This is a genomic window from Variovorax sp. J22R115, from assembly GCF_030317005.1.
GTDB lineage: Bacteria > Pseudomonadota > Gammaproteobacteria > Burkholderiales > Burkholderiaceae_C > Variovorax.
The window spans coordinates 56664-111887 of record NZ_JASZYM010000005.1 but is presented as its reverse complement, the minus strand read 5'-3'; the positions used below and the strand labels follow the sequence as shown (position 1 = coordinate 111887).

The following is a 55224-nucleotide window of genomic DNA, read 5'->3' as shown; positions in this document are numbered from 1 at the left end:
ACGATGGCATGCAGCATGAAAGGCGACGCCGCATTCACGCGCAGCCGCCCCGCCGGCTTCTGCCGGCGCGCAGCCATCTGCTCTTCGGCCTCGTCGATCGAGGCGAGGATGGCGCGGGCGTGCGCCAGGAAGGCGCGTCCCTCCTCGGTCAGTTCTAGCCGGCGCGTGGTCCGGCGCAGGAGGGTGGTGTCGAGCTTGCGTTCGAGGCGTCCGAGCGCACGGCTGATGCCCGAGACGGTCTGACCCAAATGCTCGGCGGCGGCGGTGATCGAGCCGCCGTCGACCACGGCAGTGAACGCCTGCAACTCATCGACGGTGGTCTTCATGAACTTCCTTACTCAGGTCGGATTGTTGATTTCAAGTCAAATATATTCTGATCAGAAGACCGTTTTTCTGCAAAGGACGCAGCCTCACACTCCTGCCTCTCACAAGGAGTGCCTTCATGCCCATTGCCCTGCTTGCGCTGACGATCAGCGCATTCGCCATCGGAACGACGGAGTTCGTCATCGTTGGCCTGATTCCCACCATCGCGGCGGACCTGCAGATCGGTCTTCCGTCGGCCGGCCTGCTGGTCAGCCTCTATGCGCTTGGCGTCGCGGTCGGCGCGCCCGTGCTCACCGCCCTCACCGGTCGGCTGCCGCGCAAGGCATTGCTGCTGGGCCTGATGGCGCTGTTCACACTCGGCAACCTGCTTGCATGGAAGTCGCCGGGCTACGAATCACTGATCGCCGCGCGCGTCCTGACCGGCCTGGCACACGGTGTGTTCTTCTCGATCGGCTCGACCATCGCCACCGGCCTGGTGCCCAAGGAGAAGGCCGCGAGCGCCATCGCGATCATGTTCACCGGCTTGACGGTGGCGCTGGTCACCGGCGTGCCGCTGGGCACATTCATCGGCCAGCACTTCGGCTGGCGTGAGACTTTCCTCGCCGTGTCGGGCCTGGGGCTGGTCGCCTTCGTGGGAAGTGCCTTCTTCGTGCCGAACAACATCCGTCACACGCCACCGGCTTCGCTGGCGCAGCAGTTCAGGGTACTGGCCGAGCCGCGCCTCCTGATGGTCTACGCCAAGACGGCCATCGGCTATGGCGGCTCGTTCATTCCGTTCACGTTCCTCGCACCAATCCTCCAGGAGGTCTCGGGTTTCAGCGCCGGCGCGGTCGGCGGGGTCATGCTGGTCTACGGGCTCTCGGTTGCGGCCGGCAACATCTGGGGTGGCAAGCTGGCCGACAAGCTCGGACCCATCCCCGCGCTGAAGATCATCTTCGCGCTGCTGGCGGCGGTGCTGCTGATGCTCAGCATCGCCGCACCGCACAAGTGGCTCGCGCTGGCCACCGTGCTGCTCTGGGGCGCCGTCGCCTTCGGCAACGTGCCCGGCCTGCAGGTCTACGTGGTGCAACAGGCCGAGCGGTACACGCCGGATGCGATCGACGTCGCCTCGGGCCTCAACATCGCGGCCTTCAACCTCGGCATCGCCGGCGCGGCCTGGGCCGGCGGCCTCGTGGTCACGCACCTTGGCCTGATCCATACCGCCTGGATCGGCGCGCTGGTAGTGCTGGCAGCACTCGCACTCACGGCATGGAGCGGCCGTCTGGACCGCATCTCCTCGCCTTCCATCGATTTCAACCAACCAAGGACTTCCTCATGAGCAGCATTCCTCCATTCGGCCTCGGCACCTTCCGTCTCCAGGGCCAGACTGTCATCGACTCCGTCAAGAACGCACTCGATCTCGGCTACCGCCTGGTCGATACCGCGCAGATCTACGACAACGAGGCGGACGTGGGCCAAGCCATTTCCGAAAGCGGCGTGGCGCGCGATGCGCTGTTTCTCACGACCAAGATCTGGACGGCCAACTACGCCAAGGACCGGCTCATCCTCAGCCTGAAGGACAGCTTGGCCAAGCTGCGCACCGACCATGCGGACCTGACGCTGATCCACTGGCCTTCGCCCGGCAACGCCGTGCCGGTCGCCGAGTTCATGGGCGCGCTGGCGGAAGCCAAAACGCAAGGACTCACGAAGCAGATCGGGGTCTCGAACTTCACCGTCGACCTGATGCGCCAGGCAATCGCTGCCGTCGGTGCAGCGGAGATCGCGACCAATCAGGTCGAATTGCACCCCTATTTGCAGAACCGCAAGGTCGCCGACTTCGCGCACAGTCATGGGATCTCGATCACCTCTTACATGACGCTGGGCTACGGTTCGGTGCTGAAGGACCCGGTGATCCAGGCCATCGCAGAGGCGCACCAGGCGACACCCGCTCAAGTCACCCTGGCGTGGGCGATGCAGCTCGGTTATGCGGTGATCCCGTCATCGACCCGGCGGGCCCACCTGGAAAGCAACATGAAAGCGCGGCAACTCCGCCTTTCCGACGACGAAATGGCGCGGATGGCCGCTCTGGACCGTAACAGCCGCCTCACCAGCCCCGAAGGCCTGGCTCCCACCTGGGACTGACGGCGCCGCTCAGCCGGGACTTACGACCAGTTGGTTGTCGACCGTGGCCACGCCGTTCACGGCCTTGGCGATGTCGCCGGCTCGCGCCTTGGCGGCCGCATTGGGGGCAGGCCCGGCCAGCCGCACCGTGCCAGCCTTCGTCTCGACATCGATGCGCGTGGCACTCAATTCCGGGTCCTTGGCGAGGGCGGACGATACCGACAGCGTGATCGCCGCATCGTCCGTCGTGGATACCGCCGCCGTGCCCAAGTTCTTCAGGGCGTTCTTGACGGCCGCCGCATCCTCCTTCACTTCGGGCGAAGTGACGTAGGCCTTGGTCTTGTCTCGCGCGACTTCCGCCAGTTCGGCGGCCTTTCGCGCGGCGGCAACGGTCGCCTGCTCGGTCTTGTCGGCCGCAGAGTCCAGTTGCCCGCTTGCGGATTCATTGCCAGCGCGATCGGTGCATGCGGCCAAGGCCAAGGCGCAGGTCGCCAGCAGCAGAGCGGATCGACCGCGCATCCCTTCGAACGTCCGGTTCGGATTCGTCATTCGGCATCTCCTTTCGCCGAAGACCTTAGGCCGTTGCACCGCTTCCAGGGTGCTGGCTGCGCCGCAAACCCATGTAGGCGAATGGCACTGCGCGCCCCCAGTCGGGCGCGCCATGCAGGGGCGCAGACCGAACCTTCAGCCGCATCTCGCGTGATGGAAGCAATTGGAATTATGTTGCCGACTGTTACATGCAAATCTTTCAATTAGGAAAGAAGTACGCCAAATAGTCGTCACCGTCTACAACCGATGTAACAGCCCCCTTGAGAACTAATACACATTAAGAAAGGATTTGAAAGAACGCTTGCTGCGTAGGAACCATCCCACGTACAAACCCTCATCTTTTAAAAACTTGAGGTTTTTTGTTTGAAATCCATAGATAAAAGCTCTCTACTGCTTCTTATTGCAGCAGGGACGTTGGCGGGTTGTGGGGGTGGGAGCGGCAATGACAGCGGCTTGGGCGCCGCTGGGATGAGCGCGAGCGCTGCGACCGTCGCTGATTCCAGTTCCGCCGTGAATGGCACCCTGGTTGCCGATTCCGGCGGAGCTGCCGCCGCCACGACAAAATCCGCGGGCAAGTCCGAGAAGGTGACCCAGCTTGCCAAGGAAGGCGAGATCTTCACCGTGCCGGTGTACACGGATGTGCGCTTCGGCAGTGGCAACAATTGGACAAGCAGTGGCATCCCGCCCAACATGGCGGTCATGTGTCACGTCGACATCTTCGGCAACCCGGGCGTGCCTGCCCCCCGGGTCTGCGTGACAGGGACTGCCGACGCTCCGGCCCCGGCACCTGCGCCCGCCCCGGCCCCGGCCCCGGCCCCGGCGCCGGCACCTGCGCCCGCTCCGGCCCCGGCTCCGACCGGCTGGGTCCGCGTGGCGGTCGAGGGTCAGATTTTCACCGTGCCCAAGTACACGAACGTGCGTTTCGGCAGCGGCAACAACTGGAAAAGCAGTGGCATCCCGGCCAACAGCCAGGTCATGTGCCACGTCGACATCTTCGGCAACCCGGGCGTGCCCGCCCCCCGAGTTTGCGAAGCGGCAACGACGGCACCGGCACCGGCACCTGCACCTGCACCTGCACCTGCTCCTGCTCCTGCTCCGGCACCGGCACCTGCACCTGCTCCTGCTCCTGCTCCGGCACCGGCACCTGCTCCGGCCCCGGCTCCCGCACCGGCACCGATCGTCGGAGACGTCGTCGACTCTTCCTTCAACGTGATCGCCAGCTCGTACCGCAACACGGCTGCCCAGTTGAGCAAGGAAGCCGGTATCGAGTACCGCTATGGCCCCAACGCCGCCGCCTATGGCGTCGGCAACAGCGGCCGCCCGACCTTGTATGCGCGGGATGCCCGCACGCAGCTCGGTTCGCCGGCGCCGAGCCATCCCTTCTACTGGCAGGTCGGCGGTCCGCCGTCCTCGAGCGCGGGCGCCTACTCGACCAACCAGGCCAACATGGTCTTCGTGGCTGACAACCCCGCGCAACGCATCGGGGTGGCCGACTTCCAGGTGTCGGGCTACATGTTCAACACCTTCGCGCAACTGCCTCAGCTGGGTTGGACGCGCGCGGCCGTCTCCGGTGGCGGCATCGACGGCATCAACGCGATGGCCTTCAAGGCGTCGGGCGTGGCGACCGGCGAGCCGATCGCCGTGGGCCGCTGCACGGGCCGCTCCGGTTTCTGCAATGAGAGCCTGGTGGCCTACCAGAACGGCGTGATCGCCACCGCGGGCAGCAACACCTCCGCCAACCAGGCCTCGGTGAAACTGCCGGCCAACAAGGTGCCGACCGCGATCGCGATGACGACTCAGAGCGAATTCGCGCTGGTCACGGTCTGGGACACGACGGCGCTGAAGGGCCAGGTCGCGGTGATCGCGCTGGCTGGCCTGTGCGACGGCTGCAACCCGTACAGCAACGGCAGCCCGCGCTCCTACTACAAGTGGTGGAACGAGTGGATGGCCACCTACCCCGGCCTGCCGAACATGGGCAACATCGCGTTCATGAAGATCCTCGGCTACATCGATCTTCCGGGCATGAATGCGCCGACCGAAATCGCCGCTACCACCGGCCTGGACCAATTCCAGACCTTCGTTGGCGCCGACTTCATCGGCTACGACAACACGCCGCTGTCGAGCAACTGGAGCAAGTTCACCGGCTCGGGCGTGAACGCCAACCGCTACGCCAAGGGCGGCATGGCGGTGGTGATCTCCAAGTCGGAGCAGAAGGCCGCGTTCATCGACCTCAAGCCGCTCTTCAACCACGTCAACGGCGTCTACTTCAGCGCCAACGTGACGCAGACGAGCAACCTGGGACAGGGTGACAGCCAATGGCCGTATACCTTCGCGAACACGCCGTCGCAAACGCCGACGGTGGTCAAGACGGTGTCGCTGTCGGCCAAGCCCACGGCGGTGAAGACCACCGTGTTCGGCAGCCCGCAACGCGCCTGGATCGCGACGCAGGACGGCACGCTGCACATCTACAGCATCGACGGCTACGCGCCGGGCGGCACGGCGGCTTCGCCGTCGGCGAGCGCCATTGCCGAGGTGGGCACCGTGACGGGCATTGGCCGCAATCCGACCTCGCTGGGCACCTCCAAGGGTGAGCCGACCAACAGCAGCATCGAGCCGCTGAACCAGCAGATCCTGGTGGCCTCGCGCGGTGACCGCAAGGTCTCGTGGGTTCGCTTCGCGAGCAACGGCAACAGCGGCACGATCGTGCGGACCCTGCAGGACACGCGCCTGGTCGACCCGATCGCCGTGGAAGATGCGGACAACTTCGCCAACGCCGGCTACGTGACGAGCGTGATCGACTACGCCGGCAAGGCGGTGCGCAACTACCGCTACGGACCGGTGATCTTCTCGGACGGCGGCGCGTGCCCGAGGCCCAATGGCTGCGCGGTCACGCCGACCACAGCGGGCGGTGTCACGTACAACATCGAGTACGCCGGCGCGATGGACGTTCCAGGAGAACCGTTCCAGATGACGACGACCAACGTGCCCTGACACGCGCACTGCAAGCGCCCATCCAAACGGCCCGCCTCGAGCGGGCCGTTTTTTTGCACGCGCAGAATCTCGCCATGAAAAGCAGACGTCTTGTTCTCGCGGCGGCCCTGGCCGTCCTCGCAGGCCTTGCGGCCTACTGGTACTGGTCACCATTTCTGGCTGTGCGTCAGTTGCAGACGGCAGCACAGGAAGGTGATGCCGAGACCTTCAACGCGCATGTGGACTACCCCAAGGTGCGCGAGAGCCTGAAGGGCCAGTTCTCCGCCCTCGTCACACGGAAGCTGGGCACTCAGGACTCCGGCAATCCTTTTGCCGCGCTGGGCAGCCTGATTGGACTGGGCTTGGTGAACCAGCTGGTGGATGCGATGGTGCGCCCCGAGACAGTGATGGCGGCCATGAAGAACGGGCACTTGGCCAAGCCCGCTCCCGCTCCAGCGCCTGCACCTCAGCCTGGGGGCGAAGCGCCCTTGGCCAGCACAGTCACCCCGCCATCGAGCCCCCAGGCACCTGAGAAGAAGGCCCGTTGGGCCATCGACCGCCAGGGCGCCAACAGGATGACCGCCTATGCCGTGGATCCGGCAAAGCCAGACGAGCCCAATTCAGAGCGCCTTGGACTGGTCTTCGAGCGAAGCGGATTCGTCGACTGGAAGCTCACCGAACTCCGCATGCCCGCATCGACCTTTGGAAAGTAGGAGGTGCTGCTCAGTACTTGATCGTCACGCCGGCCTTGACGCCCGCATTGTTCTTTCCGTCCGAGAAGGCGCCCGCGGAGTAGGAGCGCTTGCCGCCCGTGCTGGCGCCCAGCGAATACGTGGGGCGCTCCTTGGATGTGTCCACGCCGCCGGACACCCCACCCCCGTCGGGCCGCTCCATGCCAACGGTGGCGCCCTTGGTGTTGACCGCGCTCTCGGTCGGTGACAGGTTGGGATTGATGTAGACCGTTCCCTTGTCGTCGCTGTCGATGGGCAGCTTCAACTCCTCCGCGCAAACGCCGATGCAGCACGCGGTCGCGCCAATGAAAGCAATGATGGATCTGCTCATGGCCAGCGAGCCTAGCAGCGGGCCTTCACCGCACGGTGGGCACTGTCCGTCAGGCGCTGTAGGCGCTTTTCCCACGCTGAATTGGCATTCCGGGAAACGAAAACTAAGATGCTCGATTCAGCGAGCGCCTGATGGGAAAGGATGTGGACTCATGGACGGACCTGCTTCGGACACCCTCTTCGCCGGCTCCATCCCCGAGCTCTACGACACCTGCCTCGTTCCGCTGATCTTCGAGCCCTATGCCGAGGATCTCGCGAAACGCGCGGTTGCGCTCGAACCCTCACGCGTGCTGGAGACAGCGGCCGGCACCGGCGTTGTCACGCGCGCGCTGGCCAGTGCCTTGCCCGCCCAAGTGGAACTGGTGGCGACCGACCTGAACCAGCCCATGCTCGATCGCGCCGCAGCCGTTGGTACACAGCGCCCGGTGAGCTGGCAGCAGGCCGACGCCTTGCAATTGCCCTTTGCGGACGCGAGCTTCGACCTCGTGGTCTGCCAGTTCGGCGTGATGTTCTTCCCGGACAAGGTGCGTGCCTTTTCGGAGGCCCGTCGCGTGCTCCGGCCCGGCGGCACGCTGTTGTTCAACGTCTGGGATTGCATCGAGGAGAACCAGTTTGCCGATGTAGTCACGCAGGCGCTCGCGACGCTGTTTCCCGACGACCCGCCTCTTTTCATGGCGCGCACGCCTCACGGCTATTTCGACCGGATCGCGATCTCGCGCGACCTCGCGGGCGCAGGGTTCGGCGCCCTGCCCGGCTTCGAAACGAGAGCGGCGCGAAGCCGCGCACCGTCGGCGCAGGACGTCGCCATCGCCTATTGCCAGGGAACACCCCTGCGCAACGAGATCAAGGCTCGCGCCGGCACGGATCTGGCCACCGCCACATCGGCATGCGCAGCGGCCATCGCCGATCGTTTCGGCGCCGGACCGGTCGACGGAAAAATCCAGGCGCACATCATCACGGTCGCGTACTGACAGGCGCCTTCGCGAGAAGTTGCTCCAGCATGCGGCGTGCATTCAACGGCAGCGCTTCGACTTCCCGCACACACGCCAGCAGGTAGCGTGCGGCCCACGCCTCCGCGATGGGAATGCGGCGGAGGTGCATCAAGGAAGGCGACCGGTCTGCCGCCGCCTGCGGCACGATGCCGACACCGATGCCCTGCTCGACCATGCGACACACGGCTTCGAAGCTGCGCACGCGCACACGATAGTTGAGCCTCTTTCCCAGCCGCCTCGCATGGAGCGCGACATGCTCCTGCAGCGGGCTTCCCTCCGCCAGCCCGACGAACCGGCAATCGACCACTTCCGCCAGTGCGACCCTTCGCCTGCGTGCCAGCGCATGGCCGCGCGGCACGATGAACACCAGATCGTCGCGACGAAAGACAAAGTTCTGAAGGCCCTCGACGTCGACCGCATCCGAAACGATGCCGATGTCGCACAGCCCCGCGCGGACCGCATCGACGATGTCCGTGCTGCCCTGCTCCTCCAAGTCCACCGACACGCGCGGATGCTGTGCAAGAAAAGCACCGAGCGCCTCGGGCAGATGTTCCGTCATCGCCGAGGTGTTGCACAGAAGCCGGACGTGGCCCTGCAGGCCGCCACCGTACTCGCCCAGTTCGCCACGCAAGCGCTCCATCTGCTGCAGCACGAGCCGCGCGTGGTGGACCAGCGTGTGCCCGGCCTCGGTCGGCTGCACGCCCTGCCTGGAGCGCAGCAACAGCGGCGTGCCGAGGTCACGCTCCATGGCGAGCACGCGCTGGCTGGCCGATGCCAGGGTCATGTGCGTCTGCGCGGCGCCGCCGGTGATGGTGCCGGCATCGACGATGTTCACGAACAGCCGCAGGTCGGTGAGGTCGAATCGCATGGCGACGAAGGTAGCACGCCATCCTCAGGCTGGGGCTGAGGCAAGGTGCGTGAGTTCCGCATTTTCGGAAGCGGAGCTTTTCGCGAAACTGTCGCATGTCGAATACGGATCTCATCGCTTTCTCCGACCAAGGCATGGCAGTCTGGGCCTTGGTCGCCGCAGTGTTCACGCTCGCGGGCACCGTCAAGGGTGTCATCGGCCTGGGGCTTCCCACGCTGTCGATGGCGCTGCTGGCCGTGTGGATGCCGCCTGCCGCTGCGGCGGCACTGCTGATCGTGCCTTCCCTCGTGACGAACGTCTGGCAATTGCAGCCCTGGGCCACGCTGCGGCGAATCACGCGCCGCCTCGGCGGCATGCAAGCCGGCATCGTCGCCGGCACGCTCATGGGGGCATGGTGCTTTGGCGCGCCCGCAGGCGCCGGCGCGACGGTCGCGTTGGGCGCTTCCCTGATCTGCTATGCGGCCTGGGGGCTGCTGGCGCGGCCCCTGACGCTCCCGACGCAACATGAACGGTGGCTCGGCCCGCTCGCAGGGATCCTGACCGGTGTCATCACCGCAGTGACCGGCGTCTTCGTACTGCCCGCGGTCGTGTACCTGCAGTCGCTGGTGCTGTCGCGCGATGAACTGATCCAGGCGATGGGACTTTCATTCACCACCTCTACCGTCGCCTTGGGCATCGCCCTGGCCGGACAGGACAGCTACTCGACACCCCTGCTCGGCGCTTCGCTCGTCATGCTGGTCCCCGCGATCGCGGGCATGGCGCTCGGCCAGTGGGTGCGCTTGCGGCTTCCGGTGCCCGTCTTCAAGCGCTGTTTCTTTGCCGGCCTGGCGCTGCTGGGCGTCTACATGGTCCTGCGCGAACTCCTTCGCTGAAGCGAAAGCGCCCTCACTGCTCGTTGCGTTGATCCCGCTCCGGGCTCGCCGCCGAGGCGTCGGCTGATTCAAGGTAGAGCACCGGATCGACTGCGTTGCCATTCTTTCGCAACTCGAAATGCAGCTTGACGCGGCTGGCCTCCGTGTCGCCCATGCGGGCAATCATCTGGCCTCGCTTGACGGACTGCCCTTCCTTCACCAGCAGTTGGCTGTTGTGTGCGTAGGCGGTGACATAGGCCGCGTCGTGCTTGATCATGATCAGTTGTCCATAGCCGCGAGGCCCGATGGCCGAGTAGACAACCTTGCCGTCCCGGGCAGCGTGTACGGGATCGCCCTTCGATCCTGCGAAGTCCACGCCCTTGTTGCCGCGTCCGTCGAAGCGCGCAACGACCGCGCCGCTCACGGGCCGCAGGAAGTTCCGGTCCGCCTTTGCCACCGCTGCCGGCTGGGGGTCTGCGGGCTTGGCACGGGAGGCGCTCTTCGCGGCTTTTTTCGATGTCGAAGGCTTGGTGTTCATCTTCGGTTCAGCCGGCGAGTCCATCTTCGATGAAGTCGGCGACGACGCCTTGGAGGAGGTGGACGACGCCGGAGCTGGCTTGGTGGCGCAACCGACAAGCGCGATGGTCCATGCGCAGCAAGCGAGGCCGAGTGCGAGGCGGCGGAAAAAGTGCGAACCGGATGGCTGTCGATAAAAAGACATGCCCCCGACTGTAGGCGGTCGCGCGGCCGGTCGGCCTCAAGTCAGCAAGTCATTCGTAAGCTTCTTCACGTTGCCGTCGGCCATTTCTGACGAGATTGGTCGTGGCTCGACGACGGCGGTCAACGAAAGCGCATTGCCAGAATGGTTGTTGGATCTGGCGAGTCACGTCGGCGCGCTTGCGTACCAGGGGTCACCGAATCCGTCACTTGAAGGTTGAAGGCTGCATAGATGGCACACAGCGCGCCCACCCAGATTGCGATCGAGCCCTCGACGATGACCGAGCTTCCAAGGAAGCCCAGGGTGAGCGTGGCCATCATCTGCTTCAACTACGGCCGCTTTCTTGGCGAATGCCTGGACAGTTGCCTCGCGCAGACAGTCTGCGCCGACGAGATCGTCGTCGTGAACGACGGCTCGACGGACGACTCGGCCGACGTGCTCGAGGACTACGCATCTCGCTTTCCGACCATTCGGGCGATCCATCAGCCCAACGGCGGTATCTGCGCAGCCACGAATACCGCCCTGGCTGCATGCTCCGGCGACGTGGTGGTCCTGCTCGACGCGGACGACGTCATGGCGCGCCAGCGTATCGAAATGGTGCTGGCCGCACTCCGCAGGCCCTTGGATGGGCATCACCCGGGCTGGGTTCACCATCTGATGATGCGGTTCTCGGACACGCACCCCAATCTGGGACTGGCGCCCTACTATCCCGGCGGCAAGGGTCCCGAAGGCTGGCTTGCGACCGAGGCGCTGAATGCGGCGTCGAGTCCGGTACTGTCGCTGACTTCCGCGCTGGCATTCCGCAGGGAAGTGCTGGACGCCATCGGCCCCCTGGACAGCGACCGGATGATGTACCAGGACTTGCAGCTCTGCACCGCCGCGACCTTCCTCAGCGCAGCCGCGTGGATCCCCGAACCGCTGACGCGCTACCGCGTGCACGGCGGCTCGGCCACAGCGGATGCCATGGTGTCGCTCGATCAGATCAAGGCCACGCGAAGCCGGGCCGGCCGCTTCGATCGGTGGCTGCGCGCGGAGCTCGAGAAGATCAGCCCCGGTGCGGCGTCGCTGTGGCGGCCGCTCGACGACCAGGGCGGCTATCTCTGGCTGACTTTTCTCGAACGCTGGCTGTCGGGGGCGGGAAAGGATCTCCAGTTGCTGATGAAGGTCCTGAAGCACCCGGACACCCGCAATGCGCCACGGCAACACCGCGTCTACTACTACGGCAGCGTGGTCCTTCCGCGCGCGTGGTTCGTCTCGTATTCGCGGCTGATCTTCGGCAGCAACCCCCTGAAGACCAGGCTGAGACGACTGCTGGGACGGGGTTGACTGGCCCTCGATCCGGTTCCGCCCTACTCGTACTTCCGGCCCGTCCGCATCAGCTCCGGCGTGCCGATGACTTCATTCAGCGCGTCGAAGTCGAGCATCTGCGAGCGCCACGGTTGCGTGGTGCGGTGTCGGTGCAGACTCTCGTAGTAGCCCTTGAGCGTGTGCACCACTGCGCGCGCCGTGCCGCCGGGGAAGATGGCGATGCGAAACCCGTGGCCTTGCAGGGCATCCGCATCCTGGATCGGCGTCTTGCCGCCTTCGACCATGTTGGCCAGCAACGGTACGCGGTGTGCGAAGCGGCGGCACGCCGCATCCATCTGCTCGGGGGACCGGAGGGCTTCGATGAAGAGCGCGTCCACGCCACAGTTCAGGTAGGCCTCGGCACGGTCCAACGCGGCATCCAGCCCTTCGACCGCGACGGCGTCGGTGCGCGCGAGGATCAATGTCTGGCTCGACACGCGCGCGTCCAGCGCGGCCTTGAGCTTGCCGACCATCTCGCGCTCAGGCACCACTGCCTTGCCGTCGAGATGGCCGCAGCGCTTGGGAAAGGTCTGGTCCTCGATCTGCACCATGGCCGCGCCCGCGCGCTCGAAGCCGCGCACCGTGCGCTGGGTGTTCAGCGCGTTGCCGAAGCCGGTATCGGCGTCGACGATCACCGGCAGGCTCACGCGTTCAGTGATGCGCGCGAGGGTGTCGGCCACTTCGGTGAAGGTGGTGAGGCCGATGTCCGACCGGCCCAGTCGCGTGTACGCGATCGACGCGCCCGAGAGATACAACGCCTCGAACCCGGCCTGTTCCGCCACCAGCGCACTAAGCGCGTCGTATACGCCCGGCGCCAGCACGATGTTGGTCGACGACAGGCGCGTCTTGAAGGTCTCATTTGGCATGCGGTGCTTTCATCGGATGGATCAGTGCGGCCGCCGTGCGCGCCGCGATGTAGCCGCCGGCCACCGCGCTCAAAAGGCCGTTGCCTGAGAGGTAGCCCCACACGGCATCGCCCGAGACGCCGCCCGCCGCTCCACCGGCTGCGAGCAGGTTGGCGAAGGGTTTGCCGTCCTCGCGCAGGACGCGCATGTCGGAGGTCGTGTCGAGCCCGCCCTGCGTATGGAACAGCGCGCCTGTGACTTTGACGGCGAAGTACGGTGCGTCCAGTCCGCGAGCGAACGCGCGGCCGTCCGGCTGCGGAGCACGGTCGCGCAACCCGTCGAGCGTTCGGCGCAACTCGACCTCCTCGCAACCGATGCACGCGGCGAGTTCAGGCACCGTTTCGCACCGCCGAAGCGCGCCGGCCGCCTCCGCCTCGCAGAAATCAGGAAAGCCGCGGGCGAGCGCGAGCAGCGGCGCATCGAACACGTTCCACGCGATGCCGCCGGGTTGCGCCAGCACTTGCACTGCCGCTTCGGAATAGCCCTGGGTCTCATCGTGAAAGCGCCGCCCATCGCGGTTGATCTGCACGCCGCCTTCCATCATCACGGCCCAGGACATCAACGCCCCCTGCGGCGTCACCCACGAGCCGTGCCCCTGATAGCCGCCCAGGTCGCGCAGGCGCGCGCCCAGCGCCTCGCCCCACAGGATGGCGCTGCCGTCGTTGCCGACGTGGCCGCCGAAGGCGGCGTGCGCCATGTCGGGCAACAGCGCTCGCACCATCGCGGCGTTGCCGCCGAAGCCGTTGCAGGCCAGCAGCAGCGCATCGCACTCCAGCGTCTCGCGGTGGCCGTCGGGTCGCTGGTAGTCGATGCCGATCACGCGGTCTTCGTTGTCGAGCACCAGCGTGTCGACCACCGCCTGGGTCAGCACCGGGATGCCGGCGGCCTCCACGGCCGCCTGAAGGCTTGCCATCAGCGCGGCACCTGTCTTCGGCGCCAGCGTGTGCATGCGATGAACGCTGTGACCCGGGTAGAGAAAGCCGTCGAGAAGAATCCATTCCAGCCCGTGCCGCGCCTGCAGCGCATCGAGGGCGGGACCGATCGATGCGGCATACGCCGCTGCCAATGCCGGCGGCGCCCGCCCGTGCGCCTTGGTCTGGATGTCGGCCGCGAAGCGCGCTGGACTGTCGTCGGTCACGCCATGGGCATGCTGCGCGCGGGTGCCCGGCGCGGGAATGAAGCCTGACGACAGCGCGGTCGAACCGCTCGGCACGGCATCGCGCTCGAGCACCACGCACTCGACGCCGGCGTCGGTCAGCATCAATGCGGCCGTGAGTCCGCACGCGCCGCCGCCAACGATCGCGACTCCAACGTGCACTTCGGCGTCGACGTGCGATGCACGACGAATGCCGCGCTGCAGTCCATTCGCCTTGAGGGCCATGGTTTTCGTCATGCCAGCGTCTCGATGAATGCCGCGCAATCCGTGACCTCGGCCACGCTGCGCATATCGGCCAGCGAGGTCCGATGCCGCTCCTCGCCGAAGGCCGCACAGCCGTCGGCCAGCACCAGCGTGCGGTAGTCGCGCATGTGCGCATCGCGCACGGTGCTGGCGACGCCGCCATTGGTGACGATGCCGCACACGGCCACCGTGTCGATGCCGGCGCGCCGCAGCACCCAGTCCAGCTGCGTGTTGAAGAAGGCCGAATACGCAACCTTGCTGACCGTCATGTCGATCAGGCCCGCCAGTTCATCGACGTTCGCCTGGCCCCAGCTGCCGGGCGCAAAGTCGCCCTTTGCCAGGTAAGGCCGCAGCGCCTTGAGATGCGGCGAGACCATCGGCTCGCCCGCCGCGTCCGGCCATAGCGTGAACTGGCTCGCGACGACCATGCCGCCGGCGCGCTTCAGTGCCCGCGCCACCGTGGCGACGCGGGGCGGCAACAGAAGCGCGGGCGGATTGCTGTCGCCGCCGCGGGCATAGGCGCCGTCGGGATGGAGAAAGTCGTTCTGCAGGTCGATGATGACCAGCGCCGTCCTGGGGCCCGCAGTCTGTGCGTTGTCGCTCATGACAGCCTCACCAGCAAGTTGCCGTGGCCATCGACTTCGGCGCGAAAGCCGGGCTCCAGCCACACGGTGGTATCGGCCTGTTCGAGGATGGCGGGACCGTCGATGCGCGCCGCCACGGGAAGATCGAGACGCGCGTAGCGCACCGCTTCGTGCCACTGTCCATCGTGAAACACGCGTTGCGTGCCGAGCGGCTCGATGCTGCCGGCGCCTGCCGGCGCAAGCACGGCCAGGTCGAACTTCGGCCGCACGCCGATGCGCGCATAGCGCAGGTTCATCACCCGGATGGGGATGCCGTCGAGCACCCTTCCGAAAGCGGCTGTGTAGCTGGCCTCGAACGCGCCGCGGATGGAACCGCCGGTCAGCGGGGCGTTGCGCGCATCGGGCAGCAACACGGGCAAGGTGTGTGTCTGGCCCGCATAGAGCATGTCGAGCGCGACGACTTCTCGCACCTCGTCGAAGCGCACGCCCGACGAATCCAGGCGCTGCTGGCAACTCGCGGCGAGGTCGTCGATGCGCCGTTGCAGGTCGCGCACGTAGAGATCGGCCAGCGGCCGGTTGATGGTCTGCACCGCGTCGTGGCGCATGTCGGCGATCACGCAGCCCAGCGCCGAAGTCACGCCCGGATAGCGCGGGACGATGCCCGTGGCCACGCCGACCTCCCGCATCATCGCGCAGACATGCAGCGCCCCGCCGCCGCCGAAGGGCATGTAGGCGAAGCGGCGCGGATCGTGGCCGCGTTCGATCGACACGAGGCGGATGGCACCCGCCATGCGTGCGTTGGCCACCGTCAGGATGGCCTCCGCGGCGGCATGCACGTCCAGGCCGAGCGGCCGCGCTACGTGTTCCTCGATGGCCTGGCGCGATTTCTCGGCATCCAGCGCTGCCAGCAGCCCACCGCCCAGGGGTCGGTCGGCGGCGATGCGACCGAGCAGCACGTTCGCATCCGTGACCGTGGGCCGCATGTTGCCGTGCCCGTAACAGGCTGGCCCCGGCACGCTGCCGGCCGATTCGGGCCCGACCTGCAGCATGCCGCTCGCATCCACCGAGGCAATCGAGCCACCGCCGGCGCCGATGGTCTCGATCTGGATCATCGGCGAGCGGATCACCATGCCGAACTCGATCGCGGTCTGCGCGGCCAGCGCGGCATCGCCGTTCGCGACCAGCGACACGTCGAAGGAGGTGCCGCCCATGTCGCCCGTGATCGCGTTGGGAAAGCCCGCCGCACGCGCAATGGCTGCGCAGGCGATCACGCCCGCCGCCGGGCCGGAGAGCGCCGTGCGCACCGGCAGGTCGCTGGCGGTCTGGCGCGACATCACGCCGCCGTTGCTCTGCACCACCAGCAGTTCGCCAGCGAAGCCCTGCCCGCGCAGATCCGATTCCAGGCGATGGAGATAGCCGCCCACCACCGGCTGGAGCGCCGCGTTGAGCGTGGCCGTCGAGCAGCGCTCGAACTCGCGGATCTCGGGCAGCACCTCGCTCGCGGAGGTGACGTGCGGGTTGGGCCAGATCTCGCGCACGGCGGCGACGGCGAGCCGCTCGTTCTCGTCATTGGCGTAGGTGTTGATGAAGAACACACACACCGCCTCGCAGCCCTCGGCCAGCAGAGCGCGCGTTTCGGCGCGCACCTGGTCGAGATCCACCGGCGTGTGCAGCGTGCCATCGGCCAGCACGCGCTCGTCCACCTCGCGGCGCAGATCGCGCGACACGACCGGAACGAAGCTGCCGCGCAGGCCCCAGGTCTGCGGGCGGTCGCGGCGGCGCATCTCCAGCACGTCGCGGAAACCGCGCGTGGTGATGATGCCGGTGCGCGCCACCTTGCGCTCCAGCAGCGCGTTGGTGCCGACCGTGGTGCCGTGCACGATGGTCGCGATCGCCGCAGCCGAGTCCGCCACGCGCGCCACGCCGTTCATGAAGCCGCGCGCTTCCTCGCCGCGCGTGGAAGGGACCTTGACGATGCGCGCCGTACCGCTCGCCTCGTCGAGCACGAAGAGGTCGGTGAAGGTGCCGCCGACGTCGACGCCAACGACCAGGGATTTGCCGATGGATGTCATGCGGACGCTTTCTTCTTTGGGTCGATGCCGGCCGTCACGTAGCCCATGGCACGGTCCTGCTCCCGCTGTCGGGGCTGGCGCTCGGCGGCGCTGCCCCAGCCGCCCCCGCCGGGGGTTTCGAGACGCACACGCTCGCCGCGCACAAGCTGGATGCCACGCATCTTCGAGACCATCGGCGGCATATGCCAGGCGCCTTCGTTCTCGTAGCGGAAGACGTTGACAGCGCCCGGCCCGCCACCGGCAATGCCCTTGGGCGGCGAGGTGCCGCGCTCGCCGAAGACGAACACTTCAGCATCCTTCTCCAGCAGTTCGATTTCATAGACCGCGCCGAGGCCGCCACGAAACTGCCCGTCGCCGCCCGAGTCGGCGCGCAGCGACCATTCGGTGAAGCGGACCGGGTACGCGGCCTCCAGGATTTCGAGCGGCGGGATCGTGGCGGTGGAAATCGGTGCATTGCCGTGCGAAAGCCCGTCCCCGCCCGAATGGCCGCCGTGGCCGCCGCCGAAGAAGCTGAACATCACCCACCGCTGGCCCTCACGGCCCTTGTCGCTGCGGTGGCCGGCGATCGACAGCGCATTGATGGTGCCGTAGGCCTGCGCGACGGCGCGCGTCGGGTCGGCCTTGGCAGCAGCGCTGAAGATCACGTCGATCATGCGCAGGATGGTCTCGGTGTAGCCGCCGACGGGGCGCGGGCGTTCGGCGCTGATCACGAGCCGGTCGGGGATCTCGAAGTCGACCGCGTCGAGTACGCCGGCATTGGCGGGCACATCGGGGAACAGGTGCTTGAGCGCGACGTAGCAGGCGGCGACGGCCGTGGCGCGCGAGATGTTCACCGGGCCCGCGCACTGCGGCGAGGTGCGCGAGAAATCCAGCAGCAAGCGGTCGCCCTCGACGGTCATGTCGAGCGCGATGGTCAACGGCTCGTTGGTGATGCCGTCGTTGTCGAGCACATCCTCGAAACTGTAGCGCCCATCCGGCAGGGACGCGATGTGCGATCGCATCAGCCGCAGCGCCCGGCTGCGCAGTTCGCCCAGCGCCTGCAGCACCAGGTCGTCGCCGTATTCGTCGAGCAAGCCGTGCAAGCGGCGGGCGCCGAGTTCGAGCGCGGCCAACTGGCCGTTGAGATCGCCCCAGAGGCTGTCCGGCAGTCGCGTGTTGGCCTGCAGGATCGCGAGCACGTCGGCGTCGAGCACGCCGTCGCGCACGATACGCACCGGCGGAATCTGTACGGCCTCTTGCCAGCATTCGGTGGCAGCGGGGTTGTAGTTGCCCGGCACCGCACCGCCGACGTCGTGCCAGTGCGCGGCCGACGCCATGTGGCAGTAAAGCTTGCCTTTGCGGAAGAAGGGCCGCACCAGCTTGAAGTCGTTGGCGTGCGTACCGCCGTCGTAGGCGTCGTTGCTGATCCAGATGTCGCCATCGCGCATGCCGCCGCGCGGCTCGGCGGCCTTCGCGGTCGCGCGCACCGCAAAGGCCATCGCGCCGACGAACACGGGCAGGCCGGACTTGCCCTGCACCAGGGTGTCGCCGCTCGCGGCGTCGTACAGGCCGTGGCAGGCATCGTGCGCCTCGGCAATGATGGGATTGAACGCGCTGCGGTAGAGCGTCGCGTCCATCTCGTCGGCCACCTGTTCGAGCCGGCCGCGCAGCACGGCCAGCGTGACGGGGTCGATCGCGGTCACGGGAGAAGGGTCAGACATCGGTGGGTTCCCTGCCAGCACGCTGGCGTAGCTGGTTCATCAGGCCGCCGGCGCGGACCATGTCCATGAGGAAGGCGGGCACCGGCTCGCAAGCCAGGCGCGTGCCATCGGGCGCGATCACCTCGGGCGAGGCTCGTTCGATGGCGATGCGATCGCCTTCGCGGAGCGTTTCGGCTTCCGGGCAGGTCAATAGCAGCAGGCCCAGATTGAACGCATTGCGGAAGTACAGCCCGCCAAAGGCCGGCGCGATGACGGCGGCGACGCCCAGCTTCACCAGCACAGCCGCCGCCTGCTCGCGCGAGGAACCGATGCCGAAGTTCGGCCCGGCCACGATCACATCGCCCGGACGCACCTCGCGCGCGAACTCGGGTCGGACCGCTTCGAGGCAGTGCTGCGCGATGCGATCGATGCCGTGCTTCATGGCATGGCCGGGCGCGAGCGCGTCGGTATCGATGTCCGGGCCGAGGCGCCAGACGCGGTGCATGGTCGTGGGCGTCATGCGAGCACCTCGCGCGGGTCGGTCACGCGGCCACGCAATGCCGCCGCGGCGACCGTGTAGGGCGATCCCAGATACACCTGCGCCGTCGCCGAGCCCATGCGGCCCTTGAAGTTGCGCGCGGTCGTCGAAATGACTGTGATGTCGTCGCCCATCGGGTCGCCATAGCCCGAGCAGGCGCCGCACGCCGTTGGAAAGAGTTCGGCCCCGGCGTCCACCAGCGCCTGGAGCACGCCCTCCTCGCGCGCCTGCTCCTGGTCGCGCAGGCTGGCCGGTGCGACGATCAGCCGCACGCCAGTGGCGACCTTGTGGCCGCGCAACACCTGGGCCGCGGCGCGCAGGTCCTCGAGCTTGGCGCCGGTGCACGCGCCGATGTAGGCGACGTCGACCCGCGTGCCGAGGTAGCGGCTCACGCCATGCGCGTTGGCCGGGCTGTGCGGTGCGGCGACGTGGGGCTCCAGCGTGGCCGCATCGAAAAGGTGATGGGTGAAGTCGGCATCGGCATCGGTGAACCAGGGCGCCGTGTCAACCTCGGGGACGCCGGCTTCCGCCAGGAACGCGGCCGTGGTGGCGTCGGGTGCGATCAGCCCGGCCTGCGCGCCCAGTTCGGCGCTCATGTTCGACAGCGTCATGCGCTCCTGCATCGACAGCGCCATCACGCCCGGACCGCAGAACTCCACCGCCTGGTAGCGACCGCCGTTCATGCCGAAGCGGCCGATCATGTGCAGCATCATGTCCTTGGCGGTCACTCCGGCGGGCAGCGCGCCGTCCCACCACATCCGGATCGTCTCGGGCACGCGCAGCCAGATCTCGCCGGTGACCATCACGCCCAGCATTTCGGTGCTGCCGATGCCGAACATGTAGGCGCCGAAAGCGCCGCCGGTCGGCGAATGCGAATCACCGCCCACGCACAGCATGCCCGGCCGGATATGGCCGTGCTGCGGCACCACCACGTGGCAGATGCCCTGGCTGTCGTAGACGTGCGGCAATTGCTGGTCGCGCGCCCAGTCGCGGGCGATGCGAACGATGCGGCGAGAGTCGTCGTCGCGCTCGGGCACGTAGTGGTCCATCACGAGTACCACGCGAGAGCGGTCCCAGATCTGCGCGCCCAGTTCCTCCAGCATCGGCTTCAGGCGCCGCGGACCCGACGAGTCATGGAACATCGCCATGTCGACCTCGCAGGTCACGATCTCCCCCACCGACACGCTGTCGCGCCCGCTCGCACGTGCGATCAGCTTCTGCGCCAGCGTCTGGGCCGAGGTGCGGACGGGGGCCATCGCGGTCATTCCGGCTTGGCTCCCGAGAACTTCACGACCTGCGCCCAGCGCTTGATCTCGCCCTGCACGAAGGCCGAGAACTCCTTCGGTGAATTGCCGACCGGGATGGCGCCCTCGGTTTCCAGCCGCCGCTGCATCTCTGGCTGCTTGATCGCCTGGCGCGCCGCATCGCTGATCTGGCGCGTCAGCTCCGGCGACATGCGGGCCGGACCGAACAGGCCGAACCACGCGCTCGACTCGTAGCCCGGCAACACCTCCGCGATGGCCTGCACGTCCGGGAACGCGGGCAGGCGCTTGGCCGTCGTCACGCCCAGCGCCTTCAACTTGCCGGCCTGGATATGGGCCTGCACGTTGCCGACGGCAGCGAACATGAGCTGCACCTGCCCTGCGAGCACGTCCTGCACCGCCGGGGCGGTGCCGCGATAGGGAATGTTCACGATGTTGACCCCCGACTGCATCTTGAACGCTTCGCCCGCCATGTGCAGCGACGAGCCCACGGACCCGATCGCGAAGTTGAGTTCTCCCGGCCTGGCCTTGGCGAGCGCGATCAGTTCGCGCAAGTTGCTGGCCGGCAGGGATGGATGCGCGACGAGGATCGACGGAGATGTCGCCACCGCGGTCAGTGCAGTGAAGTCCTTGACCGGATCGAAGGGCAGCGACGGGTAGAGCGTCGCATTGATGGCGTGGCTGGTGAAGCTCATCAGCAGCGTATTGCCATCGGGTGCGGCCTTGGCGACCGCATCGGCGGCAATGTTGCCACCCGCGCCGGGACGATTCTCGACGATGACCGTCCTGCCGAGGGTCGGCCCCATGCTGGCCGCGAGCGTGCGCGCCAGCGTGTCGGTGGAGCCGCCCGCCGGTGCGCCGACCAGGATGCGCACGGGCGCGTTGCCCATCTGCGCATGGGCCGCGCTGCCAAGCGCGGCGGCAATGGATGAAATGAGGATGTCTCTGCGTTTCACGATGTCCCTGTCTCCTGTGTGTGGTCTATGGGTTGCGGCTCAGAGCCCCAGGTAGGCACGGCGCAGTTCGTCGCTGCCCAACAGGTCCTGCGGCAGGCCCGAGAAGCGCACGCTGCCGTTCTCGAGCACGTAGGCGCGATCCGCGATTTCCAGCGACTGGCCGACGTTCTGCTCCACCAGCAGCACCGCGAGGCCGCCGTCGCGCAATTGGCGGATCAGCGTGAACATCTCCTCGACCAGCAGCGGCGACAGGCCCAGCGAAGGCTCGTCGAGGATCAGCAGCGCAGGCTCGGCCATCAGGCCGCGGCCGATGGCGAGCATCTGCTGCTCGCCGCCGCTCATGGTGCCGGCGTGCTGGCGGAAGCGCTCCTTCAGCCGCGGGAAGATGCCGAACACCTTGTCGAGATTGGCCGCGCGGCGCTCCCGGGCACGCGTGAAGGAGCCAAGTTCGAGGTTCTCCAGCACGCTGAGGTTCGGGAACACCTTGCGGCCTTCGGGCACCTGGATCAGGCCGGCCTTGACGACGTCGCGGTAGTGCGCGCCGCTCAGGTCGTGCCCGTCGAAGCGCACCGTGCCGCTCCAGGAGGGGCACAAGCCGCAGACCATCTTGTTCAGGGTCGACTTGCCTGCACCGTTGCTGCCGAGCAGCGCGACCATCTCGCCCGCGTTCACCTGCAGGTCGACGCCGCGCAGGACCTCGACACGGCCGTAGCCGCCGCGCAGCGCGCGAATATCGAGCAACGAAGTCATGCGGGAACTCCCTGGCTCGCGCTGCCAGCCGCCTTGCGCAGCCGCGCGGCCGTGCCGTGGCCGAGATAGGCCTCGACCACCTTGTCGTTCGAGGTGACCTGCGCCGGATTGCCCTCGGCGATGAGTTGTCCCTGCGCCAGCACCCAGACGTGCTCGGCCAGGTTCATCACGGCCTGCATCACATGCTCGATCATCAGCACGGTCACGCCGCCGTCGGCGATGGCGCGCACCACCGGCATCATCTCGGCGATCTCCTGCGGATTGAGACCGGCGAGCACCTCGTCGAGCAAGAGGAGGCGCGGCTGCGTCGCGAGCGCACGGGCCAGTTCCAGCCGCTTGCGGCCGGCCACGGTGAGGTCGGATGCCGGCTTGTCGAGTTGGGCCGCGAGGCCGACCCGTGCCGCGACTTCTTCCGCGCGCTGCAACGCGGCGCCGCGGCCCCGCACATGCAGATGCGCGCCGACCGCGATGTTCTCGCGCACCGTCTGTGCGGCGAAGGGCTTGACGATCTGGAAGGTGCGCGTCATGCCCAGCAGCGCGTTGCGATGCGGTTCCCGGCCGGTGATGTCCTGCCCGGCGAAGCGCACGATGCCGGTGTCGGGTTTGAGAAAGCCGGACATCAGCGCGAACAGCGTTGTCTTGCCTGCACCATTGGGGCCGATCAGCGCGCTCAGGCTGCCTTCGCTGACGGCAAGGCTCACGTTCTGCACCGCCTTCAGTCCGCCGAAGGAGCGCGAGATGCCGTTCAGCGCAAGGAGTGGCTCAGCCATGGCGGCTTCCCTTCCCCGCCCAGAGCTGGCGGACCGACAGGCCGATTCCCGCGATCCCGCGCGGCAGGAAGATCACGATCAGCACCAGCACCACCCCGTAGATCACCATGTTGATGCCCGGCAGTTCGCCGAACAGGTTGCGCGTGAGATCGGACAGCACGTGCAGCACTGTCGCGCCCAGCAGCGGCCCCCACAGCGTGCCCATGCCGCCGACGATGGCCGCCACCAGCGCCTCGACGGAGGTGCCCGCGCCATAGGCGATGCCCGGATCGATGTACTGGAACACCTGCACGTAGAACGCGCCGGCCGAGCCCATGAAGGCGCCCGAAATGCCGATCGCCGCAAGCTTGACGCGAAACGGGTTCACGCCGACGGCGCGTGCCGCATCCTCGTTGTCGCGCACCGCCTGCAGGTACGCGCCGAAGCGGCCATTGCGCAGCCACCACGTCACGAGCAAGGCGGCCGTGACAAAGGCCAGCACGACCCACAGGTAACCGGCGCGCGAAGGAAACTGCAGGTTGCCGGCGGATTCGCGCAACGGCACCATCAGCCCGACGCCGCCGCCGGTGAAAGGCACCGACAGCGCGACGATGCGGAACACCTCTGCAAAGGCCAGCGTCACGAGCGCGAAATACGAGCCCTTGAGCCCATAGCGAAAGGTGAGCGCGCCCACGAACAGCCCGACCACCGCACTCCCCGCTACTGCCATCGGCAATGCCGCCCATGCATTGATGCCGCCCTGCAGTTGCGCGATGGCCTGGATGTACGCGCCCGTTCCGAAGAAGAGCGCATGCCCGAAGGAGAACTGGCCACCGAAACCGCCGAGGATGTTCCAGGCCTGCGCGATCAGCGTCGCGTACAAGGCCATCATCACGAAGTTGAGCGCCACGCCCGACGAAGTCACGAGCGGCAGGCATGCCACAAGCACCGTGAAGACTGCGATGCCGCCCAGGTGCCGCAGGCCACTGCTTGAAATGCCGACAACGTCGCTCATGCTTTGGCTCCGAACATGCCTTCAGGCCGGAACAGCACGACGCCGATGAAGATCGCGAAGATGCCGATCTGCCCCAGCGACTCGCCCAGATAAAGCCCGCCGAGCGACTCGACCACGCCCACCAGGAACCCCCCGATCAGCGCGCCCACGAAGCTGCCCATGCCACCCAGCACCACGATGGTGAAGGCCACCAGCACGAAGCCGCCACCCACCTGCGGGTTCACGTAGTACGCCGGCAGCAGAAAGCACGCCGCCGCACCGAGGCAGGCCAGGCCGATGCCGAAGCTCATCGCGTAGACGTGGTCGACATCGATGCCCATGAGCTTGGCCCCCTCCTTCTCCTTGGCCACCGCGCGGATGGCGCGGCCGAGGTCGGTGCGGCCCATGATCCAGAACAGCGCCGCGGACACCACCAGCGCACCCGCGAAGGCCACCAGCTTGGGAACCGCGATCATCGCGGGGCCGATGGCGACCGTGCTCAGCGAATAGGCCGTGTCGATACTGCGCGTGTCCGACTTGAAGAACAGAAGCGCGAGGTTCTCCATCACGATCGCGATGCCGAGCGTCGCAAGCAGGATGTTCTCGTCCTTGCCGTGGCCCGCACGGTTGATGACGATGCGCTGCAAGCCGTAGCCCAGCACGAACATGCCAGGGATCACGATCGGCAGCGCCAGGTACGGGTCGATGCCCCAGCGTTCCTTCAGGAAATACACCGCGTACAGCGCCAGCATCAGGCTGGCGCCGTGCGCGAAGTTGATGATGTGCAGGACGCCGTAGATCAGCGTGAGCCCCAGCGCGATCAATGCATAGACCGCGCCGGTCGTCAGGCCGTTGAGGACCGACGGGAAAAGAATGCTGAAGTCGAACATCCTGCGGATCGCTCAGGCCGCCCGCCAGGCCGCCCCAAGGGCGGACTGCGCCCCCTCGGGGGGCAGCGAATACACGAAGTGATGAGCGTGGGGGTTCATGACTTCAGGCGGACCGCAGCGGGAAGACTGGCTCGACCTCGCGGAAGTCGCGCGGAATGATCACCTTGATGTCGTTCTTCACCACCTGCGTCATCAGCGGCTGGGCACCCTCGTTCTGGCCGTTGACGAACTTCGTCGGGCCGTACGGCATGATGTGATTCGAGAAGGTGCTCTTCTCCAGCGCATCGATGATCGCGGCGCGATCGCTCGATTTCGCGCGCTCCAGCGCATCCGCCAGCAGCGCCATCGCCGTGTAGGTCATGAAGACCTCGTAGCTGAAGAACTGGCCCTTGGCCTCTACCCGCTTGCGCAGTTCCTGCGAGCGCTTGTCCTTCGGATTGAACCAGTGGTTGCAGTCGATGATGCCGTTGGCCGCGTCCGGGAACTCCTTCACGAACTTGTAGCTCGACGCCGCGCCGCCCAGCACCGAGAAGATGGCCTTCGGCTGCACCTTCTGCTGCTGCATCGTGCGCACCAGCAGTGCGTATTCGTTGTAGTAGTTGGCCGGGATCACGATGTCCGGGTTGATGGACTTCATGCGCAGCACGATGTTGTTGAAGTCGCGCGTGGGGTTGGCGTGCTTCACCACCTCCTTCACCTCGAAGCCGTAGCCCGGCAGCTCGCGCGACAGCAGTTGCGCCGTGCCGGAGCCGAACAGCGACTCCTCGTGAATGATCATCACCGTCTTGGCCGGGCTGCCTGCGGCCTTGTTGAGCACGAGCAGGTTGGCCATCGCGACTTCGGTCGACTTCTTGTAGCCCGGCCCGAAGCGGAAGGTGTTCTTCAGACCGCGTTCCACGATCTGGTCGGCCACGCCGACGTCGACCACGTGCGGCAGGTTGTACTTGGCCGCAGCCTGCGTGGTCGCAAGACAGATCGCCGAAGCGAAAGCGCCGACGATGGCCGAGACACCGGCCTCATTCATCTTCTCGACCTCGGCCGCGCCGGCCTGCGGCTGCGACTGTGCATCGCCCAGCAGGGCTTCGAGCTTGGCCCCGCCCATGGACTTGATGCCACCGGCCTGGTTGATGTCGTCGATCGCCATCTGCGCGCCGAGCCGGCACTGCTGCCCCGAATACGCGAGCGCACCGGTGACGGGATGCAGCACGCCGACCCGTACGGGCTTGGGCTGCGCACCCCCGACCAGCGGGAAGGCGATCGACGTGCCGATGGCGGCGGTCTGCGACAGGAAGCGGCGGCGATTCTCCATGGGGACTCCTCGGGGGTTGTTGATCAGATGAACTGGGCGGAAAGCTCTTTGTTGACCCAGACCTTGGCGTCGATACCGCCCACGCGGGACAAGTGCATCTCGTAGGCATAGCGGTCGGGCCGGTACAGACCGTGCAGCCACTGCACCGGTCGCTCGTGGGCGTCGTAGACCAGGCGCCGCACGGCCAGCAGCGCGGAGCCGACCGAGACGTCGAGATGCTGCGCCAGCGTGGCATCGGCCAGCCGCGCGGTGATGGTCTGGTGCGCGCGCCCGACCTGCACGCCGGACTCCTCGAGCAGCACGAGGATCGGCTTGCGGGCCAGTTCACGCCGGCCGAACTTGCGCGCGACGTCGGCTGGAACGTAGGTGGTGATGTGGGAGAGCGGGCCTTCTCGCGTCGAACGCACGCGCACGGCCTTCTGCACCGCGTCGCCCGGCTGCAGTTGCAGCGCGCTGGCGACGCTGGCCGATGCGGTGACGGTCTGCACGTCGATCACCTTGACCGAGGTGCGCAGGCCCATGCTCACGAGGTTTTCGAGCAGGCCGCCGAGATTGGCGCGCTGCACGTCGCGGGCCCCCTGGCCGATGGAGGCCACAGGCGCACCGATGGGCCGTGTACCGCGGCCCGGCTCCCGCGAGATCAAGCCATCGGCGGCCATCTTCTCGAGCGCACGCCGCACGGTGACGCGGGCCACGCCGAACTCCTCCATCAGTGCGAACTCGCCGGGCAACCCGTCGGCAAAGCGCCCTTCAGCCAGTTGCTCGCACAGAAGCAGATAGATCTGGTGGTACTTCGGCAGCGGCATCTGGGACATGGGCCCCGATGGTCACGGCGTTCGGTTGTCCCGTCAATAGGACATTTACGGCTGCATCCCGCGCCCCGGAATGTCGCGGAAGCGCCCCGTTCAGGGGCGTCCCTATCGAAGGGGGAATCGCCGGAGCATGCTGTGTCCGAGCGAGGTGATCTCGGTGACCGTGGCCGGCGGCTGCTCGTAGCCGTCCAGGGTCCGCACGGGCCTGGGGATCACGGCCTTCACATGGCCGGCCATGTTCAGCACGCGCACGGCGTCGACTTGCGCACCGCCGGTGACGGCAACGGGCAGCACCTGCGCTGCCAAGCGATGGAGTAGGGTCATAGGCACCCCGGGAGTATGGCCCTTGGCGCCTTACAGCCTGCTTAAACTTGCCCCACCCACTTCGAGCCGTCTCATGCACATCCAGGAAGCCGTTGCCAGCCGCCATTCCATCCGCGCCTTCCTGCCGGCGCCGGTCGATGGCGAGGCGATCCGCAAGGTGTTGACGATGGCCGCGCGCGCTCCGTCAGGGGGCAACCTGCAGCCGTGGCACATCGACGTGCTGGCGGGCGACGCCCTTGCCGGCCTGAAGGCCACCATGCGCCAGCGCGTTGCCGACGGTGAACCGGAGCCCACCGAGTACGACATCTACCCGCCCAACCTGCGCGCACCCTGGCGCGACCGCCGCTTCCAGGTCGGCGAGGCGATGTATGCCCGCCTGGGCATCCCGCGCGACGACAAGGCCGCGCGCCGCCGTTGGTTCGCGAACAACTACAGCTTCTTCGGCGCGCCGATGGCGCTGTTCTGCTCGGTCGACCGCACGATGGGGCCGCCGCAGTGGTCGGACCTGGGCATGTACCTGCAGACGGTGATGCTGCTGTTGCGCGGCGAAGGGCTGGACAGTTGCCCACAGGAATGCTGGGCGGTCTACCCTGCCACCGTCGGCAGGGCCATCGAGATGCCGCCAGAACGCATGCTGTTTTGCGGCATGTCGATCGGTTATCGCGATCCCGAGCATCCGGTGAACGGACTCGTCAGCGACCGCGCGCCCACGCAAGAGTGGCTGAACTTTCGCGGCGCCTAGTGAAAGCGCTCAGCGCGCCAGCTGAGGATCACTGAACCGCGGCGCACGCTTTTCGATGTTGGCGCGCACGGCCTCGGTCTGATTGGCGCTCCCGATCAATGCCTTCTGTTCGATCGATTCCGCCAGCAGCAAGTCCGCCGCGCTGTGCCCCATGGCCGCGTTCAACAGTCGCTTGCCCGCACGGATCGCGTCGGGGCTCTTCTGCGCGATTTCGCGCGCCATCTCCAGCGCCTCGGCCAGCGGGTCGGTCGCCACGCGTGTGGCGAAGCCGATCGCCACCGCCTCCTCGCCCGAGAAGATGCGGCCGGTGAAAGTGAGTTCGCGCACCACGTCGTTTCGCGCCAGTTCGCGCATCAGGACCATGCCGCCCATGTCGGGCACCAGTCCCCACTTGATTTCCATCACGGACATCTTCGTGCCGGGCGCGACCAGCCGCACGTCGGCGCCCAGCGCCACCTGCAGTCCGCCGCCGAAGGCGACACCGTGGACCGCGGCAATCACCGGCACGGGCACTTCGCGCCAGACCATCACCACCTGCTGTGCGGCATTGGAGATGCCATGGGTACGCTCGAGGAGGTCACTGCCGGCGGAGCCGGACCCGATGACGCCGCTGCCGCTGCCCTGCCCCATGCGCTGGAAGGATTGCATGTCGAGCCCCGCGCAGAAGGCCTTGCCACGCCCGGCAAGCACCACGGCGCGCACACTGGCGTCGTTGCAGAGCCGGGTGCCGGCGTCGATGAGGGCATCGAACATGGCAGGGTCCAGCGCATTCATCTTGTCGGCGCGTGCAAGGTGCAGTTCGACCACGCCGTCGGCGTGGCGGATCGATTCGATGCGTTCGTTCATTGAGTGTCTCCAGGGCTTTCGGGCAAGTATCGATGCTCGGCGATGATCGCGCTGTCGCCCACCCAACAACGCACGATGCCATTCGCCCGCCGCCAGTTTCTCCAGTCCGGTGCCGCTGCCGCGGTCGTTGCGTTCCTGGGCGAAGGCTGTGCCCTGCCCCGTGCTGCCGACGGTCGACTCGGCTTCACCCCTGTGCCCGCCACACTGCACGACGGCGTCACGGTACCGCCCGAATACGAGGCGCAGGTGCTCTACCCCTGGGGCGCGCCGACGGGCATCGCCTCGTCCATGCCGACCTTCTCGCCCGATGCATCGAACAGCGCGGCCGACCAGGCGGTTCAGGCCGGCATGCACCACGACGGGATGCACTTCTTCGCGCTGGACGGGCGCACCGATCGCGGGCTGCTCGTGATGAACCACGAGTACACCGACGAGCGCTTGCTCCATGCGCAAGGCATGACGCCGTGGACCGAGGAGAAGACCCGCAAGTCGCTGCATGCAATGGGCGTGTCGGTGATCGAAGTCGAGTTGACGAACGGCGGATGGCGTCAGGTGCTCCCTTCGCGCTACGCCCGCCGCGTGCACGGCGCCACCGCGATGCGCATCGCCGGTCCGGCAGCTGGCACGCCGTTGATGCGAACGGCGGCCAACCCTGGCGGCGACCGCGTGTTCGGCACCTTCGGCAATTGCGCGATGGGCGTCACGCCCTGGGGCACCTACCTGAGTTGCGAGGAGAACTTCCACGGCTATTTCGGCGGTCCCAAGGAGGCCGCGCCCCGCGCCACGCCCGCACAGCGCCGCTACGGCACGGTGAGCGGATCGCAATGGCTGGACTACTGGCGCTTCGACGAACGCTTCGACCTCTCGAAGCATCCCAACGAAGCCCATCGTTTCGGCTGGGTGATCGAGATCGATCCCTTCGACCCCGGCTCCATGCCCGTCAAGCGCACCGCCCTCGGCCGAAAGCGCCAGGAGAGCGCCACCTGCACGCAGACCCGCGACGGCCGGCTCGCGGTGTACATGGGCGACGACTCCGCTTTCGAATACATCTACAAGTTCGTGAGCCGCGACAAGGTCCACCCGGGCAATGGCGCGGCGGCCCGCGCGGCCAATCGCAACCTGCTCGACGAGGGCACGCTGTACGTTGCGCGCTACGACGCGGACGGCCGCGGCCAATGGCTCGAACTCAGGCACGGGCGCAATGGCGTCGATGCGGCCAGCGGCTTCGCGGACCAGGCCGAGGTGCTGATCCACGCGCGCCTGGCCGGCGACGTCGTGGGCGCCACGAAGATGGACCGGCCCGAATGGATCGCCGTGCATCCCGAAAGCGGCGAGGTGTACGTCACGCTTACCCACAACACCCAGCGCGGCGCGCCCGGCAAGCCCGCGGCCGATGCGGCGAATCCGCGAGCGAACAACCTCTTCGGCGGCATCCTCCGCTGGAGCGAAAGCGGACAGGACGCCGCCAGTACCACCTTCACGTGGGACCACTTCGCGCTCGCGGGCGATCCCCAATGGCCCGGCGCAGACACGCGCTACCCCAGCGCCGACGCCGACACCTTCGGCCACCCCGACGGCCTGCGTTTCGACAGCGGCGGCTTGCTGTGGATCCAGACCGACATGGCCGGCCCGGCCATCGGCAAGGGACCGATGGCTGCGCTCGGCAACAACCAGATGCTCTGCGCCGATCCGGCCAGCGGTCGCATCAAGCGCTTTCTCGTCGGCCCCAATGGTTGCGAGATCACGGGATGCACCGTCACACCGGACCGCCGCAGCCTGTTCGTCAACATCCAGCATCCCGGCGAGACGCGCGAAGACGGCAGCGGCACGGCCAACAGCGCGTGGCCTGACGGCACCGTGGCCGGCAGCGCGCGCCCGAGGTCGGCCACCGTGGCCGTGCGTCGACGCGATGGCGGTATCGTCGGAAGCTGACCAGCCCATCGAGGAGGAAACAACAATGGCCATCCGTATCGTCCGGCTCGGCAGCGACCGCGCACCCGGCGAAGGCTTGCGCATCGGCACCGTGCGGCGACCGCCGCGCGGCGTGCCCAAGACCGAATTCGCCTCGCAGAACTGGTACGACGTCTGGTACCCGAACCTCGCCCCCTCGGTCGAGACGATGAAGATGGCCCAGGCAGCCCAGGCCTCCGGCGTGCCTGCCCAGTGGACAGCTTTCGGCCGCAAGTACCGAAGCGAAATGGCCGAGGCCGACGCCAGTCGCAGCCTGGATCTGCTGGCGGCGCTGTCGCACCAGAGCGCGCTGTCGGTCGGCTGCTATTGCGAGGACGAGTCGCGCTGCCACCGGTCCTTCCTGCGCGCGCTGCTGGCAGAGCGCGGCGCGGACATTGCCGACTGAATCAGCGCATCGCCCGGGCGATGCCCTGCGCGGCGCTGCGCAACTTGTCGAGTTGCTGCAACGCATCCGGCAACGGCATGCGCACGGCAGGCGCCTGCAGCGCGACAGCGCATCGCACCGGGCCGTGCGGCTCGTCGCGAACCGGCACCGCGACACACACGAGGCCTTCGATGAACTCCTCGGCATCGACCGAATGGCCGTCGTGGTGGATGCGCTCGATCTCGGCCTCGAGCGCTTCGCGTGAGCACAGCGTGTGGGGCGTGTGGCGCTCGTACCGGAGCCCGTCGAGCAGCCGCTCTCGCTGGGCCCGCGGCAGATGGGCCAGGAACAGCTTGCCGCTGGCCGAGCAATGCAGCGGCACGCGCGAGCCAGGACCCAGTTCCAGCCGCAGCGGAAACGCTGTCTCCACACGGTCGAGGTAGATCACCTCGGCGCCCGACAGCGCCGTGAGATTGCAGGTCTCGCCCACGTCCGCCACCAGTTGGCGCAACACCGCGTGGCGCACGCCAGTCGCGGTGCTGCCGCGCAGCACCGTTTCCGCGAACTGCATGAGACGCGGCGTGGTCGCGTAGCGACGCCCGTCGCCGCCGCGCGCCAGAAGACCGCCGGCCTCCAGTTGCTGGAGCATGCGGTGCACCGACGGCTTGGGCTGGCCGCTGGTTCGCACGATTTCGACGAGTGTCTGAGGCTCGGGCGCAGCGACGACGTGCTCCAGCAACTGGAAGAGGCGCAAGCCGGGCGTCAGGGCCGGATCAACATCTTCTTGCAGATCTGAGGAGCGATAATTCATAAGAAAATCTCTGAAATCGAGACTAATAAGAGAATATTTTCGAGATTTTGCCGCGATTTCGCTAAGCTGCACACCCCAAACAAACGATTCCATGACTTTTCGTCTCGACAACCTCGTCATCACCGGCGCCTGCGGCGGCCTCGGCCGCGCCTTGGCTGCCGAGGCGCTGGCGCGGGGTTCGAAGGTCGCGCTTGTCGGGTTGGACACTGCGGCACTCCGCGCCATGGCGGCATCGGCGCCGGGTCGCACGTCGGTCTACACGCCGGACGTGAGCGACGCCGCCGCGATGCAATCGATGGCCCAGGACTGGATGTCGCGCCACGGCGTGCCCGACGCGGTGATCGCCAACGCGGGCGTCGCGGGCGGGTATGACACGGCCCAGGCCGCGGACCTGACGGTGTTCCGCCGCATCCTCGAAATCAACTTGCTTGGGGTCGCCACCACCTTCCAGCCGTTCGTCGCGCCGATGCGCGATCGCGGCCAAGGAACGCTCGCGGGCATCGCGAGCCTGGCCGGCCGGCGCGGACTGCCCGGCAATGGCGCCTACTGCGCCAGCAAGGCCGGCTTGATCCGCTACCTCGAAAGCCTGCGCGCCGAGCTGCGCCCGAGCGGCGTGCATGTGTGCACCGTCAGCCCGGGCTACCTGCGCACGCCACTGACGGCCGGCAACCGCTTCGCCATGCCGGGCCTGATGGCACCACAAGACGCTGCCATCGCCATCCTGCACGCGCTGTCCCATGGCCGCGAGCAACTCGTGCTGCCGCGCCGCCTCGGCTGGCTGTCGAATGCACTCGGCCTGCTGCCTGCCGCCTGGCATGACGCCCTGCTGCTGCGGCAACCACGCAAGCCGCGCGCCGGCGAACCGGGCGCTACGCCCATTCCCGGGCTGCCGGTGACGGAGGCCGCCGGCCCCGCCGCCGACGCCCCTGCGCCCATCCCCGAAGCCGCCACGCGCTGAGCGGCGGTTCCCCTGTGAGTCGGAGTTTCCTTTCGTGAGCCAACCTGTGCCCGCCCCCGTGCCTACCCACCAGCAAATCGCCCTGATCGGCGCCGGCCCGTCGGGGCTTGCCGGCGCACGCAATCTGCAGAAGCTCGGCATCCCTTTCCAGGGCTTCGAGGCCTACGAAGACGTCGGGGGGCTGTGGAACATCGGCAATCCGCGCAGCACGGTGTACCAATCGGCCCACCTGATCTCGTCCAAGCGGACGACGGAGTTCGCCGAGTTTCCGATGGCAGACGAGGTGGCCGACTATCCGAGCCACGCCGAGCTGCGCCGCTATTTCAGCGACTTCGCGGACCACTTCGATCTGCGCCGGCACTTCCGCTTCGCAACGCGAGTGCTGCGCGTGGAGCCCGTGACGGAGAACGCCGCGACCCTGTGGCGCGTGAGCGTCGACGCTGGCGGCGGCCGCATCGAGACGGCCGACTACAAGGGCGTGATCATCGCCAACGGCACCTTGTCCGAACCGAGCATGCCGCGCTTCGAAGGCCGCTTCAACGGCGAACTGCGGCACACCTCCGCCTACAAGCATGCGAGCCTTTTCCAGGACAAGCGCGTGCTCGTGGTCGGCGCCGGCAACAGCGGCTGCGACATCGCGGTCGATGCCGTGCACTACGCGAAGAGCGTCGATATCTCGGTGCGCCGCGGCTACTACTTCGTGCCCAAGTACATCTTCGGCAAGCCGGCCGACACGCTCGGCGGCAAGCGGCCGCTGCCCGCGTGGATCAAGCAGCGGCTCGATGCCAAGGTGCTGCAATGGTTCACCGGCGACCCCGTGCGCTTCGGCTTCCCCAAGCCGGACTACCGCATGTACGAATCGCATCCGGTCGTGAATTCACTGGTGCTGCATCACATCGGCCACGGCGACATCGGCGTGCGCGCCGACATCGCGCGGCTGGACGGCGACACCGTGCATTTCAAGGACGCTACCTCCCGCGACTACGACCTCATCCTCTGTGCAACGGGCTACAAGCTGCACTACCCCTTCATCGACCGCACCTGGCTCAACTGGCAGGGCATGGCGCCGAAGCTCTACCTGAACATCTTCGCGCCGGGCTTCGACAACCTGGCCGTGCTGGGGATGATCGAGGCCAGCGGCATCGGCTGGCAGGGCCGCTACGAGCAGGCCGAACTGGTCGCACGCTACTTCAAGGCGCAGTCACAGGGCCGGCCGCAGGCGGCGGCGCTCAGGGAAGCCAAGGCGGGCCCGACGCCCGATCTCTCCGGCGGCTACAAGTACCTGAAGCTGGAGCGGATGGCCTACTACGTCAACAAGGACAGCTACCGTCGCGCCGTGCGCGAAGCGTCCGCCGCGCTGGCCTGAACAACGCAGCCACAAAGAAACGTCTCATGCTCCCGCTTCCCGTCGACGAGATTCGCCTCAACTTCAATCCAGCATCGCTGGTCCTGCTCAATGCGGTACTCGGCTTCCTGATGTTCGGCATTGCGCTGGACACGCGCATCGAGGACTTCAAGCGCGTGATGCGCATGCCGGTGGCAATGGCGGTCGGCATCGCCGCGCAGTTCATCGTGCTGCCTGCCGTCACCTTCGGGCTCACCCTGCTGCTGCAGCCGGCGCCGAGCATCGCGCTGGGGATGATCCTCGTCGCGTGCTGCCCGCCGGGCAACGTGTCGAACATCCTCACGCACCGTGCGGGAGGCAACGTGGCACTGTCGGTGTCGATGACGGCGATTTCGAACCTCATCTCGATCGTCGTGATGCCGCTCAACTTCGCCTTCTGGGGCGGCATCCATCCGACGGCCGCACCGCTGCTCAAGACCATCGCGCTCAATCCGGGCGAAATGGTGATGCACATCGTGGCGATCATCGGTGCGCCCTTCGTCATCGGGCTTGCTTTCTCGCACTACCTGCCTGCGCTCACGAATCGCATCAAGAGGCCGGCGCGCATCCTGAGCTTCGTCTGCCTGATCGGATTCATCCTGGCGGCGATCGCAGGCAACTGGCGCTACTTCCTCGACTACGTGAGCCTCGTGCTGCTCGCCGTGGTGCTGCACGACGCGCTGGCCTTTGCCACCGGCTACGCCTGCGCGACCGCGACGGGGCTGGCGGAATACGACCGGCGCGCAGTCAGCTTCGAGGTCGGCATCCGCAACGCGGGGCTCGGCCTGGTGCTGATTTTCAGTTTCTTCGGCGGCCTCGGCGGCATGGCGGTGGTCGCCGGCGTCTGGGGCTTCTGGGACATCGTCGCGGGCCTCGGGCTCGCCGCCTGGTGGGCGCGCCGCCCCCTTCCCTCAACGGCCGCGCGTTCGGCCTGAATCATGGATGTTTCCCTGCCCTTCGCGGCGCGCCGGGTGCTCGTCACCGGCGCCGACGGTTTTCTCGGCCGCACGGTGGTGGCTGCTCTGGCCCAGTTGCCCGATCTCGATTGCGTGGTGGCGCTGGACGTCCGTGACGTACCCGCCTCCCGCCGCGTGCACGGCGTAACTTATGCCGTGCAGGACGTGCGCGCACCGGAGCTGCGCACGACACTGGCCGAACACGCCATCGACTCGGTCGTCCACCTCGCCTCGATCGTGACGCCGGGGCCCGGCAGCACGCGCGAGTTCGAATACTCGGTGGACGTGCTCGGCACGCGCAACGTGCTCGAGGCCTGCGTGGCGCAAGGCGTGCAGCACATCGTGGTGTCGTCGAGCGGCGCGGCCTATGGTTACCACGCCGACAACCCGCCATGGATCGACGAGAGCGACGCTCTGCGCGGCAACCAGGCCTTTGCCTACGCGCATCACAAACGGCTCGTCGAGGAAATGCTCGCCGACTACCGCGCCTCGCACCCCACCCTGCGCCAGACGGTGTTGCGCATCGGCACCATCCTCGGCAGCAACGTGCACAACCAGATCACGGCGCTCTTCGACAAGCCTCGCATCCTGGCGATCCGCGGCAGCGACAGCCCTTTCGTCTTCATCTGGGACGAGGATGTGACAGGCTGCGTCGTCCACGCGATCACCACCGGGCGCGACGGCTGCTTCAACGTCGCAGGCGACGGCGCACTCACGCTGTCGCAGATCGCCGCGATCCTTCGCAAGCCGATGCTGGTGCTGCCGGCATCGCTTCTGAGATTGGCCCTCGCGATCGGATCGCGACTCGGAATCAGCCGCTATGGGCCCGAGCAGCTCGATTTCCTGCGTTATCGGCCGGTACTGTCCAACGCCCGGCTGAAGTCGGAGTTCGGCTACGTGCCGCGCAAGACCAGCCTGGAAGCCTTCCTCGCTTTCAAGGCCTCGCGCTGTGGCCGGGATTCGCGACCCGGCCAGGTCCTCGCATGACGGCGCCGGCCAGCCTCAGCCGGGCCGACTTCGGCCGCGCCATGAGCGTCGTGCTGATCTGGGGCCTGAACTTCGTCGTCATGAAGCTGGGCCTGCGCGACCTGAGCCCGATGCTGCTCGGCGCCCTGCGATTCGCCGCAGCCGCCCTGCCGCTGATCCTGTTCGTGCGCCGCCCGGCGCTCCCCTGGCGCTTTCTCGCGGCCTACGGGCTCGCCCAGGGCCTGGGTCAGTTCGGGCTGCTCTTCCTCGGCTTGCAACTCGGCATGACGGCGGGCATGGCATCGGTCGTGATGCAGACGCAGGCCTTCTTCACCCTGCTGTTGGCGGCGCCGCTCCTGGGCGAACGGGCGCGCCCAACCCAGTGGCTCGGCCTCTCCGTGGCGCTCGCCGGCCTGGTCGTGATCGCCATGGCGCACGGCGACGGGCCAGGGCAGATGACGCTGATCGGCTTCGTGCTCACGCTGTCGGCCGCCTTCATGTGGGCCTCATCCAACATCGTGGTGCGCTTCGCGGTGCGCACGGCGCCGGCCTACGACCCCTTCGGCTTCATCGTGTGGAGCAGCCTGTTTCCGATCGTTCCCTTCACCCTGATCGCGCTGGCGGCCGATGGACCTGCAAAGGTGATGCATCAGCTCGCCGGGCTCGACCTGGGCGCTGTGCTGGCGGTGCTCTTCCTCGCGTGGTTCGCGACACTGCTCGCCTACACGCTGTGGACTCGCCTGCTGCAGCGCCACCCGGCGGGCCGCGTGGTGCCCTTCTCGCTGCTCGTGCCGGTCGTCGGGCTGGCCGCGGCGGCCGTGTGCTTCGGCGAACGGCCGAGCCCCGCGCAGTGGGTCGGCACCGCCGCGGTGTTGCTCGGGCTGGTGATCAACCAGGGTCTCGCCTTGCGCGCCATGGCGTGGCTGCGGGCGCCGCAGCGCGCCTGAGGCTCTCGCGAGGCGCTAGCGCTGCGCCTTGTCCTTCTGGTTCTGCGCCTCGATGCGCTCGCGCGCGGCCAGCCAGTCGGCATCGCTCCACTGCCGCAGCTCGTAGAAGTTGCCACCGGTCGCGAGCGCGCCGGCACCATCCATCATGATGCTCTGGCCCGTAAGCCAATCGCACTGGCCGCGCGCCATCAGGAAGGCGGCCAGGTTCTGCAGCTCGCTCATCATTCCGGTGCGCGCCATCGGGTTCAGCGCCTTGCTGCGTGCGCCGGGCTCCTCGCCGGGGTTCAGGCGCTTGCTCATGCCTTCGGTCGGAATCTCGCCAGGGCCGACCGCGTTGAGCCGGATGCCGAAACGAGCCCACTCGACCGCGAGCGACTTGGTCATCACCTCGATGCCCGCCTTGCTCATGGCCGATGGCACCACATAGGGACTGCCGTTGTCGACCCAGGTCACGATGATGCTCATCACGCTGCGGTAGGGGTCGCCGGCCTTCCACTTGCCTTCCTTGGCCTCGGCCACCCAGCGCTTTCCGACCGCCTGCGTGACGTAGAAGCTGCCGTGAAACACGATGTTGGCAACCGCATCGAAGGCGCGCGGCGACAGGGCCTCCGTCGGCGAGACGAAGTTGCCCGCCGCGTTGTTGATGAGCCCCGTCAGCCCGCCCGACTGCCAGAGGCTCTCGACCATTTCATCCACCGCCTGCGCGTTTCGGATGTCGACGCCGAAGGTGTCGATGCGCCGCTCCGGAAACTGCTTGCGCCATTCGGCGGCGGTGTCCTCGCAGACGCTCTGCCGGCGGCCGCAGATCGCGACGTCCGCGCCCAGGCCGAGGAAGCGTTCGGACATTGCGCGGCCGAGGCCGGTGCCGCCGCCCGTCACGAGGATGCGCTGGCCGGCCATGAGATCGGTTTGGAACATGAGGGTCTCCTTGTCTTGGTGTGGAACAGGCTTTGCAAGCCGCATCGTAGAGCGCCAGACGCAAGCCGGTAAGCTCCCAAGGTGACACGACAAGGATCCGACCCATGCCGACCACCACTTCAGCCCCTGCTTCCGACACCGCATTCGCACCGCTCGCCGGCGTCCGCGTGCTGAGTCTGGCGCTCAATCTGCCCGGGCCTGCCGCACTGATGCGCTGTCGCGCCATGGGCGCCACGTGCACCAAGCTCGAGCCGCCGTCGGGCGACCCGATGGGCCACTACAACCGGACCGCCTACGCCGCGCTGCACGAGGGCGTGAAGGTCGAGGTCGCCGACCTCAAGACCGAGGCCGGGCAGCAGCATCTGCATCGCGTGCTCGAAGAGACCGACGTGCTACTGACCTCCTTCAGGCCGTCGGCGCTCGCCAAGCTGGGCCTGGGTTGGGAGGCGCTGCGTGCGCGGCATCCAAGGCTTTCGCAGGTCGCCATCGTCGGCGCGCCTGCCGAGCGCGCCGAGGAGCCTGGCCACGACCTGACCTATCTCGCCGAGAGCGGGCTGATCACCGGCACGGAACTGCCACCCACGCTGTACGCCGACATGGGCGGCGCGCTGCTCGCGAGCGAAGCGGTGTTGACAGCGGCGCTGCGCAACACCGCGGCCAACGCAACGGGCATCTACCTGGAGATCGCGCTCAATGCCGCCGCCGACTGGCTGGCGCTGCCGCGCACCTGGGGCCTGACGACGCCCACGGGCGCGGTCGGCGGCGCCCATGCGGGCTACCGCGTCTACCCCTGCGTCGATGGACGCGTGGCGGTCGCCGCGCTGGAGCCGCACTTCGCGACCCGCCTGTGCGAGATGGCGGGCCTTGCATCGACGGACATGGCCGCCGCCGAAACCCATGAGGCGATCGCGCGCTGGATCGGCACCCGCACGCGCGCTCAGCTCGACACGATGGCCCGCGAACGGGATGTGCCGCTGCTCACCCTCGAAACGTGATGAGCGGCTCCTCCTGCGCGGGCACGGTTGACCTGGACGTGGGAAGGGTATGGGCCGCTAGCCCCACGTTGGAAGGCTCCTCAAGGCATCGTTCGGTCGGCCGACAATATCGACGCCGGTGATGCCGCTGCCGCCGGGCAAGAGTTCAACGTCGCAGACGATTTCCCAGTCATGGCTTTCGGTGCGCCGGGCAAGGCAGACCTCCTCGCCGGCAGCAAGGAGACCGACGCAATCCCCGATGCTGATCCGTTGGACCGCGCCAAGCGCGAATTCGGTCGAGCCGAACTCCTTTTCCACGACCGCATGAATGGCCACGAGATCGATCTTGTCGCCGCTGCAGTGAACAGCAGTAATTGCATGCTGGGCCATTACGCTACCTCCGTTCGTGGAACGCCTAGTATGGCTGCGGCGGCCGTCCGTGTCAGTCTGCCTACTGAAGACGTGGATACGACACTCCGCCATCCCTCATGGAGAGGTAGAGTCGGGCGAGAAGGGAAGCTGATCGTGAAAACACTGTTCCTGGTACGGCATGCCAAATCGAGTCGCGACGATCCGTCCTTGTCCGATCGGGAGCGATCCCTGGACGATCGAGGCCGGCAGGATGCGCCCACGATGGGCAAGCGCCTCGGCAAGCGTGGAGTGAAGCCCGATCTGCTCGTGTCGAGCCCGGCGCGGCGAGCGCTGACGACGGCGCAGCTCATCGCGGACGAGATCGGCTGCCAACGCAAGGACATCGTCGTCAATGAACGGCTCTACGCAAGCAGCCCTGACGACCTGCTTGCCGTCGTCCGCGCGCTGGATGACAGGCTCGACGGCGTGATGCTCTTCGGTCACAACCCCGAGTTCACCCACCTCGCGCACCGGCTGTCGAGCAAGATCGTCGACATGCCCACATGCGCCGTCGCCGAGTTCCACTTCGACACCAGGGCGTGGGCGGCTGTCGGCGAGACGGACCCGGTGAAGGTCAAGCTGGATGCGCCGAAGAAGTAGATCGGCTTCAACCAAAGTCGCTGCGGCCCAGCACCCTGCCCTCCGGCCCGACGATCACGGCTTCGCCCATCGCAACCGATTCGCCGGTGAAAGCACCGATGTTCACCTGATGGGTGACCCAGACCTCGAAAGCGCCTGCCGGAATGCGCGTCAGCGCATCCAGCAACACCTGCCGTCGCCCTCCCGCGTCGGCCGAACGGCCAAAGGTCGAGTCGAGCGGGGCCCAATGCACGTGAGTGCCGAATGCGAGGTCCGCCGTATCCCTGCATCGACACCATGCGCTCGATCGCACCGCCGTCGGCTTGAGTGCGCGGGCCTTGAACCATTCGCCTGCTGCGCTGGCCTGCGTGCGCCCCTCCATGCTCAGGTTGCGCTGACTGCTGCACACGCCGAGCCTGAACCCCGGCGGGTCTCCGACGCCGGGCGTGGTCTGGGCATGTCGCCAGAGCACCACGCAGCCCCCGGCACGAATCTGCGCAGCCACCGCATCGTCCGCTGACAGTGCGCGGGCGCTGGCGAGCGCGAATGCCAGCACGGAAAAGCTTCGCCGGGTGATGTATGTCACGTCGGTTCTCCTTGCACGGTGGGGGCATCGTCCAGAGCGGCACGTCGCTCCTGCATGCGCCCCAGCGTCGCCGACAGGATGAGCCACGCGAGCACCACCGGCACCGCGCACAACGCGATCGCGCCAATCTTGAGTCCGGCAGCGTGCAGCACGTCGTAGACCCACCCGTAGAGCGCATCGGAGCCCCGGTAGACGACGACGTCGATCAGGTTCTTGGCCTTGTATTTCTCCTCGCGCCCGACGACGGTGAAGAACACCTGCCGCGCCGGATTGGCAATGGCGAAGTTCATCCATCGCTGAGCGACCTGGAAGACGACGATCACCGCGAGGGTTGGCGTCATCGCCAGCGCGAAAAAGCCGATGACATAGACCGCCGGCAGCGCACCCGCCGCCACGCCGGTGCCGAAGCGTTGGAGAAACCGGCCGGTGGCAAACACCTGCGTCGCCAGCGTGAGCAGCCCCACGGCCAGGTCGATGCTCGCGAACACCCGCGTTTGCGCCCCGGCGCCCTGCACGGTGGCGGATACCACGTTCGCCTGCGCGAAGTAGAGCATCGTGGCGCCGAAGGACAGCAGGCTCACCCACGCGGCAACGCCGATCAGGTAGGGCGAGCGGAACAGGCCCCACAACCCGGCAAGGGCGCTGCCGCCCACACGAGACGCGTCGTGCCGGTGGCCCGGGTTCACGCCCGCGCTGCGTTCCAGCCGATGCGCGCAGAACACCGCGATCTCTAGAAACACGATGGCCGCGATCAGCAGGTTGTGCGGCCCCAGCGGCACCGATAGCACGATGGTGATGGCAGGCCCCAGCAGCGCGCCCGCCGTTCCACCCGCACCGATGAAGCCGAACAGGCGCTTGCCCTGCTCGCTCGTGAAGAGATCGGCCATGAAGGACCAGAACACCGCGACCGCGAACAGGTTGAAGACGCTGACCCACACGAAGAACACGCGCGCCACGATCACCGGCTCGACATCGAGCGCCAGCAGCACCCAGAACACCGCGAGGTTGGCGACGAAGAAGTGATAGACGATGGGGATGAACCTGGCGCGCGGCAGCCGCGCCACCAGCATGCCGTAGAGCGGCTGCGCGACCAGCAGCGTCACGAAAGTGGCAGTGAAGAGCCAGGGCAGCGCCCGCGTGCCGCCGGCGATGCCCATCTGGTCACGCAGTGGCCGCAGCACGTAGTAACCCGCCAGTAGTGCGAAGAAGTAGCCGAAGGACCAAAGCGCCGCCGCCGACTCCTGCGGCGTGGCCGGAACTGCACGTCGCAGCCAGCGCTCGGCCGCCGTCATGGCGCCAGCGACAGCTTCTGTCTGAGCTCCGCCGCGCTCACCGACTGGCCGTAGCCCGGCCCGCCGCGCTGGAATCGCCGTGCGTCGGCCAGCTTGCCGACGACCACGGGATCGAACCCGGCATCGCGCACGAGCCCTGCCGCCACCTTGACGGCTTCCGGATCGTCGCCGGCGATGGGGATGGCCAATCTCGGCTCGGGCCGGTTGGCCTCGCGCGCGAAGATCGTGTACGACATGGTGTTGAAGGCCCGCACCAGCCGCGCACCCGCCAGGTACTTCTGCGAGACGACACCGATGCCCTCCTGCTCCACCTCGTCGGCCACGCTGCCGTCGCGCGAGGCGACGGCGTTGCAGGCGTCGAGCAGGACCTTGCCCTTGAGCGCGCTGCCGTAGTCCTTGCCGATCTGCGGCAGCGCACCATAGGGCACGGCGATAAAGAGCGCGTCGCCGAAAGCAATGGCCTGCGCCACCGTGCCGGCGCTGGCAAGCGGACCCAGCCCCGAGACCAGGTCCTTGAGTTCTTCGGGGTGGCGCGACGAGAACATCACCGGATGGCCGGCCTTGACCCAGAGCCCGCCGATGGTGCCGCCGATGCGGCCGGCGCCGATCACGCCGATGCGCGAACCGGTGCCTGCCTGCGCCTGCGCGCGCTCCGGCTTCAGCGCCGCGATGACGGCCCATGCGCCACTCGCCGCGAGGAGGCTGCGGCGGGTGCGATCGAGGGATGGATGTTGCGGCATCGAAACCTCCTGCGTTCGGCGAACCGGGCGATCATCTTCCCGCGCCCTTCGCCACGCAAGCGCCGCCCGGCAGCGCTCAAAGCTTGATGCCGGCGCCTTTCACCGTGGGGGCGAGCACGCCCACCTGTTCCTTCACGATGCTCTCGAAGCGCGCCGTGCTTTCCGGCTTGGCGACGATGCCCAGCTCGATCAGCTTTTTCTGCACCTCCGGCATGACGAGCACTTCATTGCATGCCGTGTTGAGCTTCGTCACGATGTCCGGCGGCAGCTTGGCCGGCCCGCTGAGGCCGAAGAAGTTCTCCAGCACCAGCTTGGGCTGGCCCACCTCGACAATGCTCGACACCTCGGGCATGAGCGGCGAGCGCGTGGAGCCCGTCACGGCAAGCGGCACCAGTTGGCCGCTCTTGAAGAATGGCACGTAAGCGGTGATGACGTCGATGCCCACGGGGATCACGTTGGCGATCAGGTCGGTCGTCATCGGAGCGCCGCCGCGGTACGGCACGTGCACGAGGTTGGCTCCTGTGACCTTGCGGATCAGCTCGCCGTGGATGTGGCCGATCGATCCGGGGCCGCCCGACCCGAAGTCCAGCCGTCCTTCCTTGCGGGCCCGCGCGTCGAGCTCGGCATAGGTGGTGATGCCCGAGGGCTTGCTCGCCATGATCACCAGCGGCGCCGAACCCAGGAAGGCAATGTGCGTGAAGGCAGTCAGCGGATCGTATGGCTGCTTCTCCAGCGTGAACGGGCCCAGCGCGATCGGCGTGGTGTTCGACAGCATGAAGGTATAGCCGTCCGGCGGGGCCGCGGCCACCAGGGCGCCGCCAATGGTGCCGCCAGCGCCGGGCTTGTTGTCGACCACGACCGCCTGGCCGAGCTTGCGGGTCAGCTGCTCGCCCATCACGCGGGCGAGGATGTCACTCGACCCGCCTGCGGGAAAGGTCACGATGATCTTGATCGGCTTGTCCGGCCACTGGGCAAAAGCCGGCAACGCGATCGAGGCGGCGCCTGCAGCCAGCAACTGGAGCGCGCCGCGGCGCGTGGGGTGGGTGGTGGTGGTCATGGTGTCCTGCAGCAAAAGGGATGCCCGAACTTTAGGAACGCCAACATGGCACGCCAATCGCTTGTCCGCAATCAGCGGCATAGCAAAGCTCTGCCCCGGAGCCCGCCGGCGACTGTCGCCGGTGCGCCGAGGCACCAAAGCTGTGCAGCAACCGCCCATGTCACGCTCCAACGACCCATTCGACACCTATTTGCTGCGCGTGTTCAGCACGCTGATGAGCGAGCGCAGCGTCTCGCGGGCGGCCACGCGGCTGAACCAGTCGCAGCCCACGATCAGCACCGCGCTCAAGCGCCTGCGGGACATCTTCGACGACCCCTTGCTCATCAAGGACAAGCAGCGCATGGTGCCGACCGAGCGCGCGTTGCAGCTGGAAGCGTCGGTGCGCACCGTGCTCGGCGAGATCGACGGACTGCTGTCGCCAGGCGACGTCTTCGACCCCGCGACCACGCGGGAGACCTTCCGCATCGGCACGCCCGACTACCTCGCGCCGCCGCTGATGGCCGCCGTCGTCCACTACATGCGCACGACGGCGCCCGGCGCGCGGATGCTGATGCAGGCACTCGGCCCGGACTACGACTTCGACGCCGCCCTTGCCGAAGGCGAACTCGGCGTGGTGATCGGCAACTGGCCGCAGCCGCCGGAGCACCTGCGCACCACCTTGCTGCTGGAAGACGAGGTGGTCTGCCTGGTCGATCGCGACCATCCGGGCGCCAACGGACTGATGGTCACCGACTACCTGGAAGGCAACCACGTCGTGCCGCAGCTCTACAGCACGCTGCAGCGCGGCGTGGTCGAGACCCATCTGGCTGCCCAGCGACTGGCGCGCACGCCGACGGTGACCGTGCCCTATTTCTCCATGGCACCGCACCTGTTGCCCGGCACCGACCTCATCTTCACGACCAGCCGGCATTTCGCGCAGCACTTCGCGGCGATGCTGCCGCTGGCGGTCGTGCCGTCGCCGATCGACTTCCCGCCGATGCGCTTCTACCAGCTCTGGCATGGGCGCAACCAGCAGGCGCCGGGGCACATCTGGTTCCGATCGCTGCTGTCGGCCGTGATGCGCACGGCGGGGGCGACCCGGCATCTGCGGGTGACGGCGCCGGCAGCGCAGGACTTGCGGCAGTTCGCCTGACGCCGGGGCGCGGCAGGATTGCGCCGCCACGGCCGCCGACTGGCGCACGTTCCGCCAAAGCCGTGCATTGCCAAGGGCTTTTGAATCACAATGCCGGACCCCCACGCCCGGCCTTTTCCATGCCCGAGGTCCCACCCCGCCCGCTGTTGAAACCCGAGCACATCGCGATGATCGACAAAGGCGTGTCGACCATCGTCTCGTCGCGCAATTCCGCACTGCGGCCCAGCCTGATGCGCGCGATGGCCGCGAGCATCTCACCGGACGGCACGGAGGTCACGGTCTTCCTCGCGCGCGGCCAGGCACGCCAGCTGCTGCAGGACATCGCCGCGACCGGTCTTCTCGCAGTGGTGTTCAGCGAGCCGCTGAGCCACCGCACCGTGCAGGTGAAGGCGCGAAAGGCAGAACTCCGAGCAGCCGACGAGGGGGATCTGCCGGTCCTGCACCGCTACCTCGCGTCGATGGAATACGAGCTCGGTCTCGTCGGCTGCGATGTGCCCTTCGTACGGACGATCTTCTCGTTCCGGCTTGCCGAGCTGGTGGCGGTGCGCTTCAACCCGAGCGAGGCCTTCGACCAAACGCCCGGACCCAAGGCCGGCAGCGCGCTACCCCCGACGCCCACCTCGGCACCCGCATGACACCGGCCTCCCCGCCTCTCTCGCTCCACGCGATCCGTGCCTGCTTCGAAGGCGCGATCCCGGCCATCATGTCGACCTGCGCGGAAGACGGAACGCCCAACGTCGCCTACATCTCGCAGGTCAACTACGTGGACGAACGCCACGTCGCGCTGTCGTTCCAGTTCTTCAACAAGACCCGGCAGAACATCCTCGCCAACCCCTACAGCAGCGTGCTGCTGATCGACCCGAGCAGCGCCGGCTACTACCGGCTGCACCTGCGCTACCTGCGCACGGAGACCAGCGGCCCGCTGTTCGAGAGCATGAAGGCGCAGCTGGCCGGCATCGCCTCGTACTCGGGCATGGCCGGCGTATTCCGGTTGCTGGGCTCCGACGTGTACGAGGTCGAGGCCATCGAGAGCGTGGAGGGTGATCGCCTTCCACCGCAGACTCCCCGTTTCGGCCTGCTGGCCGGCGTACGGCGTTCGGCCGAGCGCCTCGCCGCCTGTGGGGCGACGGACGAGTTGTTGCAGACCGTGCTCGCGGTGCTGAACGACCATCTGGACGTGCGCCATGCCATGGTCCTGATGCTGGACACCGCCACGCAGCGCCTCTATACGGTGGCCAGTTGCGGGTATGCGACATCCGGTGTCGGCTCGGAGATCGAAATCGGACACGGCGTGATCGGCGTGGCCGCGCGCGAGCGCACGCCGGTGCGCATCAGCCACATGACGAACGCGGCGAGCTACAGCCACGCGGTGCGCAGCAGCATGCGCGAGACCGAGCCCGGACTCGTGCTCGATACCGAAATCTGCTTTCCGGGCCTGCCGGAGCCGCACAGCCAGCTGGCGGTGCCCATCGTCTCCAGCGGCCGCCTGCTGGGCGCGCTCTTCGTCGAAAGCCCGCAGGACATGCGCTTTGGCTTCGAGGATGAAGACGCGCTGGTCGCCATCGCCGGACACCTGGGCGCGGCGCTGGAACTGCTGCGCACCGCCGACGAGCCGGCGGCGCCTGCAGAGGAGCCCCGCGCGGCCAGTGCGCGGTCGACCACCGGCGCGCCGGTGCCGGTGCGCCACTACCTCGCGAACCACAGCGTCTTCATCGGAGACAGCTACCTGATCAAGGGCGTGGCGGGCGCCATCCTCGGCAAGCTGCTGCGCGAGTACTCTGAGCAAAGCCGCAGCGAATTCACCAATCGCGAGCTGCGGCTCGACCCCGCCATCGGACTGCCTGATCTATCAGACAACCTCGAGGCCCGGCTGGTGTTGTTGCAGCGCCGCCTGGTGGAGAACTGCCCGCACATCCGCATCGAGAAGACCGGCCGCGGCCGGTTTCGCCTGCGCATGGAACGGCCGGTCGCGCTCACCGAAATCCCCGGCTGAGCGCCGCCAAGGCCTCACCCCTGAACCAGACCCGTCGCGGCCGGCAGGTGGAGACTCGCGCTGAGCTTGGCCCACTCACGCTCGCTCAGGTGCGGGCGCACCACGTCGAGCGCCGCCGCGAGGGCCGGCGCAGGCGCATGGGCCTGCATGTCGCCCAGCATCGCGGTGCGCTCGGCAGGGTTCATGAAGGGCACCATCCAGCGCACGATGAACATCATCTCGTGTGGTGGGATCGAGGCGACCAGCGCGTTGTGGATCTCGATGAGTTCGGCGTCGGTGTAGCGCGCCCAGAGCACCGCGTTGTGCGCCGTCTCCTCGACATGCATGTGCTCGAAGTTGTGCGCGATGAAGAGCGAGAGCGCCCGGTACAGCGCGAGCGCGCCGGCGGCACGCGCCTCGGCATCGCATTGCAACAGCGCCGTGGTCTGGTTCGCCAGCACCGTGATCGCTTCCGTGTGCTCCGCGTGCTCGTGGGCGATCTGACCGCTGGCGCCCGGCGCGCGGGCCTCCATGGCGGTGTGCACGAATTCGTTCTCGTGCTGCAGATGCGAGCGGCAGAAATCCAGCAACTCCAGCACGCGTTGCGTGACCTGAGCGAGTTCCAGCGCATCGTCCACGTCCATGCGTCCGAGCGCGAGCAGGCTGTCGGCCATGAGTGCGCGCAGCGCCTTGTGGATACCGGCATACATGTCGATGCGGGGTGCCGCGGCCTCCGCAACCTGGCGCATTTCGCGCTGATCGATGTTCATTGGGGTGTCCTTCTTGGGGTCCAGCGGAAAGCGCACCGTGCACCTCCTGCTGGGAAAGAAGTCTAGAAATCCGCCGCTTCGCGCGCCGCTAAGAATTGCTTAAGCAATCCCTCACGGAACCTTAAAAACGCGTGCGGTCAGGCCCGGATGCCCGCCGCGCTACGATATCGCCTCAATTTCTTGGGGCGATATCCATGTTTGGCTTGTTCAAGTCAAAGCAGCCGACGCCGGGACGCGGCTTGTATCTGGTCAATGTGAAGGTGGCACGCGGCTCGAACCCCCGCATGCCGAAATCCCTGGCGGGGGCGTACGTGTCGGCCTATGTCACGGCAAACAACCATGAGTCGGCGACAACGCTCGCAGTGACCCGGTTGACGGCACAGGGCTACGAGTTCCTGGACACCCAGGGCCCCATCACTCGGCTCGACCATCGCCAGTGGTCCGCGCACGTCGCGCAATCGTGGCCCGAGTTCATCGACGAACTGCCCAAGCAGAACGAGATCGCCGAGGGCTTGCAAGGCGAGATGGTGTTCTTCGGTCCGTTCGTGGGCTACGAGCGGGCGGAACGGGTTGATCGCTGACCGGGTGCCGGTCGGCCTCCTCTTCAGCCTTTCGCGCCTCGGTAGCGCCAGAATCTGTAGCCGTGGAGGTCGCGCTCCTGCACGTACTCTTTTTGCAGGAAGTCCCTGAGCTTCGCAAACAGCTCCGGCTGTCCTTCGCACTTCGACTTGGCCAGCCCGCATGAATCGGGCGCCTCGACGATGTACAGCGGCTTGTTGCCCAGGGTGTCTGCCTGGTATTTCTCGTGCGTGTCCTTGAATCCGGAGAGCGCCGGATAGTAGTAGGTGATGCTCGTCGCCGAACGCCTGCCGGAAGCGGCCAGCAGCCAGGTCTCGGCACCGTGGACCAGCACGAAGTCGGAGGGCTTTGTGTTGCGCTGGAGATAGTCGGCCAGTTCGTTTTCCGGCGAGCCCGCGACGCCGGTGCCATGCTTCAACGAGCCCAGCATGGCGAAGGCCGGCGGCGCCAACGCGACCACGAAGGCCGGAACCACGAGCACCGCCCATTTGGCGTTCTTCCTCACGCCGGACAGGAAGCCGCCAGGGCCGCTCCCCAGGTTCAGCAAGGCGACGAACACCAGGGCGAGCGCCGGGGCGGCAAGCGAAGCGTAGTGCAAGTACCCTCTTCCCGAGGCCAACTGCGACAGCAACTCGACGCCGAAGATCGTGAACATCAACCAGTAGAACGAGTTCTTCTTTCCCTTGGGAACCTGCGTGTTCGACAGCAAGACGGCGGCGCCCATGAGGAGGCAGCCAAGGCCCAGGGGCGAAAGAAAGATGGCCTGCGACAGCGAGTACATGGCCACGACCCGTGCCACGAGGCTCGCTCCGCGCGAGTACGCGAAGTTGAACGACCAGTACTGCTCCACAAAGGCGCTCATCGCGCCCTTCTGGTAGAGCCAGAAAAGAATGGGCAGCACGACGACAGCGTATGAAACACCCATCAGGACGATCGACCTGAAGCGATGCCGGGTGCCGAAGACGACCAGGTAGAGGGCCAGGAAGCCCAGGCCCATCCCGTTGTTGAGACGCGTCAGCATCGCGACGGCCATCGCGATGCCGAGCGAGATGCACAGCCAGTCCAGCAGGCCCACCTTGTTCGATACCGACTCATCGCAAAAGTAGACGAAGGCCAGCGAATAGGTCACCAGGATGAACGGGATCAGCCAGGATTCCGTCAGGTTCCCCAACTCGAAGGTCGCGCAGTAAGTCAGCACGAACAGGGTCGCCGCCAGCACGACTGCGAAGGTCGGGAGCAGCCTTCTCCAGAGAGACATCGATATCGCCAGGCCAGCGAAGAGAAGGAGCCCTTCGAGAAGAATGATGCCCTTGGCGCTGTCCGTGAGAAGGTATCCCAGCGCATTGAAGATGTAGAGCAGCGGGCCTTTGTGATCCCACGAATCAACGTAGGGCATGCCCCCGCTGTTCATGATCATCCCGGTGTAGACGAAGACGCCCGAATCCCGGCCGATCGGCAAGGTGCGCAGCAGCAGGCCATAGGGCACCAGGACAAGGACAGCCGCGCCCAGGAGGGTGGCGATGCTCCAGGTCCCTGCAACTCTCTCCGAACTCTGGGGACGGCTGCTCATGGCGGTTCAAGCGTTCTTCACGGCGAGCGTCAAGCGCTCGCCGATGCTCTTGCCCGCCCTGATGGCGTAATTGGTGCCCCTGTCTTCCGGGTAGATCTGGGCCATCGAGCAGACGTGAAAGCCGCTCTTCGGGCCGTCTTCGCCCGGAATCAGACTGCTGTAGTTCTTCTCGACCACCGGCTGCGACCAACGGGCTCGCCACAGGTGATGCGCCTGAATCCACTTGCGTTCCATGGCAGGAAACATGGTCTTGAGGAATGGCAGCGCGAAATCCAGGAAATCGTCGGCGCCCATCGCATACAAGGGTTCCGTGTGTGGAAGGTACTTCGAGAGGTAGACGATGTGCTTGCCGCCGTAGGTCTCGGCTCGCTCGAAATTGGTGTGCTCGATCACGCCGACGAAGGGAAAGCTCGGGTCGTTGACGTTCAGCCAGTAGGTCTTGGACAGAGGCCGGTCCAGTTCGAGCACCAGGCACACGTTGCCGATGTACTGGATGCGCTCCAGGCTGTCGATGTAGTCAGCAGACGCCCAGCCGCGCACCATGTCCGCGACCAGCGGCAACGCCGGCGTTGCAATAACCCGATCCGAGGTGACTTCGCCGCTGGGCGTGGTCGCGATCCAGCGCTCACCGAGCGGTTCGATCTTCGAAACGGGCGTGTTGAGTTCGATGCGACCGCCCAGTTCCCTCACCCGGTTGGCCAAGGCCTCGGCCAGCGCGACGAACCCTCCCTTGAAGTAGGCAAGGCGTTCTTCACCGCCCTTGCCTCGGCTCCCGCCGCGCAGCTTGAGCTTGTTCCAGAACCAGACCGCCGACACCTGCTCCGCGTAGGGACCGAACTTCCCCTTGAGCAGCGGCTGCCAGACCACGCGGTAGACGTTTTCTCCACCCAGTTCGCGCAACCAGTCCTGCGCAGTCTTGTTCTCCAGGGCCTTCCAGTCCTTTACCTGGCGGGCGCGCAATGCGAGCAGGCCGAGGCGGATCCGGTCGACCAGACTCAAGGGCTTGAAGTTCAGCAGATCCCAGGGCGTGGACAGCTTGAAGAAATTGTTCGCGTAGTAGACGCCCGTGTTGGTCGGATTGACCTCGACGCGCTCGTCCAAGCCCAGTTCTTTGATCAATCCCATCACTTCAAGGTCGTTGGTGAACCAATGGTGATAGAAGCGGTCGAGGTTTTGGCCGCCTACTTCGAAGGCTGCGGCCAATCCGCCGACCTCCGATTCGGCTTCGAGAATCGTGACGTCGAAGCCCTTCTTGACCAGCTCATAGGCTGCAGTCAGCCCGGTAAAGCCCGCGCCAACAATCGTCACCTGCGTCGTGTGAGACAAACTCATGAGGAAACTGCCTTCAATTTCTCTTGCCGCTGATGGACCGGAAAGACCAACAAGTAAAGGCCACCCACGAGGGTGGGCGGAAGCCATAGCAATGCATGGACGAGCAGCGCATACGCGGTCGCCGCCACCGAGTCGTTGCCGAGCGTCGTCATCGCATGCACCGTGAAGAAATCGAAGGTGCCGATGTAGCCCGGCGTGCTGGGAATCAGCGTCGCCAGAGTGCCCACGGGCAATGCCAGCCAGCCAGCGAGCGGCGCTGAAAGTGTCGGCAATGCCAAGGCAGCGAACCAGAAGACGCAGCCCTCTGCCAACCAGGCCAGTACCGACCAGAGGACCAACCTGATCATGGTGCCCCCCTGCGCCAGGTGATGCAGCGTGCTCAGGCTCTTGTTGATTTCGTCGAAGAGCTTCTGACCGAAACCAGGCGCAACGCGAATAACCAGGCGCCCCATGGCGAGCACGAATGGCGTGAAGAAGCGCGGGAACAGAAGGACGAACAGGATGGCCAGTGCGGCAACGATCAAGGCCGCACTTCCGATTCCCGCAAAGTGCTTCGTGTCCAGACCGAACACTGCGACGGCCACGCCCAGGAGCACCAGCACCATCAGCAAGTCCAGCAAGCGCTCGACGAACAACGTTGCAACGACGACGCCGGAAGTCGTGCCCAGCTTCCTGTTGAATGCGAACGCACGAAGCGCGTCCCCGGCCCTGAAGGGCAGCACGTTGTTGGCCGCGAAGCTCGCCAACAAGGGCCCGGCGCAACGCTGCCATGTCAAACCAGGGCTGTCACGCTCCAGCATCGAGCGCCAGCGTTCGATCCTGCAGGAATAGCCCACCGCGAAAGCCAACAGGGCTGCGGTCACCCAGATGAAACTGGCGCCATCGAACGCCCTTCTGATTTCTTCGAAGCTGATCTGGCGAAGAATCAGCCAAAGAAACAGTGCCGCGAGACCAATGCCCAACAGCAATCGCAATGACTTCTTGGCGGTCATCGATTGACAACAACAGGGCTTCGAGACATGGCCGGGCCGGCTTTCTCGAAACCGAGGTATTCCTGGACCACGTACAGCGGCCTGTTCTTGATTTCGTTGTAGATGCGGCCGACGTATTCGCCAAGAACACCGACGCAGATCAATTGGACGCCGCCCATGAAGAGCACGGCGATCATCAAGGCGGTCCAGCCTTCCACCCACACACTGGTGAACAGGCGCAGCACGAGCGCGTACACGATGCCCAGCAGCGACACGGAGGCACAGGCCATGCCCAATGCCACCGACATCTGCAAAGGCTTGGTCGAGAAAGACAGGATCCCGTCCGTTGCGAAGCGGAGCATCTTGGTCAGGGGGTATTTGCTCTCCCCCGCAAATCGCTGGGCGCGTCGGTATGGCAGCGCGATCTGCTTGAATCCGACCCAGCTCACCATGCCGCGCACGAAACGGTCACGCTCCGGCATGGCACGCAGCGTATCCACGACATCCCGGCTCATGAGCCGAAAGTCGCCCGTATCCAGAGGGATCGCCACATCCGACAATTGGTTGAGCAGGCGGTAGAAGCCCCGAGCCGTCGCCAGCTTGAAGGCTGACTCGCCCGGGCGTTCCGTGCGGGTGCCGTAGACGACGTCGTAGCCTTCACGCCATTTGGCGATCATCTGGTGGACGACTTCGGGAGGATCCTGAAGGTCGGCGTCGATGAGCACGACCGCGTCGCCATTGGCGGCGTCAATTCCGGCCGTCACCGCAATCTGGTGACCGAAATTGCGCGCAAACCCTATGAGTTTGATCCGGGGATCTTCGGCGGCAAATTCCTTCAGGCGCTCTCGCGTGCGATCGCGGCTGCCGTCGTCGACGAAGATCAGTTCGACATCCAGATCCTGCAATTCGGCGCAGAAGGCCCTCATGCGCTTCATCGTCTCGCCAATCACCTCTTCCTCGTTGTAGCAAGGGATGACGACGGACAGCAGCTGCGTGTCCCTCGGCGATTCGGTCGCTGGCTCCGTCGACAAGCCCTCGGCGCGAAGTGAAGTGGAAGACCAGTGCGCACGGACTCTCTTCGTCCGGTCAACGGCTTCCCGAGCGACCGTCACGGGCACTGGGGTGATTCTCACGGCATCGCAGCTAACTTTTTCCATGGCATCCGCCCCAGAGGTCGTTGGAGAGCGCAGCAGTGCTGTTACCAGACACTACGAATGCCAAACTCTAACACTATGTTCTTACATGTGAAAACACTTCGTAAGGGTCAACCCGAACGGTATATGCCCAAGCTGTCGTTGGAAGAGCCGGGCCCGGCCGCGGGCCCCGAGATCGCCTTGGACGTCAAACGGTACGCATCCAATGAGATATGCCGAAGGGACAGCGTGTCACCGGGTCGGACCGGTGACACGCGACGCCCTCCGCTCACTCCCACTCGATCGTCGCCGGCGGCTTGCTGCTCACGTCGTAGGTGACGCGATTGATGCCTCGCACCTCGTTGATGATGCGCCCCGACACCTTCTTGAGCAGCGCATAGGGCAGCTCGGCCCAGTCAGCGGTCATGAAGTCGCTGGTCTGAACTGCACGCAGGGCCACAACGTAATCGTAGGTGCGGCCGTCGCCCATCACGCCGACGCTCTTGACTGGCAAAAACACGGTGAAGGCCTGGCTCGTGAGGTCGTACCAGCTCTTGCCGGTGGCGGGGTCGATGAAGTTGCGCAGTTCCTCGATGAAGATCGCATCGGCGCGGCGCAGCAGGTCGGCGTACTCCTTCTTGACCTCGCCGAGGATCCGAACGCCCAGGCCGGGGCCAGGAAACGGATGGCGATACACCATCTCGGGCGGCAGGCCGAGCGCGACACCGAGTTCGCGGACTTCATCCTTGAACAAGTCGCGTAGCGGCTCCAGCAGTTTGAGGCCCAGTTGCTCCGGCAGGCCGCCCACGTTGTGGTGGCTCTTGATGGTGACGGCCTTCTTGCTCTTGGCGCCGCCGGACTCGATCACGTCCGGATAGATGGTGCCCTGCGCCAGCCATTTGGCGCCCTTCGCGCCTGCGCTCGTGAGTTTGGCCGCCTCTTGCTTGAACACGGTGACGAACTCGCCGCCGATGATCTTGCGCTTGGCTTCGGGGTCGCTCACGCCGGCCAGCTTGCCGAGGAAAAGTTCGCTCGCATCGACGCGGATCACCTTGGCGTGCAGCTTGCCGACGAACATGTCCATCACCATGTCGCCTTCGTTCAGCCGCAGCAGACCGTGGTCGACGAAGACGCAGGTGAGTTGGTCGCCGATGGCGCGATGGATCAACGCAGCGGCCACCGACGAATCGACGCCGCCAGAGAGCCCGAGGATCACCTCCTCGTCGCCCACTTGCTTGCGGATGGCCTCCACCGCTTCGGCGATGTGGTCGCGCATGACCCAGTCGGGCTTGGCGCCGCAGATGCCGAGCACGAAGCGATCGAGGATCGCTTGGCCCTGCTGCGTGTGCGTGACTTCGGGGTGGAACTGCACGGCGTAGAAATGCCGATCCTCGTCGGCCATGCCGGCGATCGGGCAGCTCTCGGTCGAGGCCATCAGCTTGAAGCCGGGCGGCAGTGCGGTGACCTTGTCGCCGTGGCTCATCCAGACGTTGAGCATGCCGTGCCCGTCGTCGGTCGTGAAGTCCGCGATGTCCTTGAGCAGCTCGGTGTGGCCGCGTGCGCGGACCGCCGCAAAGCCGAACTCGCGCTTGTGGCCGCCTTCGACCTTGCCGCCCAGCTGGTGCGCCATGGTCTGCATGCCGTAGCAAATGCCCAGCACCGGCACGCCGAGCTCGAACACCGCTTGCGGCGCCTTGTCGGTCGTGTCTTCGTAGACGCTGGCGTGGCTGCCCGAAAGGATGACGCCCTTCAGGCTGCCGTCCTTCGCGTAGTCGCGAATCCACTCGTCCGTGACGTCGCAGGGATGCACCTCGCTGAGCACATGCGCCTCGCGCACGCGTCGCGCGATGAGCTGGGTGACTTGCGAGCCGAAATCGAGAATCAGGATCTTCTGGTGTTGCATGGGATTCAGTCGCCGCCGGGCCGCCCCAAGTCGACTGCAGCCCCCATGGGGGGCAGCGTAGTACACGAAGTGACAAGCGTGGGGGTCATTGCTTCACTCGGCGCGGTAGTTGGGCGCTTCCTTGGTGATCTGCACGTCGTGCACGTGGCTCTCGCGGATGCCGGCGGTGGTGATCTCGACGAACTCGGCCTTGTTCTTCATGTCCTCGATCGTGGCGCAACCGCAGTAGCCCATGCTGGCGCGCAAACCGCCGGACATCTGGTAGACGATCGACACCATCGAGCCCTTGTAGGGCACACGGCCTTCGATACCCTCGGGCACGAGCTTGTCGGCGTTGGGGTTGCCGGTCGTGGACTC

Annotated in this window: 57 protein-coding genes (2 of these 57 running past the window's edge); 21 read left to right on the top strand and 36 right to left on the bottom strand. The window is 66.6% G+C overall.

Annotated features, from left to right (window positions below):
• Positions 1-326, bottom strand: the 5' end (the start) of a protein-coding gene (locus tag QTI04_RS10345; protein WP_286615498.1) for a LysR substrate-binding domain-containing protein. It extends 574 nt beyond the left edge of the window; the window shows 326 of its 900 coding nt (coding positions 1-326); it begins with the start codon at positions 324-326; its stop codon lies beyond the left edge, outside the window.
• Positions 327-442: 116 nt separating this feature from the next.
• Between QTI04_RS10345 and QTI04_RS10340 the strand changes: the two genes are divergently transcribed.
• Complete coding sequence (locus tag QTI04_RS10340) at positions 443-1642, top strand: MFS transporter (RefSeq protein WP_286598698.1); 1200 nt, start codon at positions 443-445, stop codon at positions 1640-1642.
• Positions 1639-2445, top strand: coding sequence for a 2,5-didehydrogluconate reductase DkgB (dkgB, locus tag QTI04_RS10335; protein WP_286615497.1), 807 nt, complete (start codon positions 1639-1641; stop codon positions 2443-2445). The genes QTI04_RS10340 and dkgB overlap by 4 nt, the downstream gene beginning before the upstream one ends.
• Positions 2446-2454: 9 nt before the next feature.
• Here the strand turns inward: dkgB and QTI04_RS10330 are convergent, their stop codons facing one another.
• A complete protein-coding gene (locus QTI04_RS10330; protein ID WP_286615496.1) occupies positions 2455-2973 on the bottom strand; it encodes a BON domain-containing protein in 519 nt (172 codons plus the stop codon).
• Positions 2974-3483: 510 nt separating this feature from the next.
• Here QTI04_RS10330 and QTI04_RS10325 point away from each other — a divergent pair.
• Both QTI04_RS10325 and QTI04_RS10320 read left to right on the top strand, forming a co-directional pair.
• Entirely contained in the window at positions 3484-5964 is a 2481-nt protein-coding gene (locus tag QTI04_RS10325) for a hypothetical protein (RefSeq protein WP_286615495.1), read from the top strand.
• Between the two features lie 74 nt (positions 5965-6038).
• Entirely contained in the window at positions 6039-6656 is a 618-nt protein-coding gene (locus QTI04_RS10320) for a DUF2939 domain-containing protein (protein WP_286615493.1), read from the top strand.
• A 10-nt stretch (positions 6657-6666) separates the two neighbouring features.
• Here QTI04_RS10320 and QTI04_RS10315 read toward each other — a convergent pair whose 3' ends face one another.
• Positions 6667-7005, bottom strand: coding sequence for a hypothetical protein (locus tag QTI04_RS10315; protein ID WP_286615492.1), 339 nt, complete (start codon positions 7003-7005; stop codon positions 6667-6669).
• Between the two features lie 151 nt (positions 7006-7156).
• Here QTI04_RS10315 and QTI04_RS10310 point away from each other — a divergent pair, with 151 nt between their 5' ends.
• A complete protein-coding gene (locus QTI04_RS10310) occupies positions 7157-7975 on the top strand; it encodes a class I SAM-dependent methyltransferase (RefSeq protein ID WP_286615491.1) in 819 nt (272 codons plus the stop codon).
• Here QTI04_RS10310 and QTI04_RS10305 read toward each other — a convergent pair.
• Positions 7959-8864, bottom strand: coding sequence for a LysR family transcriptional regulator (locus QTI04_RS10305; RefSeq protein WP_286615490.1), 906 nt, complete (start codon positions 8862-8864; stop codon positions 7959-7961). The genes QTI04_RS10310 and QTI04_RS10305 overlap by 17 nt on opposite strands.
• Before the next feature lie 134 nt (positions 8865-8998).
• Between QTI04_RS10305 and QTI04_RS10300 the strand changes: the two genes are divergently transcribed.
• Complete coding sequence (locus QTI04_RS10300; protein ID WP_286615731.1) at positions 8999-9736, top strand: sulfite exporter TauE/SafE family protein; 738 nt, start codon at positions 8999-9001, stop codon at positions 9734-9736.
• Positions 9737-9749: 13 nt separating this feature from the next.
• Here QTI04_RS10300 and QTI04_RS10295 read toward each other — a convergent pair whose 3' ends face one another.
• Both QTI04_RS10295 and QTI04_RS10290 read right to left on the bottom strand, forming a co-directional pair.
• Positions 9750-10253: a M23 family metallopeptidase gene (locus tag QTI04_RS10295; RefSeq protein WP_286615488.1), complete on the bottom strand. Its 504-nt coding sequence runs from the start codon at positions 10251-10253 to the stop codon at positions 9750-9752.
• Positions 10254-10555: 302 nt separating this feature from the next.
• Positions 10556-10750, bottom strand: coding sequence for a hypothetical protein (locus QTI04_RS10290; RefSeq protein WP_286615486.1), 195 nt, complete (start codon positions 10748-10750; stop codon positions 10556-10558).
• On the opposite strand from QTI04_RS10290, the gene QTI04_RS10285 reads away from it, so the two are divergent.
• Positions 10737-11759, top strand: coding sequence for a glycosyltransferase family 2 protein (locus tag QTI04_RS10285; RefSeq protein ID WP_286615485.1), 1023 nt, complete (start codon positions 10737-10739; stop codon positions 11757-11759). The genes QTI04_RS10290 and QTI04_RS10285 overlap by 14 nt on opposite strands.
• 23 nt (positions 11760-11782) lie before the next feature.
• On the opposite strand, the gene QTI04_RS10280 is transcribed toward QTI04_RS10285, so the two are convergent.
• The 15 genes from QTI04_RS10280 to QTI04_RS10210 all read right to left on the bottom strand — a co-directional run bounded on the left by QTI04_RS10280 (position 11783) and on the right by QTI04_RS10210 (position 27003).
• Positions 11783-12646, bottom strand: a complete 864-nt coding sequence (locus QTI04_RS10280) for an oxaloacetate decarboxylase (RefSeq protein ID WP_286615484.1) — start codon at positions 12644-12646, stop codon at positions 11783-11785.
• A complete protein-coding gene (locus tag QTI04_RS10275) occupies positions 12636-14078 on the bottom strand; it encodes an FAD-dependent oxidoreductase (protein ID WP_286615483.1) in 1443 nt (480 codons plus the stop codon). Before QTI04_RS10275 ends, QTI04_RS10280 begins: the two co-directional genes overlap by 11 nt.
• Complete coding sequence (locus tag QTI04_RS10270) at positions 14075-14689, bottom strand: cysteine hydrolase family protein (RefSeq protein WP_286615481.1); 615 nt, start codon at positions 14687-14689, stop codon at positions 14075-14077. The genes QTI04_RS10275 and QTI04_RS10270 overlap by 4 nt, the downstream gene beginning before the upstream one ends.
• The gene (locus QTI04_RS10265) at positions 14686-16740 is read right to left on the bottom strand and encodes a hydantoinase/oxoprolinase family protein (protein ID WP_286615479.1); all 2055 of its coding nucleotides are present in this window, start codon (positions 16738-16740) and stop codon (positions 14686-14688) included. Before QTI04_RS10265 ends, QTI04_RS10270 begins: the two co-directional genes overlap by 4 nt.
• Positions 16737-18440 (bottom strand): hydantoinase B/oxoprolinase family protein, encoded by a 1704-nt coding sequence (locus tag QTI04_RS10260; protein ID WP_286615476.1) that lies wholly within the window; start codon positions 18438-18440, stop codon positions 16737-16739. The genes QTI04_RS10265 and QTI04_RS10260 overlap by 4 nt, the downstream gene beginning before the upstream one ends.
• Complete coding sequence (locus tag QTI04_RS10255) at positions 18433-18939, bottom strand: 3-isopropylmalate dehydratase (protein ID WP_286615475.1); 507 nt, start codon at positions 18937-18939, stop codon at positions 18433-18435. The genes QTI04_RS10260 and QTI04_RS10255 overlap by 8 nt, the downstream gene beginning before the upstream one ends.
• Complete coding sequence (locus tag QTI04_RS10250; protein ID WP_286615473.1) at positions 18936-20222, bottom strand: 3-isopropylmalate dehydratase large subunit; 1287 nt, start codon at positions 20220-20222, stop codon at positions 18936-18938. The genes QTI04_RS10255 and QTI04_RS10250 overlap by 4 nt, the downstream gene beginning before the upstream one ends.
• Positions 20219-21175: a tripartite tricarboxylate transporter substrate binding protein gene (locus tag QTI04_RS10245; protein WP_286615471.1), complete on the bottom strand. Its 957-nt coding sequence runs from the start codon at positions 21173-21175 to the stop codon at positions 20219-20221. The genes QTI04_RS10250 and QTI04_RS10245 overlap by 4 nt, the downstream gene beginning before the upstream one ends.
• A 39-nt stretch (positions 21176-21214) precedes the next feature.
• Entirely contained in the window at positions 21215-21925 is a 711-nt protein-coding gene (locus QTI04_RS10240) for an ABC transporter ATP-binding protein (protein ID WP_286615470.1), read from the bottom strand.
• Positions 21922-22695, bottom strand: a complete 774-nt coding sequence (locus QTI04_RS10235; protein WP_286615468.1) for an ABC transporter ATP-binding protein — start codon at positions 22693-22695, stop codon at positions 21922-21924. The genes QTI04_RS10240 and QTI04_RS10235 overlap by 4 nt, the downstream gene beginning before the upstream one ends.
• Positions 22688-23689: a branched-chain amino acid ABC transporter permease gene (locus tag QTI04_RS10230; protein WP_286615467.1), complete on the bottom strand. Its 1002-nt coding sequence runs from the start codon at positions 23687-23689 to the stop codon at positions 22688-22690. Before QTI04_RS10230 ends, QTI04_RS10235 begins: the two co-directional genes overlap by 8 nt.
• The gene (locus QTI04_RS10225; RefSeq protein ID WP_286598722.1) at positions 23686-24558 is read right to left on the bottom strand and encodes a branched-chain amino acid ABC transporter permease; all 873 of its coding nucleotides are present in this window, start codon (positions 24556-24558) and stop codon (positions 23686-23688) included. Before QTI04_RS10225 ends, QTI04_RS10230 begins: the two co-directional genes overlap by 4 nt.
• A 103-nt stretch (positions 24559-24661) precedes the next feature.
• Complete coding sequence (locus tag QTI04_RS10220; RefSeq protein WP_286598725.1) at positions 24662-25867, bottom strand: ABC transporter substrate-binding protein; 1206 nt, start codon at positions 25865-25867, stop codon at positions 24662-24664.
• A gap of 23 nt (positions 25868-25890) precedes the next feature.
• Entirely contained in the window at positions 25891-26682 is a 792-nt protein-coding gene (locus QTI04_RS10215; RefSeq protein ID WP_286615466.1) for a GntR family transcriptional regulator, read from the bottom strand.
• 102 nt (positions 26683-26784) lie between these two features.
• Positions 26785-27003 carry a hypothetical protein gene (locus QTI04_RS10210; protein ID WP_286598729.1) on the bottom strand — a complete coding sequence of 73 codons (219 nt, stop codon included), beginning with the start codon at positions 27001-27003 and terminating at the stop codon, positions 26785-26787.
• A gap of 73 nt (positions 27004-27076) precedes the next feature.
• Here QTI04_RS10210 and QTI04_RS10205 point away from each other — a divergent pair, with 73 nt between their 5' ends.
• Complete coding sequence (locus QTI04_RS10205; RefSeq protein WP_286615465.1) at positions 27077-27745, top strand: nitroreductase; 669 nt, start codon at positions 27077-27079, stop codon at positions 27743-27745.
• A gap of 9 nt (positions 27746-27754) precedes the next feature.
• On the opposite strand, the gene QTI04_RS10200 is transcribed toward QTI04_RS10205, so the two are convergent.
• Entirely contained in the window at positions 27755-28591 is an 837-nt protein-coding gene (locus QTI04_RS10200) for a crotonase/enoyl-CoA hydratase family protein (protein WP_286615463.1), read from the bottom strand.
• A gap of 42 nt (positions 28592-28633) precedes the next feature.
• On the opposite strand from QTI04_RS10200, the gene QTI04_RS10195 reads away from it, so the two are divergent.
• Both QTI04_RS10195 and QTI04_RS10190 read left to right on the top strand, forming a co-directional pair.
• Positions 28634-30523: a PhoX family phosphatase gene (locus tag QTI04_RS10195; RefSeq protein ID WP_286615462.1), complete on the top strand. Its 1890-nt coding sequence runs from the start codon at positions 28634-28636 to the stop codon at positions 30521-30523.
• A gap of 25 nt (positions 30524-30548) precedes the next feature.
• The gene (locus tag QTI04_RS10190; protein ID WP_286615460.1) at positions 30549-30947 is read left to right on the top strand and encodes a DUF488 domain-containing protein; all 399 of its coding nucleotides are present in this window, start codon (positions 30549-30551) and stop codon (positions 30945-30947) included.
• 1 nt (position 30948) lies between these two features.
• On the opposite strand, the gene QTI04_RS10185 is transcribed toward QTI04_RS10190, so the two are convergent.
• Positions 30949-31737, bottom strand: a complete 789-nt coding sequence (locus QTI04_RS10185; RefSeq protein WP_286615458.1) for an IclR family transcriptional regulator — start codon at positions 31735-31737, stop codon at positions 30949-30951.
• Positions 31738-31828: 91 nt separating this feature from the next.
• Between QTI04_RS10185 and QTI04_RS10180 the strand changes: the two genes are divergently transcribed.
• Genes QTI04_RS10180 through QTI04_RS10160 form a run of 5 tightly spaced genes read left to right on the top strand, consistent with a single transcriptional unit; the run spans position 31829 to position 36948 of the window.
• Entirely contained in the window at positions 31829-32695 is an 867-nt protein-coding gene (locus QTI04_RS10180; protein WP_286615456.1) for an SDR family oxidoreductase, read from the top strand.
• A 34-nt stretch (positions 32696-32729) separates the two neighbouring features.
• The gene (locus tag QTI04_RS10175; RefSeq protein ID WP_286615455.1) at positions 32730-34061 is read left to right on the top strand and encodes an NAD(P)/FAD-dependent oxidoreductase; all 1332 of its coding nucleotides are present in this window, start codon (positions 32730-32732) and stop codon (positions 34059-34061) included.
• Between the two features lie 26 nt (positions 34062-34087).
• Entirely contained in the window at positions 34088-35014 is a 927-nt protein-coding gene (locus QTI04_RS10170) for a bile acid:sodium symporter family protein (protein ID WP_286615454.1), read from the top strand.
• Positions 35015-35017: 3 nt separating this feature from the next.
• Entirely contained in the window at positions 35018-36022 is a 1005-nt protein-coding gene (locus QTI04_RS10165) for an SDR family oxidoreductase (protein WP_286615452.1), read from the top strand.
• The gene (locus tag QTI04_RS10160) at positions 36019-36948 is read left to right on the top strand and encodes an EamA family transporter (RefSeq protein ID WP_286615450.1); all 930 of its coding nucleotides are present in this window, start codon (positions 36019-36021) and stop codon (positions 36946-36948) included. Before QTI04_RS10165 ends, QTI04_RS10160 begins: the two co-directional genes overlap by 4 nt.
• A gap of 15 nt (positions 36949-36963) precedes the next feature.
• Here the strand turns inward: QTI04_RS10160 and QTI04_RS10155 are convergent, their stop codons facing one another.
• Positions 36964-37866 carry an SDR family NAD(P)-dependent oxidoreductase gene (locus QTI04_RS10155; protein WP_286615448.1) on the bottom strand — a complete coding sequence of 301 codons (903 nt, stop codon included), beginning with the start codon at positions 37864-37866 and terminating at the stop codon, positions 36964-36966.
• 104 nt (positions 37867-37970) lie between these two features.
• Here QTI04_RS10155 and QTI04_RS10150 point away from each other — a divergent pair, with 104 nt between their 5' ends.
• Positions 37971-38861, top strand: a complete 891-nt coding sequence (locus QTI04_RS10150) for a CoA transferase (protein ID WP_286615446.1) — start codon at positions 37971-37973, stop codon at positions 38859-38861.
• A gap of 57 nt (positions 38862-38918) precedes the next feature.
• Here QTI04_RS10150 and QTI04_RS10145 read toward each other — a convergent pair whose 3' ends face one another.
• Positions 38919-39230, bottom strand: a complete 312-nt coding sequence (locus QTI04_RS10145; protein ID WP_286598747.1) for a hypothetical protein — start codon at positions 39228-39230, stop codon at positions 38919-38921.
• A 135-nt stretch (positions 39231-39365) separates the two neighbouring features.
• Between QTI04_RS10145 and QTI04_RS10140 the strand changes: the two genes are divergently transcribed.
• Complete coding sequence (locus QTI04_RS10140) at positions 39366-39851, top strand: histidine phosphatase family protein (protein WP_286598749.1); 486 nt, start codon at positions 39366-39368, stop codon at positions 39849-39851.
• A gap of 7 nt (positions 39852-39858) precedes the next feature.
• On the opposite strand, the gene QTI04_RS10135 is transcribed toward QTI04_RS10140, so the two are convergent.
• The 4 genes from QTI04_RS10135 to QTI04_RS10120 form a co-directional block, all read right to left on the bottom strand.
• Positions 39859-40416 (bottom strand): histidine phosphatase family protein, encoded by a 558-nt coding sequence (locus tag QTI04_RS10135; protein ID WP_286598752.1) that lies wholly within the window; start codon positions 40414-40416, stop codon positions 39859-39861.
• Positions 40413-41708: an NTP/NDP exchange transporter gene (locus QTI04_RS10130; RefSeq protein WP_286615445.1), complete on the bottom strand. Its 1296-nt coding sequence runs from the start codon at positions 41706-41708 to the stop codon at positions 40413-40415. The genes QTI04_RS10135 and QTI04_RS10130 overlap by 4 nt, the downstream gene beginning before the upstream one ends.
• Positions 41705-42448, bottom strand: coding sequence for an NADPH-dependent F420 reductase (locus QTI04_RS10125; RefSeq protein WP_286615443.1), 744 nt, complete (start codon positions 42446-42448; stop codon positions 41705-41707). The genes QTI04_RS10130 and QTI04_RS10125 overlap by 4 nt, the downstream gene beginning before the upstream one ends.
• A 76-nt stretch (positions 42449-42524) precedes the next feature.
• Positions 42525-43505, bottom strand: coding sequence for a tripartite tricarboxylate transporter substrate binding protein (locus tag QTI04_RS10120; RefSeq protein ID WP_286615442.1), 981 nt, complete (start codon positions 43503-43505; stop codon positions 42525-42527).
• A 157-nt stretch (positions 43506-43662) separates the two neighbouring features.
• Between QTI04_RS10120 and QTI04_RS10115 the strand changes: the two genes are divergently transcribed.
• The 3 genes from QTI04_RS10115 (at position 43663) to QTI04_RS10105 (ending at position 46630) form a co-directional block, all read left to right on the top strand.
• Positions 43663-44637: a LysR family transcriptional regulator gene (locus QTI04_RS10115; RefSeq protein WP_286615441.1), complete on the top strand. Its 975-nt coding sequence runs from the start codon at positions 43663-43665 to the stop codon at positions 44635-44637.
• Between the two features lie 119 nt (positions 44638-44756).
• On the top strand, positions 44757-45272 hold the full coding sequence (locus QTI04_RS10110) for a hypothetical protein (protein ID WP_286615439.1): 516 nt from the start codon (positions 44757-44759) through the stop codon (positions 45270-45272).
• Positions 45269-46630, top strand: coding sequence for a GAF domain-containing protein (locus QTI04_RS10105; RefSeq protein WP_286615438.1), 1362 nt, complete (start codon positions 45269-45271; stop codon positions 46628-46630). Before QTI04_RS10110 ends, QTI04_RS10105 begins: the two co-directional genes overlap by 4 nt.
• Before the next feature lie 14 nt (positions 46631-46644).
• Here QTI04_RS10105 and QTI04_RS10100 read toward each other — a convergent pair whose 3' ends face one another.
• Positions 46645-47379 carry a hemerythrin domain-containing protein gene (locus QTI04_RS10100; RefSeq protein WP_286615437.1) on the bottom strand — a complete coding sequence of 245 codons (735 nt, stop codon included), beginning with the start codon at positions 47377-47379 and terminating at the stop codon, positions 46645-46647.
• A gap of 284 nt (positions 47380-47663) precedes the next feature.
• Here QTI04_RS10100 and QTI04_RS10095 point away from each other — a divergent pair, with 284 nt between their 5' ends.
• Positions 47664-47960, top strand: coding sequence for a hypothetical protein (locus QTI04_RS10095; protein ID WP_286615436.1), 297 nt, complete (start codon positions 47664-47666; stop codon positions 47958-47960).
• Positions 47961-47983: 23 nt separating this feature from the next.
• Here QTI04_RS10095 and QTI04_RS10090 read toward each other — a convergent pair whose 3' ends face one another.
• The 6 genes from QTI04_RS10090 to guaB all read right to left on the bottom strand — a co-directional run.
• Positions 47984-49528, bottom strand: a complete 1545-nt coding sequence (locus tag QTI04_RS10090) for a hypothetical protein (protein WP_286615435.1) — start codon at positions 49526-49528, stop codon at positions 47984-47986.
• Positions 49529-49534: 6 nt separating this feature from the next.
• A complete protein-coding gene (locus QTI04_RS10085; RefSeq protein ID WP_286615432.1) occupies positions 49535-50860 on the bottom strand; it encodes an NAD(P)/FAD-dependent oxidoreductase in 1326 nt (441 codons plus the stop codon).
• Complete coding sequence (locus QTI04_RS10080) at positions 50857-51852, bottom strand: lysylphosphatidylglycerol synthase transmembrane domain-containing protein (RefSeq protein ID WP_286615430.1); 996 nt, start codon at positions 51850-51852, stop codon at positions 50857-50859. Before QTI04_RS10080 ends, QTI04_RS10085 begins: the two co-directional genes overlap by 4 nt.
• A complete protein-coding gene (locus QTI04_RS10075) occupies positions 51849-52862 on the bottom strand; it encodes a glycosyltransferase family 2 protein (RefSeq protein ID WP_286615429.1) in 1014 nt (337 codons plus the stop codon). Before QTI04_RS10075 ends, QTI04_RS10080 begins: the two co-directional genes overlap by 4 nt.
• 391 nt (positions 52863-53253) lie before the next feature.
• Entirely contained in the window at positions 53254-54867 is a 1614-nt protein-coding gene (gene guaA / locus QTI04_RS10070) for a glutamine-hydrolyzing GMP synthase (protein ID WP_286615428.1), read from the bottom strand.
• A 93-nt stretch (positions 54868-54960) separates the two neighbouring features.
• Positions 54961-55224: the 3' end of an IMP dehydrogenase gene (gene guaB, locus QTI04_RS10065; protein WP_286598776.1), read on the bottom strand. It continues 1206 nt past the right edge of the window; 264 of the gene's 1470 nt are visible here — the last part of the coding sequence; its start codon lies off the right edge, out of view; the stop codon is at positions 54961-54963.

Bases quoted from the DNA above. Each gene is read 5' to 3' on its own strand.
- QTI04_RS10340 (WP_286598698.1), top strand. From the start codon at position 443: ATGCCCATTGCCCTGCTTGCGCTGACGATCAGCGCATTCGCCATCGGA.
- dkgB (WP_286615497.1), top strand. From the start codon at position 1,639: ATGAGCAGCATTCCTCCATTCGGCCTCGGCACCTTCCGTCTCCAGGGC.
- QTI04_RS10330 (WP_286615496.1), bottom strand. From the start codon at position 2,973: ATGACGAATCCGAACCGGACGTTCGAAGGGATGCGCGGTCGATCCGCT.
- QTI04_RS10320 (WP_286615493.1), top strand. From the start codon at position 6,039: ATGAAAAGCAGACGTCTTGTTCTCGCGGCGGCCCTGGCCGTCCTCGCA.
- QTI04_RS10315 (WP_286615492.1), bottom strand. From the start codon at position 7,005: ATGAGCAGATCCATCATTGCTTTCATTGGCGCGACCGCGTGCTGCATC.
- QTI04_RS10310 (WP_286615491.1), top strand. From the start codon at position 7,157: ATGGACGGACCTGCTTCGGACACCCTCTTCGCCGGCTCCATCCCCGAG.
- QTI04_RS10305 (WP_286615490.1), bottom strand. From the start codon at position 8,864: ATGCGATTCGACCTCACCGACCTGCGGCTGTTCGTGAACATCGTCGAT.
- QTI04_RS10300 (WP_286615731.1), top strand. From the start codon at position 8,999: ATGGCAGTCTGGGCCTTGGTCGCCGCAGTGTTCACGCTCGCGGGCACC.
- QTI04_RS10295 (WP_286615488.1), bottom strand. From the start codon at position 10,253: ATGAACACCAAGCCTTCGACATCGAAAAAAGCCGCGAAGAGCGCCTCC.
- QTI04_RS10290 (WP_286615486.1), bottom strand. From the start codon at position 10,750: ATGGCCACGCTCACCCTGGGCTTCCTTGGAAGCTCGGTCATCGTCGAG.
- QTI04_RS10280 (WP_286615484.1), bottom strand. From the start codon at position 12,646: ATGCCAAATGAGACCTTCAAGACGCGCCTGTCGTCGACCAACATCGTG.
- QTI04_RS10275 (WP_286615483.1), bottom strand. From the start codon at position 14,078: ATGACGAAAACCATGGCCCTCAAGGCGAATGGACTGCAGCGCGGCATT.
- QTI04_RS10270 (WP_286615481.1), bottom strand. From the start codon at position 14,689: ATGAGCGACAACGCACAGACTGCGGGCCCCAGGACGGCGCTGGTCATC.
- QTI04_RS10265 (WP_286615479.1), bottom strand. From the start codon at position 16,740: ATGACATCCATCGGCAAATCCCTGGTCGTTGGCGTCGACGTCGGCGGC.
- QTI04_RS10260 (WP_286615476.1), bottom strand. From the start codon at position 18,440: ATGTCTGACCCTTCTCCCGTGACCGCGATCGACCCCGTCACGCTGGCC.
- QTI04_RS10255 (WP_286615475.1), bottom strand. From the start codon at position 18,939: ATGACGCCCACGACCATGCACCGCGTCTGGCGCCTCGGCCCGGACATC.
- QTI04_RS10250 (WP_286615473.1), bottom strand. From the start codon at position 20,222: ATGACCGCGATGGCCCCCGTCCGCACCTCGGCCCAGACGCTGGCGCAG.
- QTI04_RS10240 (WP_286615470.1), bottom strand. From the start codon at position 21,925: ATGACTTCGTTGCTCGATATTCGCGCGCTGCGCGGCGGCTACGGCCGT.
- QTI04_RS10235 (WP_286615468.1), bottom strand. From the start codon at position 22,695: ATGGCTGAGCCACTCCTTGCGCTGAACGGCATCTCGCGCTCCTTCGGC.
- QTI04_RS10230 (WP_286615467.1), bottom strand. From the start codon at position 23,689: ATGAGCGACGTTGTCGGCATTTCAAGCAGTGGCCTGCGGCACCTGGGC.
- QTI04_RS10225 (WP_286598722.1), bottom strand. From the start codon at position 24,558: ATGTTCGACTTCAGCATTCTTTTCCCGTCGGTCCTCAACGGCCTGACG.
- QTI04_RS10220 (WP_286598725.1), bottom strand. From the start codon at position 25,867: ATGGAGAATCGCCGCCGCTTCCTGTCGCAGACCGCCGCCATCGGCACG.
- QTI04_RS10215 (WP_286615466.1), bottom strand. From the start codon at position 26,682: ATGTCCCAGATGCCGCTGCCGAAGTACCACCAGATCTATCTGCTTCTG.
- QTI04_RS10210 (WP_286598729.1), bottom strand. From the start codon at position 27,003: ATGACCCTACTCCATCGCTTGGCAGCGCAGGTGCTGCCCGTTGCCGTC.
- QTI04_RS10205 (WP_286615465.1), top strand. From the start codon at position 27,077: ATGCACATCCAGGAAGCCGTTGCCAGCCGCCATTCCATCCGCGCCTTC.
- QTI04_RS10200 (WP_286615463.1), bottom strand. From the start codon at position 28,591: ATGAACGAACGCATCGAATCGATCCGCCACGCCGACGGCGTGGTCGAA.
- QTI04_RS10195 (WP_286615462.1), top strand. From the start codon at position 28,634: ATGATCGCGCTGTCGCCCACCCAACAACGCACGATGCCATTCGCCCGC.
- QTI04_RS10190 (WP_286615460.1), top strand. From the start codon at position 30,549: ATGGCCATCCGTATCGTCCGGCTCGGCAGCGACCGCGCACCCGGCGAA.
- QTI04_RS10185 (WP_286615458.1), bottom strand. From the start codon at position 31,737: ATGAATTATCGCTCCTCAGATCTGCAAGAAGATGTTGATCCGGCCCTG.
- QTI04_RS10180 (WP_286615456.1), top strand. From the start codon at position 31,829: ATGACTTTTCGTCTCGACAACCTCGTCATCACCGGCGCCTGCGGCGGC.
- QTI04_RS10170 (WP_286615454.1), top strand. From the start codon at position 34,088: ATGCTCCCGCTTCCCGTCGACGAGATTCGCCTCAACTTCAATCCAGCA.
- QTI04_RS10165 (WP_286615452.1), top strand. From the start codon at position 35,018: ATGGATGTTTCCCTGCCCTTCGCGGCGCGCCGGGTGCTCGTCACCGGC.
- QTI04_RS10160 (WP_286615450.1), top strand. From the start codon at position 36,019: ATGACGGCGCCGGCCAGCCTCAGCCGGGCCGACTTCGGCCGCGCCATG.
- QTI04_RS10155 (WP_286615448.1), bottom strand. From the start codon at position 37,866: ATGTTCCAAACCGATCTCATGGCCGGCCAGCGCATCCTCGTGACGGGC.
- QTI04_RS10150 (WP_286615446.1), top strand. From the start codon at position 37,971: ATGCCGACCACCACTTCAGCCCCTGCTTCCGACACCGCATTCGCACCG.
- QTI04_RS10145 (WP_286598747.1), bottom strand. From the start codon at position 39,230: ATGGCCCAGCATGCAATTACTGCTGTTCACTGCAGCGGCGACAAGATC.
- QTI04_RS10130 (WP_286615445.1), bottom strand. From the start codon at position 41,708: ATGACGGCGGCCGAGCGCTGGCTGCGACGTGCAGTTCCGGCCACGCCG.
- QTI04_RS10125 (WP_286615443.1), bottom strand. From the start codon at position 42,448: ATGCCGCAACATCCATCCCTCGATCGCACCCGCCGCAGCCTCCTCGCG.
- QTI04_RS10120 (WP_286615442.1), bottom strand. From the start codon at position 43,505: ATGACCACCACCACCCACCCCACGCGCCGCGGCGCGCTCCAGTTGCTG.
- QTI04_RS10115 (WP_286615441.1), top strand. From the start codon at position 43,663: ATGTCACGCTCCAACGACCCATTCGACACCTATTTGCTGCGCGTGTTC.
- QTI04_RS10110 (WP_286615439.1), top strand. From the start codon at position 44,757: ATGCCCGAGGTCCCACCCCGCCCGCTGTTGAAACCCGAGCACATCGCG.
- QTI04_RS10105 (WP_286615438.1), top strand. From the start codon at position 45,269: ATGACACCGGCCTCCCCGCCTCTCTCGCTCCACGCGATCCGTGCCTGC.
- QTI04_RS10100 (WP_286615437.1), bottom strand. From the start codon at position 47,379: ATGAACATCGATCAGCGCGAAATGCGCCAGGTTGCGGAGGCCGCGGCA.
- QTI04_RS10095 (WP_286615436.1), top strand. From the start codon at position 47,664: ATGCCGAAATCCCTGGCGGGGGCGTACGTGTCGGCCTATGTCACGGCA.
- QTI04_RS10090 (WP_286615435.1), bottom strand. From the start codon at position 49,528: ATGAGCAGCCGTCCCCAGAGTTCGGAGAGAGTTGCAGGGACCTGGAGC.
- QTI04_RS10085 (WP_286615432.1), bottom strand. From the start codon at position 50,860: ATGAGTTTGTCTCACACGACGCAGGTGACGATTGTTGGCGCGGGCTTT.
- QTI04_RS10080 (WP_286615430.1), bottom strand. From the start codon at position 51,852: ATGACCGCCAAGAAGTCATTGCGATTGCTGTTGGGCATTGGTCTCGCG.
- guaA (WP_286615428.1), bottom strand. From the start codon at position 54,867: ATGCAACACCAGAAGATCCTGATTCTCGATTTCGGCTCGCAAGTCACC.